Origin of the sequence: Rhodopseudomonas palustris BisB18, assembly GCF_000013745.1 — a bacterium.
Classification (GTDB): Bacteria; Pseudomonadota; Alphaproteobacteria; order Rhizobiales; family Xanthobacteraceae; genus Rhodopseudomonas_A; species Rhodopseudomonas_A palustris_F.
In genome coordinates this window covers 3,402,019-3,458,832 of sequence record NC_007925.1, presented here as the reverse complement: position 1 = coordinate 3,458,832, position 56,814 = coordinate 3,402,019, and the positions used below count along the sequence as shown (strand labels likewise).

Annotated in this window: 49 protein-coding genes, 1 tRNA gene and 1 pseudogene (1 of these 51 only partly in view); 37 read left to right on the top strand and 14 right to left on the bottom strand. The window is 65.3% G+C overall.

All coding sequences use genetic code 11. From position 1 onward, the window contains the following. Positions 1 to 924 carry the 3' portion of a hypothetical protein gene (locus RPC_RS15635; RefSeq protein ID WP_041801917.1) on the top strand. 6 nt of this gene lie to the left of the window's left edge, so the window shows 924 of its 930 coding nt (coding positions 7-930); the start codon falls outside the window, past its left edge; its stop codon occupies positions 922 to 924. A 263-nt stretch (positions 925 to 1,187) separates the two neighbouring features. On the opposite strand, the gene RPC_RS15630 is transcribed toward RPC_RS15635, so the two are convergent. Continuing rightward, a complete protein-coding gene (locus RPC_RS15630) occupies positions 1,188 to 1,643 on the bottom strand; it encodes an iron-sulfur cluster assembly scaffold protein (protein ID WP_011473548.1) in 456 nt (151 codons plus the stop codon). A 238-nt stretch (positions 1,644 to 1,881) separates the two neighbouring features. Between RPC_RS15630 and folE the strand changes: the two genes are divergently transcribed. Further along, positions 1,882 to 2,586, top strand: a complete 705-nt coding sequence (folE, locus tag RPC_RS15625) for a GTP cyclohydrolase I FolE (protein ID WP_011473547.1) — start codon at positions 1,882 to 1,884, stop codon at positions 2,584 to 2,586. 283 nt (positions 2,587 to 2,869) lie between these two features. After that, the gene (hisI, locus tag RPC_RS15620) at positions 2,870 to 3,313 is read left to right on the top strand and encodes a phosphoribosyl-AMP cyclohydrolase (protein WP_011473546.1); all 444 of its coding nucleotides are present in this window, start codon (positions 2,870 to 2,872) and stop codon (positions 3,311 to 3,313) included. A gap of 4 nt (positions 3,314 to 3,317) precedes the next feature. Here hisI and RPC_RS15615 read toward each other — a convergent pair whose 3' ends face one another. After that, positions 3,318 to 4,028, bottom strand: coding sequence for a hypothetical protein (locus tag RPC_RS15615; RefSeq protein WP_011473545.1), 711 nt, complete (start codon positions 4,026 to 4,028; stop codon positions 3,318 to 3,320). Between the two features lie 235 nt (positions 4,029 to 4,263). On the opposite strand from RPC_RS15615, the gene RPC_RS15610 reads away from it, so the two are divergent. Together RPC_RS15610 and RPC_RS15605 are read left to right on the top strand one after the other, a co-directional pair. Then, positions 4,264 to 5,283, top strand: coding sequence for a transglycosylase (locus RPC_RS15610; protein ID WP_011473544.1), 1,020 nt, complete (start codon positions 4,264 to 4,266; stop codon positions 5,281 to 5,283). Positions 5,284 to 5,614: 331 nt separating this feature from the next. After that, positions 5,615 to 6,790 carry a DUF2336 domain-containing protein gene (locus RPC_RS15605; RefSeq protein ID WP_011473543.1) on the top strand — a complete coding sequence of 392 codons (1,176 nt, stop codon included), beginning with the start codon at positions 5,615 to 5,617 and terminating at the stop codon, positions 6,788 to 6,790. A gap of 391 nt (positions 6,791 to 7,181) precedes the next feature. Here RPC_RS15605 and RPC_RS15600 read toward each other — a convergent pair whose 3' ends face one another. Together RPC_RS15600 and RPC_RS15595 are read right to left on the bottom strand one after the other, a co-directional pair. Next, positions 7,182 to 7,760, bottom strand: a complete 579-nt coding sequence (locus RPC_RS15600) for an Hpt domain-containing protein (protein WP_011473542.1) — start codon at positions 7,758 to 7,760, stop codon at positions 7,182 to 7,184. A 13-nt stretch (positions 7,761 to 7,773) separates the two neighbouring features. Continuing rightward, positions 7,774 to 8,322, bottom strand: a complete 549-nt coding sequence (locus tag RPC_RS15595; protein WP_011473541.1) for a response regulator — start codon at positions 8,320 to 8,322, stop codon at positions 7,774 to 7,776. A 480-nt stretch (positions 8,323 to 8,802) separates the two neighbouring features. On the opposite strand from RPC_RS15595, the gene RPC_RS15590 reads away from it, so the two are divergent. After that, complete coding sequence (locus tag RPC_RS15590) at positions 8,803 to 9,609, top strand: hypothetical protein (protein WP_011473540.1); 807 nt, start codon at positions 8,803 to 8,805, stop codon at positions 9,607 to 9,609. A 545-nt stretch (positions 9,610 to 10,154) separates the two neighbouring features. On the opposite strand, the gene RPC_RS15585 is transcribed toward RPC_RS15590, so the two are convergent. After that, the gene (locus tag RPC_RS15585) at positions 10,155 to 10,934 is read right to left on the bottom strand and encodes an NAD kinase (RefSeq protein ID WP_011473539.1); all 780 of its coding nucleotides are present in this window, start codon (positions 10,932 to 10,934) and stop codon (positions 10,155 to 10,157) included. Between the two features lie 281 nt (positions 10,935 to 11,215). Between RPC_RS15585 and RPC_RS26850 the strand changes: the two genes are divergently transcribed. The 3 genes from RPC_RS26850 (at position 11,216) to RPC_RS15575 (ending at position 12,888) form a co-directional block, all read left to right on the top strand. Next, positions 11,216 to 11,488, top strand: a complete 273-nt coding sequence (locus RPC_RS26850; RefSeq protein WP_080507346.1) for a His-rich protein BRANT — start codon at positions 11,216 to 11,218, stop codon at positions 11,486 to 11,488. Positions 11,489 to 11,621: 133 nt separating this feature from the next. Further along, positions 11,622 to 12,035 (top strand): hypothetical protein, encoded by a 414-nt coding sequence (locus tag RPC_RS15580; protein ID WP_011473537.1) that lies wholly within the window; start codon positions 11,622 to 11,624, stop codon positions 12,033 to 12,035. A 142-nt stretch (positions 12,036 to 12,177) separates the two neighbouring features. Continuing rightward, the gene (locus tag RPC_RS15575) at positions 12,178 to 12,888 is read left to right on the top strand and encodes an outer membrane beta-barrel protein (protein WP_011473536.1); all 711 of its coding nucleotides are present in this window, start codon (positions 12,178 to 12,180) and stop codon (positions 12,886 to 12,888) included. Between the two features lie 421 nt (positions 12,889 to 13,309). Here RPC_RS15575 and RPC_RS15570 read toward each other — a convergent pair. Then, positions 13,310 to 13,384: transfer RNA gene (locus RPC_RS15570), tRNA-Thr, on the bottom strand. Positions 13,385 to 13,619: 235 nt separating this feature from the next. Here RPC_RS15570 and RPC_RS15565 point away from each other — a divergent pair. The 3 genes from RPC_RS15565 to RPC_RS15555 all read left to right on the top strand — a co-directional run bounded on the left by RPC_RS15565 (position 13,620) and on the right by RPC_RS15555 (position 16,100). Continuing rightward, positions 13,620 to 14,069, top strand: a complete 450-nt coding sequence (locus RPC_RS15565; RefSeq protein WP_011473535.1) for a hypothetical protein — start codon at positions 13,620 to 13,622, stop codon at positions 14,067 to 14,069. Positions 14,070 to 14,099: 30 nt separating this feature from the next. Continuing rightward, complete coding sequence (locus RPC_RS15560; RefSeq protein ID WP_011473534.1) at positions 14,100 to 14,741, top strand: hypothetical protein; 642 nt, start codon at positions 14,100 to 14,102, stop codon at positions 14,739 to 14,741. 192 nt (positions 14,742 to 14,933) lie between these two features. Beyond that, positions 14,934 to 16,100 carry an acetyl-CoA acetyltransferase gene (locus RPC_RS15555; protein ID WP_011473533.1) on the top strand — a complete coding sequence of 389 codons (1,167 nt, stop codon included), beginning with the start codon at positions 14,934 to 14,936 and terminating at the stop codon, positions 16,098 to 16,100. 151 nt (positions 16,101 to 16,251) lie between these two features. Here the strand turns inward: RPC_RS15555 and RPC_RS15550 are convergent, their stop codons facing one another. After that, positions 16,252 to 16,473, bottom strand: a complete 222-nt coding sequence (locus tag RPC_RS15550) for an acetyl-CoA carboxylase biotin carboxyl carrier protein subunit (RefSeq protein WP_011473532.1) — start codon at positions 16,471 to 16,473, stop codon at positions 16,252 to 16,254. A 251-nt stretch (positions 16,474 to 16,724) separates the two neighbouring features. Between RPC_RS15550 and RPC_RS15545 the strand changes: the two genes are divergently transcribed. The 13 genes from RPC_RS15545 to RPC_RS15475 all read left to right on the top strand — a co-directional run bounded on the left by RPC_RS15545 (position 16,725) and on the right by RPC_RS15475 (position 31,676). Continuing rightward, entirely contained in the window at positions 16,725 to 17,696 is a 972-nt protein-coding gene (locus tag RPC_RS15545; RefSeq protein WP_011473531.1) for an IclR family transcriptional regulator, read from the top strand. Further along, positions 17,623 to 19,179, top strand: coding sequence for an acyl-CoA carboxylase subunit beta (locus RPC_RS15540; RefSeq protein ID WP_011473530.1), 1,557 nt, complete (start codon positions 17,623 to 17,625; stop codon positions 19,177 to 19,179). The genes RPC_RS15545 and RPC_RS15540 overlap by 74 nt, the downstream gene beginning before the upstream one ends. A 1,215-nt stretch (positions 19,180 to 20,394) precedes the next feature. Further along, positions 20,395 to 21,036: a TetR/AcrR family transcriptional regulator gene (locus RPC_RS15525; RefSeq protein WP_011473529.1), complete on the top strand. Its 642-nt coding sequence runs from the start codon at positions 20,395 to 20,397 to the stop codon at positions 21,034 to 21,036. Positions 21,037 to 21,185: 149 nt separating this feature from the next. Further along, positions 21,186 to 22,682 carry a CoA-acylating methylmalonate-semialdehyde dehydrogenase gene (locus tag RPC_RS15520; protein ID WP_011473528.1) on the top strand — a complete coding sequence of 499 codons (1,497 nt, stop codon included), beginning with the start codon at positions 21,186 to 21,188 and terminating at the stop codon, positions 22,680 to 22,682. A 35-nt stretch (positions 22,683 to 22,717) separates the two neighbouring features. Further along, the gene (locus RPC_RS15515; protein ID WP_041801910.1) at positions 22,718 to 22,945 is read left to right on the top strand and encodes a hypothetical protein; all 228 of its coding nucleotides are present in this window, start codon (positions 22,718 to 22,720) and stop codon (positions 22,943 to 22,945) included. After that, positions 22,942 to 23,370, top strand: a complete 429-nt coding sequence (locus RPC_RS15510) for a type II toxin-antitoxin system VapC family toxin (protein ID WP_011473527.1) — start codon at positions 22,942 to 22,944, stop codon at positions 23,368 to 23,370. The genes RPC_RS15515 and RPC_RS15510 overlap by 4 nt, the downstream gene beginning before the upstream one ends. Next, positions 23,367 to 24,515: an isobutyryl-CoA dehydrogenase gene (locus tag RPC_RS15505; protein ID WP_011473526.1), complete on the top strand. Its 1,149-nt coding sequence runs from the start codon at positions 23,367 to 23,369 to the stop codon at positions 24,513 to 24,515. Before RPC_RS15510 ends, RPC_RS15505 begins: the two co-directional genes overlap by 4 nt. Further along, positions 24,512 to 25,585 (top strand): enoyl-CoA hydratase/isomerase family protein, encoded by a 1,074-nt coding sequence (locus tag RPC_RS15500; RefSeq protein ID WP_011473525.1) that lies wholly within the window; start codon positions 24,512 to 24,514, stop codon positions 25,583 to 25,585. Before RPC_RS15505 ends, RPC_RS15500 begins: the two co-directional genes overlap by 4 nt. A 31-nt stretch (positions 25,586 to 25,616) precedes the next feature. Further along, a complete protein-coding gene (gene mmsB / locus RPC_RS15495; protein WP_011473524.1) occupies positions 25,617 to 26,504 on the top strand; it encodes a 3-hydroxyisobutyrate dehydrogenase in 888 nt (295 codons plus the stop codon). A gap of 219 nt (positions 26,505 to 26,723) precedes the next feature. Beyond that, a complete protein-coding gene (locus RPC_RS15490) occupies positions 26,724 to 28,454 on the top strand; it encodes an AMP-binding protein (protein ID WP_011473523.1) in 1,731 nt (576 codons plus the stop codon). Positions 28,455 to 28,760: 306 nt separating this feature from the next. Beyond that, entirely contained in the window at positions 28,761 to 29,243 is a 483-nt protein-coding gene (locus tag RPC_RS15485; RefSeq protein WP_011473522.1) for a MaoC family dehydratase, read from the top strand. Between the two features lie 19 nt (positions 29,244 to 29,262). Beyond that, positions 29,263 to 30,177, top strand: coding sequence for an SDR family NAD(P)-dependent oxidoreductase (locus RPC_RS15480; protein ID WP_011473521.1), 915 nt, complete (start codon positions 29,263 to 29,265; stop codon positions 30,175 to 30,177). 269 nt (positions 30,178 to 30,446) lie between these two features. Beyond that, positions 30,447 to 31,676: an NAD(P)/FAD-dependent oxidoreductase gene (locus RPC_RS15475; protein WP_011473520.1), complete on the top strand. Its 1,230-nt coding sequence runs from the start codon at positions 30,447 to 30,449 to the stop codon at positions 31,674 to 31,676. A gap of 235 nt (positions 31,677 to 31,911) precedes the next feature. On the opposite strand, the gene RPC_RS15470 is transcribed toward RPC_RS15475, so the two are convergent. Together RPC_RS15470 and RPC_RS15465 are read right to left on the bottom strand one after the other, a co-directional pair. After that, complete coding sequence (locus RPC_RS15470) at positions 31,912 to 33,741, bottom strand: ABC-F family ATP-binding cassette domain-containing protein (RefSeq protein WP_011473519.1); 1,830 nt, start codon at positions 33,739 to 33,741, stop codon at positions 31,912 to 31,914. A gap of 23 nt (positions 33,742 to 33,764) precedes the next feature. Beyond that, the gene (locus RPC_RS15465) at positions 33,765 to 34,232 is read right to left on the bottom strand and encodes a YaiI/YqxD family protein (protein ID WP_011473518.1); all 468 of its coding nucleotides are present in this window, start codon (positions 34,230 to 34,232) and stop codon (positions 33,765 to 33,767) included. Between the two features lie 115 nt (positions 34,233 to 34,347). Between RPC_RS15465 and RPC_RS15460 the strand changes: the two genes are divergently transcribed. Continuing rightward, positions 34,348 to 35,148, top strand: a complete 801-nt coding sequence (locus RPC_RS15460; protein ID WP_011473517.1) for a hypothetical protein — start codon at positions 34,348 to 34,350, stop codon at positions 35,146 to 35,148. Between the two features lie 64 nt (positions 35,149 to 35,212). Here RPC_RS15460 and RPC_RS15455 read toward each other — a convergent pair whose 3' ends face one another. Next, positions 35,213 to 37,579 carry a xanthine dehydrogenase family protein molybdopterin-binding subunit gene (locus tag RPC_RS15455; RefSeq protein ID WP_041801907.1) on the bottom strand — a complete coding sequence of 789 codons (2,367 nt, stop codon included), beginning with the start codon at positions 37,577 to 37,579 and terminating at the stop codon, positions 35,213 to 35,215. 196 nt (positions 37,580 to 37,775) lie between these two features. Here RPC_RS15455 and RPC_RS15450 point away from each other — a divergent pair, with 196 nt between their 5' ends. The 3 genes from RPC_RS15450 to RPC_RS26520 all read left to right on the top strand — a co-directional run bounded on the left by RPC_RS15450 (position 37,776) and on the right by RPC_RS26520 (position 40,026). Next, positions 37,776 to 38,876, top strand: coding sequence for a Ppx/GppA phosphatase family protein (locus RPC_RS15450; RefSeq protein ID WP_011473515.1), 1,101 nt, complete (start codon positions 37,776 to 37,778; stop codon positions 38,874 to 38,876). A 64-nt stretch (positions 38,877 to 38,940) separates the two neighbouring features. After that, entirely contained in the window at positions 38,941 to 39,657 is a 717-nt protein-coding gene (locus RPC_RS15445) for an RlmE family RNA methyltransferase (RefSeq protein WP_011473514.1), read from the top strand. A 192-nt stretch (positions 39,658 to 39,849) separates the two neighbouring features. After that, complete coding sequence (locus tag RPC_RS26520; RefSeq protein ID WP_167532079.1) at positions 39,850 to 40,026, top strand: hypothetical protein; 177 nt, start codon at positions 39,850 to 39,852, stop codon at positions 40,024 to 40,026. Positions 40,027 to 40,093: 67 nt separating this feature from the next. Here the strand turns inward: RPC_RS26520 and RPC_RS15440 are convergent, their stop codons facing one another. After that, positions 40,094 to 46,045, bottom strand: coding sequence for a DUF3320 domain-containing protein (locus RPC_RS15440; protein ID WP_011473513.1), 5,952 nt, complete (start codon positions 46,043 to 46,045; stop codon positions 40,094 to 40,096). Positions 46,046 to 46,679: 634 nt separating this feature from the next. Here RPC_RS15440 and RPC_RS15435 point away from each other — a divergent pair. From RPC_RS15435 to RPC_RS15415, 4 genes are all read left to right on the top strand, one after another. Next, positions 46,680 to 47,582, top strand: a complete 903-nt coding sequence (locus RPC_RS15435) for a LysR family transcriptional regulator (protein ID WP_011473512.1) — start codon at positions 46,680 to 46,682, stop codon at positions 47,580 to 47,582. 231 nt (positions 47,583 to 47,813) lie between these two features. Continuing rightward, on the top strand, positions 47,814 to 48,461 hold the full coding sequence (locus RPC_RS15430; RefSeq protein WP_011473511.1) for an RraA family protein: 648 nt from the start codon (positions 47,814 to 47,816) through the stop codon (positions 48,459 to 48,461). 333 nt (positions 48,462 to 48,794) lie between these two features. After that, complete coding sequence (locus tag RPC_RS15420) at positions 48,795 to 50,165, top strand: MFS transporter (protein ID WP_011473510.1); 1,371 nt, start codon at positions 48,795 to 48,797, stop codon at positions 50,163 to 50,165. 19 nt (positions 50,166 to 50,184) lie between these two features. Beyond that, positions 50,185 to 51,189, top strand: a complete 1,005-nt coding sequence (locus RPC_RS15415) for a phosphoglycerate dehydrogenase (RefSeq protein WP_011473509.1) — start codon at positions 50,185 to 50,187, stop codon at positions 51,187 to 51,189. A 32-nt stretch (positions 51,190 to 51,221) separates the two neighbouring features. Here the strand turns inward: RPC_RS15415 and RPC_RS15410 are convergent, their stop codons facing one another. Further along, positions 51,222 to 52,709, bottom strand: a complete 1,488-nt coding sequence (locus tag RPC_RS15410; RefSeq protein ID WP_011473508.1) for an MFS transporter — start codon at positions 52,707 to 52,709, stop codon at positions 51,222 to 51,224. Positions 52,710 to 52,820: 111 nt separating this feature from the next. Here RPC_RS15410 and RPC_RS15405 point away from each other — a divergent pair, with 111 nt between their 5' ends. From RPC_RS15405 to RPC_RS15395, 3 genes are all read left to right on the top strand, one after another. Beyond that, a complete protein-coding gene (locus tag RPC_RS15405; RefSeq protein ID WP_011473507.1) occupies positions 52,821 to 53,069 on the top strand; it encodes a hypothetical protein in 249 nt (82 codons plus the stop codon). Positions 53,070 to 53,200: 131 nt separating this feature from the next. Then, on the top strand, positions 53,201 to 53,443 hold the full coding sequence (locus tag RPC_RS15400; protein WP_041801903.1) for a type II toxin-antitoxin system RelE family toxin: 243 nt from the start codon (positions 53,201 to 53,203) through the stop codon (positions 53,441 to 53,443). A 9-nt stretch (positions 53,444 to 53,452) separates the two neighbouring features. After that, positions 53,453 to 53,860, top strand: a complete 408-nt coding sequence (locus tag RPC_RS15395; protein ID WP_011473505.1) for a helix-turn-helix transcriptional regulator — start codon at positions 53,453 to 53,455, stop codon at positions 53,858 to 53,860. A gap of 34 nt (positions 53,861 to 53,894) precedes the next feature. On the opposite strand, the gene RPC_RS26845 is transcribed toward RPC_RS15395, so the two are convergent. Beyond that, entirely contained in the window at positions 53,895 to 54,023 is a 129-nt protein-coding gene (locus tag RPC_RS26845) for a hypothetical protein (RefSeq protein ID WP_415914720.1), read from the bottom strand. A 46-nt stretch (positions 54,024 to 54,069) separates the two neighbouring features. On the opposite strand from RPC_RS26845, the gene guaB reads away from it, so the two are divergent. After that, positions 54,070 to 55,563 (top strand): IMP dehydrogenase, encoded by a 1,494-nt coding sequence (gene guaB, locus RPC_RS15390; protein ID WP_011473504.1) that lies wholly within the window; start codon positions 54,070 to 54,072, stop codon positions 55,561 to 55,563. 317 nt (positions 55,564 to 55,880) lie between these two features. On the opposite strand, the pseudogene RPC_RS15385 reads toward guaB, so the two are convergent. Further along, positions 55,881 to 56,419 (bottom strand): annotated as a pseudogene (locus RPC_RS15385) (aldehyde dehydrogenase family protein); the annotation flags it as partial. Positions 56,420 to 56,814 lie beyond the last annotated feature (395 nt).

Below are 56,814 nucleotides of genomic sequence, written 5' to 3'. Positions count from 1 at the left end.
CTCGTGCGGTCGCTCAAATTCGTCGGCAAGGCGCTGCTCTGCGCCGGGGCTTTGCGGCTTGCGCTGGCTTTCGTCACTGCGGCGCCCGGCACCGCGGCGCAGGCCGCCGCGCAACTCGAAGAGCGCAAACTGCCGATGCGGTTCAGCTGGGTGGCCTGCGAGCCGAATTGCCGCGGCTGGATTTCCGCGGTCGGCATCGTCACCTCTGACACTCCGAAGGATTTCGACGAGTTCGCCCGCGGCCGGCAGCTGTCCGGCGCCGCCGTGGTGCTGGATTCCAGCGGCGGCTCGGTCAACGACGCCATCGCGGTGGGACGGCGCTGGCGCAAACTGGGATTGCGCACCACCGTCGGCTCCACCATCCAGGTGCCCACCGCGAGCGGCCCGCAGGCCGCCATCGCGCCGCAGGCCTATTGTGAATCGATGTGTGTTTTCCTGCTGTTGGCGGGGTCCGTTCGCTATGTGCCGGAAGGCGCTCATGTGCGGGTTCATCAGATCTGGATGGGCGATCGCGCCGACGACGCCCGCGCTGCGAGTTACACCGCGCAGGACATGATGATCGTCGAGCGCGACATCGGCCGGCTGGCGAAATTCACTTTCGACATGGGCGGCACCGGCGATCTGTTGTCGCTCGCGCTCAACGTGCCGCCGTGGGAAAATCTGCACGAATTGTCGCGGCAGGAATTGGTGTTGACCAATCTGATCACCACCGAGGCGGTTGCCGAGCTGCTGCCGCCGCTCGACACCGCACCCGCCGCGGTTGCAGCGCTCAAGTCCAAGCCGTTGCAGGAGCGCGTGGCGAGCGAGGTGCCGCTGGCGCCGGCGATGCTGCTGCCGGTCGCCGCCAAGCAGGCGCCGACCAAGACCGCCGACGCCAGCCTGCCGACCGGCGGCCAGGCCGCCGCCGCCGCGCCGCAGCGCTAACCCCTCGTCGTCATTCCGCGGCGCGCGGGCGCAAGCCCAAGCGAACCCAGGAATCTTGCTGCGAGGGCCCGGCATGTTCGGTTGGGCATGAAGTCCAACCCAAATGCAGTCGTCATTCCGGATTGCGAGTTCGAAGAACGAGCAAGTCCGGAATCCATAATCCCTGCGGTGGTTATGAATTCCGGGCTCGCTCGCAGCTATCGCTGCTCGCGCCCCGGAATGACGGCGTTTTCGGTTGAACGCCGCGGACCTGCTGAGAAACTCTAGCCAGCCGCCGCCACCGATTGCCCGGCCTTGGCCTCGATCTGGCCGATCGCGTCGACCACGGCGTCGAAGGTCAATAGCGTCGAGGCGTGCCGCGCCTTGTAGTCGCGCACCGGCTCGAGCAGCGCGATGTCGGCCCATTTGCCCTGCGGCGGCGCGCCGTTTTCTTTCAGCATCTTGCGCACCGTCTCGCGCAACGCGCGCAATTCGCTGGCGGTGGAGCCGACCACGTGTTGCGCCATGATCGACGAGGAGGCCTGGCCGAGCGCGCAGGCTTTCACGTCATGGGCAAAATCGGTGACCACCGCGCCGTCCATCTTGAGGTCGACCTTGACGGTGGAGCCGCACAATTTGGAATGCGCGGTGGCGCTGGCGTCCGGCGCGGCCAATCGCCCCAACCTCGGGATGTTACCGGCGAGTTCGATAATGCGCTTGTTATAGATGTCGTTCAGCATCGGCTCTGCGGGGTCGGATGGGGCGCGCCTTGGCGGGCGCGATCGCCGACTTATATAGGACGTAGGCTGCGGAAATACAGTCCGGCCGCGCTGGCGTCCGCACGGAATTTGGCAATTCACATCGCCGGTTCCAGTGTTACACTTGGCAGGTGAGGGCCTCAGGCGCCCGGCGGCTGCAAAGCCGCCCCGTCTGCCCGGTGACACTCCGGTCCGCAGCGACCGGTCGAACGGAGAAAAGATGGACGCATTGATCAAGCCGCTGCGCGCCGGCAAGCCCGACGCCAAGCCCGCAGACCCCAAGGGTACGGAATTCAGGCCCGCCGAACTCGATCCCGCGGAGTTTCTCGCCGCCGCCGTGAAGCCCGACCAGCCGCGGCCGTCGCGCGGCGAGGCCGAGCAGGCGGTCAAGACGCTGCTGGCCTATATCGGCGAAGACACCGCACGAGAGGGGCTGTTGGATACGCCGCGTCGCGTGGTCGAAGCCTATGACGAGCTGTTCCAGGGCTACCACCAGTGCCCGGCCGAGGTGCTGAACCGCACCTTCGGCGAGACCGCGGGCTATGACGATTTCGTGCTGATCCGCGACATGAGCTTCACTTCGCATTGCGAGCATCACGTGATGCCGTTCTACGGCAAGGCGCATATCGCCTATACGCCGGTGGAGCGCGTCGTCGGGCTGTCGAAGCTGGCGCGGCTGGTCGACATCTTCGCGCACCGGCTGCAGACCCAGGAGCATCTCACCGCGCAGATTGCCGCGGCGGTCGACGAAGTGCTGAAGCCGCGCGGCGTCGCGGTGATGATCGAGGCCGAGCATACCTGCATGTCGGTGCGCGGCATCGCCAAGCAGGGCGCGGTGACCTTCACCAGCCGCTTCACCGGCATGTTCCGCGACAATCCGGCGGAGCAGGCCCGCTTCATGTCGATGATCCGCGGGGGGCGCTAAGCGCCTGTCGCTGCAGCGGATTGAGCCGTCATCCTGAGGCTGCGGGGCGAGCGCCACGCAACGCCGTCATCCTGAGGGGCTGCTCCGCAGCGCCCTGGCGCTGCGGAGCAGCCTCGAAGGATGACGCCGCAAGGACAGCGGTTGAACGATACGCGCGGCTGCACTTCAATGCCGCGGCCCATCCTTCGAGACGCCAGGCGTCGCTCTTCGAGCTTCGCCTGGCTCCTCAGGATGACGCCGGGTGTGTGATTTCTTCCAAGGGATTGGCCCAAGGGATTTTCCGATGTCTGCACCAACCACGCCTGCCGCCGCTCTCGACGACGTCGAGGAAGGCGTCGTGCTGCGTCCGAAATTCGATGCCGCCGGGCTCGTCACCTGCGTCACCACCGACGCGCAGAGCGGCGACGTGCTGATGGTCGCGTTCATGAACGACGAGGCGCTGAAGAAGACCATCGACAGCGGCGAGGCCTGGTATTTCAGCCGCTCGCGCGGCCGGCTGTGGCGCAAGGGCGAAAGCTCCGGCCACGTCCAGCGCGTGCTGGAGATCCGGGTCGACTGCGACCAGGACGCGGTGTGGATCAAGGTGGAGCAGGGCGGCGGCGCGGCCTGCCACACCGGCCGCAAGTCCTGCTTCTATCGCCGCGTCGACCGCGACGCCGAAGGCGCGCCGCTGTTGTCGCCGGTCGACGCCGAGCGGCTGTTCGATCCGGCCAAGGTGTATCGCTGAGCGCTCACGCCAGCCGGTTGGCGACCTCGCGCTGCTTCTCCCCGGCATCGGCGCCGGCGGCGCCGGTCCCGGTCGGGTCGGCGATGGCGTCGATATAATCCACCGCGGCGCTGCGCAGCTTGCCGTCGGTGAGGCTCATCACGCTGGATAGCGTCTGGATGTTGATCGAGCGGATGTTGTACTTGGTCCAGGCTTCCTGCTGCTGCTTGCTGCCGGCGGTGGCGCCCTTTTCCTTGTTGTAGAGCTCGAGCGCGGTACTCGCCGCCTTCAGCGCGTTGAGCCCGGCGATCGCCTTCAATTCCTTGGCGAGATCCGGATCGTCGGCGAACAGCTTTTCGATCTTCTTTTTCCAGGGGCCTTCGGTGGTGACGTTGCCGAATTTGTCGACCTGCAGCCGCACCGAGTCGTCGAGATTGACGTTGAAGAAGGCGAAGGCTTTGGTGAGTTTCTGCGCCAATGCGTCGCTGCGCTTTTCCAGTCGCTCGTCGAAGGTCATTTTCAGGTCGGCGACCGCTTGGGCGTCGGCCTGCGCCTTGGCCAGCATCGCCTTGGCGTGTTCGGAGAGTTCGACCTTGGCGGCTGCAGTGGTGGTGCTTGCGGGCGCGGCGCCGCCGTTTGCCGTTGTGGTGGCCGCGGCGGACTCCGGCTTGAGCCCGCTCTGCAGCAAGGCTGCGGAGGAGTTGCTGGCGGGACTGCTGCTGGCGATGGCGTTCATGTCGGCCTCCCGCGCGGCTTGCGCTAATCGTGTCGGCGCATGCGGTTCAGACATGATTGGAAACACGTTTGGGTTAACCGATGGTGTCGCGCTGCAGCCGGCGGTAGCCGCCTGGCGCTGCGGCCGGCAACATCGTTAATCCCGCATTAACCATAGTGTCTGAAGGTAACTTCGCAGGAGCGCTCAATGGCGCCCGAACTAACCGCCGTCGGTCGAAGGCAGCGGGGGGCCAGCGATGACGGTCGATGCTTCAACCACCTCAGCAACATCCGCCGCGGCGGCGCGGGCGCAGATCGCCGGCGCCATCAAGCAGGCGGCGGGCTCGACCGGGACCAATTTCGGTTACCTGGTGACCACCGCGAAAATGGAATCCAATTTCGATCCCACCGCGGCGGCGTCGACCTCCTCGGCGAAGGGATTGTATCAGTTCATCGAGCAGACCTGGCTCGGCACCGTCAAGGAAGCCGGCAGCCAGTTCGGCTACGGCCAATATGCCGACGCGATCACCAAGTCGGCCAGCGGCGGCTATTCGGTGAGCGACCCGGCGGCCAAGGCCGCGATCCTGAAACTGCGCGACGATCCGGTGGCGAGCTCGGCGATGGCCGGGGTGCTGACGCAATCCAACAGCTTCAAATTGACCGGCGAGATCGGCCGGCGGCCGACCGACGCCGAACTCTACATGGCGCATTTCATGGGGGTCGGCGGCGCCGCCAAGCTGATCAACAACGCCGAGAACAATTCGAGCGCCTCCGGTGCCGCGCTGTTTCCCAATGCCGCGAGCGCCAACCGGTCGATCTTCTACGACCGCGGCGGCAATGCCCGCAGCGTGTCGGAAGTCTATTCCGAATTGGCGTCGCGCTACGATCAGGCCGCCAATTCGCAGTCCACGCTGGCGACGATGGCGGCCGCAGGCGGCGCGCCGATCATGCTGGCCAGCGCCGTGGCGCCGGCGGATAGCGCCGCCTATCTGTCGAGCTTTCCGGACCTGCGCTCGGCGACCCCGGCCACCACCGCGACGGCGGACTCCTCCGCCACCACGCCGCAATATCAACCGGGGTTTCGCTCGCTGTATCAGCCCGGCGATCGCGCCGAGCCGGTGTCGAGCGCGGTGCAGGAGCTGTGGGGCAATCGCGCCTCCACCGCCGCGACGACCCCGACCAATTCGACATCGTCGGCGCTGTCGCAGACCCCGAATGTGCGGCCGCCCGAGCCGCTCGATCTGTTCAGCGATCGCACCGGCGCCTACAGCGGTTAGCTCCAAATCCAGCCGTCATTCCGGATTGCGAGGGCGTAAGCCCGAGCAAGTCCGGAATCTATAACCCCTGCAGGGGTTATGGATCCCGGGCTCACTCACGGCTTCGCCGTTCGTGCCCCGGGATGACGGCGTTAGAACGACGCGCCGCGGTCGGCTGATCGCGCGCTGCGCGTTGCCCTCCAAGGGTTTCCATCCGTGTCTGTGGCATTAACGAAACGTCAATAAACCCAAACGGTTATGGTGAACCCTTTGTTAAGCGTCATGGTTTATTTTATCTGACAGTGGCGCCGCGTCGCGGTGTCTTTTGCAAGTTGCGTAAGCCGGCAGACCCATGATCGTTCGGCAGTTCATCAGTTGGATCCGCACCGCCCCCGCGGGCGAGCGCGCCGAGGCCACCCGCTCGTTGGCGCGGGCCTGGCTGGTTTCAGACCTTTCCGACGCCGATCGCGCGGCCGCCGAAGGCGCGCTGTTGATGCAGCTCGACGATTGTTCGCCCTTGGTGCGACTGGCGATGTCGGAAGTGTTCGCGCGCAGCGCCGATGCGCCGGCCTCGATCATTCGCGCGCTGTCCACCGATCAGGCCAGCGTCGCGGTGCCGGTGCTGGAATTCTCCCCGTTGCTGATCGATGCCGACCTGGTCGATATCGTCGCCACCGGCAATTGCCAGATGCAGTGCGCGATCGCGCGTCGCGCCGCGTTGCCGGCGTCGGTGTGCGCCGCCATCGCCGAGGTCGGCTCGCCGTCGGCGGCGCTGGAACTGATCGAAAACCCGCACGCCGAATTGGCGCCGTTTTCCTGGGACCGCATCGTCGAGCGCCACGGCCATCTGGCGGCGATCCGGGAATCGATGCTGGTGCTGGAAGATCTGCCGGCCGCGACGCGGTTGGCGCTGGTCGGCAAACTGTCCGATACGCTGGCGCAATTCGTGGTGGCGCGGCGCTGGCTCAGCGCCGATCGCGCCGAGCGCGTCGTCGCCGAGGCGATGGATCGCTCCACGGTGGCGATCGCGGCGCGCTCGCGCGACGACGACATGCGCGGCCTGATGCAGCATCTGCGCGCCACCGGACAACTCACCGCCGGCCTGATCCTGCGCGCGCTGTTGTCCGGCAATCTCGAACTGTTCCATCAATCGCTGGTGGAATTGACCGACTTGCCATACGGCCGCGTCGCCGCGCTATTGCACGATGGCGCCAGCGCCAGCCTGAATGCCTTGCTGATCCGCGCCGGCCTGCCGGAATCCACCTTCCCGGCGTTCCGCGCCGCGCTCGAGGCCGCGCAGCAACTCGGTTTTGCCGACAGCACCGACGGCGCGGCGGGGCTGCGCCGGCGCATGGTTGAACGGGTGCTGACTCACTGCGAGACCGGCAGCGATGCCGCGGGGCCGTTGCTGATCCTGCTGCGGCGCTTCGCCACCGAATCCGCCCGCGACGAGGCCAGCCGCTATTGCGACGACGTGCTGGCGGAGGACTGGGTGGCACGGTTCGAATGGGCGGCGATGGCCGCCTGAGCAAGGGCCCGGGATAAAAGCGGGCGTGCCCCGGACGCAGCGCGGCGCGCCGCGTTTGCGGCGTGGTGCGCTGCAGAGCCGGGGGCGTTGCGGATGCGGCCTTCGTAGCGGTCCCGGCTCTGCTGAGCAGCGCCAAGGCGCGGCCCAGCGCCCGGGACACGAGCTCTTAGTTAGAGCATTTTCGGTTAAGATTGCTGCGGTTCAAGAGTCTCGGGCCGTCATTCCGGGGCACCAGCAGCGTCAGCTGCGAGTGAGCCCGGACTCCAGAATCACCGCGGGGAGTATGACTTCCGGACTTGCTCGTTCTTCGAACTCGCAATCCGGAATGACGACGACATTTTCGTTGGACGATTCAATCCTAATCGAAAATGCTCTAGCAGCACCCCTCGAACTACTCCGCCGGCGCGATGCCCGGCGCCAGGATCGCCTCGAGGTGGTCGGGGCGATCGTGGTTCACCGCGGCGAGATATTCGTCGGCGATGGCGCGCAGCCTGCGGCTCAGCTCGCGCTCGACGCCGGCCTTGTCGATCTGCGCGTGCTCGCGCACGATCGCCAGAATCGCCTTGATGTGGTTGGCGATCAGATCCGCGGGGACTTGCTCGAGCTGCGGCGCGTGTTCGATGATTCGGCACAAGCTCTCGGCAGCGACGCCCGCGGTCGGGTAGCCGAAGGTGGCGGCGTCGCCCTTGATGTCATGGGCGGCGCGGAACAGCTCGCCGCGGGTGGCCTCGTTAAAACCCTTGTCGAGAACGGCGGCATGCGCGGCGCGCAGCCGCTCGCATTCGCTCGCCATCCAGTCCTGGAATTCGCCCGACAGCCCGGCCAGCGCCTGTTCGGCGCGGGCGATCGGATCGTCGCGATCCTTGTCGTCGACCTGGCGAAGCACCCGCCGCAGCGGATTGGCCTGAGTGATGACGTGATGGTCGGCGAAGGCCTTGACGCGCAGCGCCGGCTTCTTGGCTTTGTCCATGACGATCAAACCCCTATCCCGCGACGCGGGCCTTATCGAGCAACGACGGTTGATGGATCAGTTCGGCATCGCCGCCGTTGCGGCGTTCCGGCCCGATATAGGCGTTGGCGGCGCTGTTGCGGCGGCGGTCCGGGCCGAAATAATTCTTGGTCTTGATGAACGGCCGCGGATTGGCGACGACGTTGAGCACGCGCTGATACAGCGCCTTGGCGGAGATCGGCTTGGCGAGAAACTCGGTGACGCCGGCATCGCGCGCCACGGTGACGCGGCGCTTCTCGGAATGCCCGGTCAGCATGATGATCGGCGCGAACGGATTGCCCTTGGCCTCCGGCTGCCGGATCATCTGGGTCAGTTCGAGGCCGTCGAAGATCGGCATCGCCCAGTCGGTGATGACGATGTCGGGGGCGTAGTGGCTGTACATCTCGAGCGCAGTGGCGCCGTCCTCGGCCTCGTAGACCTCGCGGGCGCCGAACGAATGCAGCAACGTGCGCAGGATGCGCCGCATGTGCGGATTGTCGTCGCAGACCAGAAAGCGCAGCTTGTTGAAATCGATCCGGAACATGACTCGGCTCTGACGTGGCACCGACGGGGCCGGTATACCTGCCGTTAACTCTATGCAGACGTCGTTAATGAAGGGTTGAGAGGGCGGGGGAGGGCGGCGAAGCCGTGTCCCGGGCGCGGCGCAGCGCCCTTGCGCTGCTCCGCAGACCCGGGACCGTTCCGAGGACGGCGGCTGCTTAGCGGCCAATCGCTTTGCATCTGACCATGCCCGGGACCAAAGCCGCGGCGACCACAAGCGTGCCCCGGACGAAAGCCGCAGTACAGTAGCCCGCATGAGCGCAGCGATATGCGGGTGAGCTGAGACGAAGAGAAGCCGGAGGTCGCGGCGGTCATTTGGGCTACGCTTGCTCAGAGACGACTAAGCCGGGCGCGGTGCGGCGCCTTTGCGCCGCCCGACAGACCCGGGCCCGTTACGAGGGGATCTTTCCCAAGGTCGTGAAAGCTGCAAGTCCTATAAGTACAAATGGGGTAAGGGGAACACATGGCACTTCTGAACAAGGAAGAAGAAGTCCGCGAAGTCTACAGGCAGCTTGAAAGTGACCTAGCCACGCTATTCAAACTGGTATTTTCCTTCCGAAAGCCAGTAACAGAAGGTGACATACGGATCGCATCCGTCATTTTGCGTAAATGGCTGACCGACGGATTGCTCGGGAAGCTGTGCAACGCCGCAGGGGTTAAGGCCACTGTCCAAGTACTCGATAACAGTATCCCACTCGCCGCACTCGCGGAGCACCCGGCCATCAACTACTTCCTGACGGCCGGTGTTCGATTCAATGGCGTGCCGATCTGCGGGATCTACAATTCTGGAGATCCGTTTGCGGGCGGACCACAAATTCCAGTCGATCAAATGCATGAGCGCGAAATGAGAATTAGTGAATTTCTGGCGCAGAAGCGATTGTATTTTGATGGCTCTCTGTTTTCCTGTGCTGACATAATAAAATTCACTGCCAACAAGCTAGGTGGCGCTCACTTTGATATGCAGCGTACTCCGAACTACGAAAAGATCGATCAAGCTTCGAACTACATGAAGTACGGTGGGCCCCTTCCCAGTGCAGAGTGGGATCCGGGGAGTGAAATCTATATGGTTCTAGAGCCGACCAGCAATGAGGTGCTTAGTGGCTTGCATATCGAGATTGTTGCCGCAGCAACTACATTCATTCAGATCAAGTTCGACGGAATTCCGATCATGAAATTGGCGACCAAGGTGTCCTTGCGGACACGCGCACGGCGGTTACTGGGATTAGATAGAGCTCGATTTCGTTTCTTTCAAAATTCGAAGCCAGATTAAGCCGTCTTGACTATCCATGTTGCTAAGTCAAGCGAGTCAAAGTTGGCCTGATCGGGTTTCCTGCCGTCGAGGCCCAGGGCATTGGCACTCCAGGGCCGCGGATTAATCCGTGTGGTGATCGCAAACCGACCGCCGAAGACGAGGCCAGACATTTGCGATGGGGTTTCGCAACCGAACCCGCCGGGCGGTGCGCGGCTCACGTCCCCGTCGCGGTATTTTTATAGGGCGAGGGCAGCTGTCCTCGCTTTTGGCTGCTCGTTGCCGCTAGGAATAATGTCCGTTCGGTGATTTTTTCGTGGCGGAGACGCCCCGAAGCGCCGAACTCGAAATGTGGCTGCGGTCACAATGTCGCCGCAACGCTTTTTAATGCGTCATTGCCGCTGCCGCAGGTTTGCCGCAACTTGCCCGCTCCAAATTCTGCAATGAATTCAATGAATCACAATTTGCTCGCGAGCAACCACGCATGCGCTCCGCGCAACGCCGCTGATTGTCAGCAAGTCATTGAAGCGGCGAGGGATTTCGATGCGGTCGGCGCCCCGCAGCGCTCAATACCCAAACTGCTCGCTGAGGATGCGTTCTTCCAGACTGTGCCCGGGGTCGAACAGCATCCGCATCGAGATGGTCTTGTCGGAGATCACTTCGACTCTTCGGACGTCGCGGGCCTCGTCGTGGTCGGCGACCGCCGCGACCGGGCGCTTGTCGCCTTCCAACACTTCGATCACCACGAAGGCGGTGTTCGGCAGCAGCGCGCCGCGCCAGCGCCGCGGCCGGAATGCGCTGATCGGCGTCAGCGCCAACAGTGCTGCGTTGATCGGCAGGATCGGCCCCTGCGCCGACAGGTTATACGCGGTGGAGCCGGCCGGCGTGGCGACCAGGATGCCGTCGGCGATCAGTTCGCTCATCCGCTCGCGCTCGTCGATGATGATGCGCAGCCGCGCCGCCTGATGAGTCTGGCGAAACAGCGCCACCTCGTTGATGGCGTGGTAGATATGCACGGTGCCGTGAACGTCGGTGGCGCGCATCAGCAACGGATGGATCACGGTGTCGCGCGCCGCGGCGAGCCGGCTGCGCAGATCCACCGCGCTGTATTCGTTCATCAGAAAGCCCACGGTGCCGCGATGCATGCCGTAGATCGGCTTGTTGCTGCGCATGTGCTGATGCAGGGTCTGCAGCATCAAGCCGTCGCCGCCGAGCGCCACGATGACGTCGGCCTCGTGCGGATCGACGTTGCCATAGGCGTCGGTCAATTGCAGCAGCGCGGCCTGCGCCTCGGCGCTGGGGCTCGCGACGAAGGCGATCCGAGAGTAGCGCGAAGGATGGGTCATGAGGGCGGCCTCTGCGGGCATTCGGCAGGAATGAACGACGTCGTGCCGTCGTCTATACGACCTGTCGCGCGATTGTCGAGGCGCGACTGTGCGGCGTCGGGACGGCCTGGTTGCAGTCCACCGCCGAGCGGGCAAGCTGACGAACGCTTCATCCACATGAATGAAAGCCGTTGCGGCGCTTCAGGAACGGTTCAGCGCGCCGATCCTAGCGTCGCTGGCATGAACGATGAGCCGGCCGATCGACCGCTCGCTTTCAGGTCCAGATGCCATAGGAGACGATCATGATGAAGACCATTTCCGCAGCCTTGCTCGCGGCTTCGATGTTGGCGGCGCCGGCGATGGCAGCCGGCAGTGCGCCCGCCGCGCCGGCCCCGGTGACGACGTCGCTGTCGGCGAAGCCTTCGCCGTTGAACGCCCAAGCCAAGATGGTCCGCCATCACCCACGCCATGTGGCGCGACATCATCACGCTGCCAAGCGGATCGGCGCGCATCGGCCGCATCATGGCTCGCACCGTGCGATCAAGCCGATCGGCCACGCGGTTCGGCACGGCTGACGCCGTTCGGCGCGGCGGGTTGCGTAAGCCCGCCGCGCCGGCTCGCTTGCCGGGTGAGTTGGCAATTCCAATCCGCTGACGGAGCGGTTAAGACATTGGCGGACGCCCGGACTTTCCGACCTGCGAGCCCGCCTTGAGACCGTTGATCCACCCCGCGACATTGCTGCTGCTCGCCGCGACGCTTGGCGGCTGCGCCGGCGTCAGCAACATGACGTTCACCGATGATGCCGGCACCGGCAACCAGCCGTTTCCGACCAACTACCGGTCCGAATTGTTGGCGTTCTTCAGGACCTATCTGACCGATCCAGTCGGGGTCCGCGACGCGATGATGGCCGATCCGCTCCAGCGCAGCATCGGCGGCCGGCAGCGCTACGTCTCCTGCCTTCGCTTCAACGCCCGCAAATCCGATGGCAGCTATATCGGCATCCGCGACCGCGTCGTGGTCTATGTCGACGCCCGGCTCGACCGCATCATGGAAGAGCCCGGCGACACCTGCGCCGGGGTGAATTACCAGCCGTTTCCCGAGTTGGAGAAATTAACCCGCTGAACAGCCTGGAGGTTGTACGGAACTCGGGTGTTGCCGCTTGGTCACAGTTACGAACCATCGTCGCTGTCGAATTTCCGCCAAGCAACCAAACTGGTGCCACGTTGTTTTCCGACATATGGGATCGCACAACAGGGGAACCAAAATGAGAAAGCTCTTGCTCGGGACGGCCGCCCTGATGGTCCTTGCGGCGCCTGCCTTCGCTGCCGATTTGCCGGCGCCGACCTACACCAAGGCGCCGGCCTACACCGCGCCGGAAGTGGTCTACAACTGGACCGGTTTCTACATCGGAGGCCACGTCGGCGGCGCCTTCGCCGGCGACAACAACATTTCCGGCAACGATGGCCAATTCCTCGGCGGTGTGCAGATCGGCGCCGATTATCAATTCACGCGGAACTGGGTGGTCGGTCTCGAGGCGCAGTACAGCTGGCTGCCGTCGAACGACAATGGCGGTCTGGCGTTCCCCGGCGGATCGCTGGTCACGCAGGACAATCGCGGGCTGGGTTCGGTGACCGGGCGGCTCGGCTACACCTGGGGTCCGGCGTTGCTGTATGCCAAGGGCGGTTATGCATTCCGCGACTCCAGCCTCGACCTGAGCAACACGGGCGTGGGCGTGCCCTTCACCACCAGCGGCAACCATCGCGACGGTTACACCGTGGGTGCCGGCCTCGAATACATGTTCGCGCCGAACTGGTCGGCCAAAGTGGAGTATCAGTACTACGATTTCGGCAACACCACCTTCACCGGCGGCCCGCCGGATGTGCTCGGTGCCAGCGTTCGCAACGACGAACACACCGTCAAGGCCGGCTTGAACTATCGTTTCGGCTGGGGTGGCCCGGCGGTCGCAAAATACTAAGTCGTCTTTCTCTCATCCATCGTCAGGCGGAAGGCCGGCCTCGCGCCGGCCTTTTCGCTGCGTCCGCGGGCCTCCGCGTTCTGGTCCGCCGGGGCAGGGTGACGGCGGCAGGTTTGGGCCGCTGTGCCATGCCCGCGCGAGAATCAATCGTAAACGAGTCCTGAATCACCGCGAAAATAACCTGCGGGACTCCGGGGCGCGAATCGCCCGATGTTGTCGGTGCGATGAACATGACCCTCAACACCCACCGCAATGCCATTCAGACCGTGCTGGCCGTCGGCCTGTCGGTGGCCTGCGCGGTCAATCTGATCGTGCTTTGGACGATGCTTTAAGGGCTGGAAGGACGTAAGGCATAGCAGCGAACTGCTCGCAAATGCCGGTCGGTTTGCAGGCCCAGCCGCCAGGTGAGCTGCACGACTAATGGTGCCGGTTGAGAGGATTGAACTCCCGACCTTCGGTTTACAAAACCGCTGCTCTACCGCTGAGCTAAACCGGCATTTCGCCGCACAGCTAGCAGCGCCGCCGCGCCGCGACAAGGCCGCCGGGCAAGATTTGTCGGCATGGTGGCGGCGCCGGAACCGGTGCCGCTGCTAAGCTCGGCCACCCAAATCCTTGCAATTGAGCTCCGATATATCCTTTCGCGTTAGGCTTACCGGCAAATCGGGCCGCCGCCTTAACCCATCGTCGCGTGTTTTCGGCTACCTTTAGCCAAACAGGGGTGAGGGTCGACCATGCGTGGGGCTTGTGCATTGGCCATTCTGATCGGAACGACGTGGAGTGCGGCGGCGCTCGACAGCGGGCCGTCGATCGTGATTCCGGGGCGGCCCGGCGTGCCGATCATCATCAACGGCCGCGACGCCTCCTACGCGGTGATCGAAGGCGATTGGGGATTGGCGCGCGGCACCCACGTGCAGCCGACGATCTATGGCGGGCGCTATATCGATCCGGTGCCGCATGTCGGGCACTATTATCCGGGGTCGAGCCAGTTGCCGGGCTACGGCCGGCTGGAAATCGAACCGCCCGAGAACCGCAAATTGCCGAAGCCGGCCGAGAGTTTTCATCAGTCCTGGTCGGCGCAATCGGCGCCGCCGGCGGCGCAGCCGGAGGCGTCGTTCGATCCGCCGCCGGTGATCCTGGCGCCGGAATTGCCGCGTCCGAATTTCCGCAGACCACGATACTAACCCGCAAGAAAACACCCACAGGAGAGCGTCATGCGTTTAGTGATTTCTGGAGTGGCGGCGGCCGCCGCCGTGTTGGCAGTCAGCTCCGCCCCGGCGATGGCCTGCGGCGGCGGCCTGTTCACCAGCTGCTCGCCTTGCGCGCAGACCTACGTGTCGCCGTGCGGCCAGCCGGCCTATGGCGGCTATTATGGCTACGGCGCGGCCTACGGCATCGGCGTCGGTTACGGCCTCGGCTACGATATCGCCACCAGCTACGAACGGCTGCCGGATCCGTCGCCGCAATATTACTACGTCAATCAGGGCCCGACCTATTCCGGTCCGGGGATGTATGCGCCGGAGCCGTATTATCAGGAAGCCACGGTGTCGCGCGGCTATTCCTACGGCTATCGGCATCGCCCGCAATATCGCTCCTGGCGCGGCCATGGCTATGCCGGCTACGCACGTCCGAGCTATCGTTACGGCTACGGCCATTCCGGCTATCGGTCTGGCTACCGGTCCGGCTATGCAAGGCCGGGCTACGCGCCGCGCTACGGCTTGCCGTCGCATCGCATGACGCCGGCCATGCATCACAACATGCGCTATGGCATGCCGCGTTACGGCGCGCCGCGCTACTCGGCGACGCCGCGCGGCGGCTATGGCGCCCCGCATTACGGTCAACGCCATTATCGCTGATCGAGGTCGATCCGGAACTCGGCGCTCGCCCGCACCTGTTGCGAGCGGGCGTTGTCGTTTTGGAGGCGGGGCACCCTGAAAAGCTCGCGAAAAATCTTGCGGCAAAGCCGTGGCAGATTGAGCGGCGGCAAAAACCGGTTATGCTGCCCTTGAGGCTGCCCGAGAACGCGGCCGGACCAAGGGAGAGACCGTATGACAGCCAGCATCGTCGGGTGGGCGCACACGCCGTTCGGCAAGCTCGAAGCCGAGACCGTCGAGAGCCTGATCGTGCGGGTGGCGGCCGACGCCTTGGCGGACGCCGGCATCGCCGCCGCCGACGTCGACGAGATCATCCTCGGGCATTTCAACGCCGGGTTCTCGCCGCAGGATTTTACCGCCGCCTTGGTGCTGCAGGCCGACCCCGAGCTGCGGTTCAAACCGGCGACCCGGGTTGAGAACGCCTGCGCCACCGGATCGGCCGCGGTGCACCAGGCGGTGAAGTCGGTCGCCGCCGGCGCCAAGATCGTCTTGGTGGTCGGCGTCGAGCAGATGACCAAGACCCCGGGGCCGGAGATCGGCAAGAACTTGCTGCGCGCCTCCTATCTGATCGAGGACGGCGACACCCCGGCGGGCTTCGCCGGCGTGTTCGGCAACATCGCGCAGAAGTACTTTCAGAAATACGGCGACCAGTCCGACGCGCTGGCGATGATCGCGGCGAAGAACCACCATAACGGCGTATCGAATCCCTATGCGCAGATGCGCAAGGACATCGGCTTCGACTTCTGCCGCGCTGAGGGCGACAAGAACCCGTTCGTCGCCGGCCCCCTGAAACGCACCGACTGCTCGTTGGTGTCGGACGGCGCTGCGGCCTTGGTGATCACCGACGCCGACACCGCCAAGGCGATGTCCAAGGCGGTGACGATCAAAGCCACGGCGCACGCTCAGGATTTCCTGCCGATGTCGAAGCGCGACATTCTGCGGTTCGAGGGCTGCAGCGTGGCCTGGCAGCGCGCGCTGCAATCCGCCGGCGCGACCCTGCAGGATCTGTCCTTCGTCGAGACCCACGATTGCTTCACCATCGCCGAACTGATCGAATACGAGGCGATGGGCCTGACGCCGGCCGGGCAGGGCGCCCGCGCCATCAAGGAAGGTTGGACCCGCAAGGACGGCAAGCTGCCGATCAATCCGTCCGGTGGCCTCAAGGCCAAAGGCCATCCGATCGGCGCCACCGGGGTGTCGATGCACGTGCTCTGTGCGATGCAGCTGCTCGGCCAGGCGCCGGAGGGCATGCAGATCAAGGACGCCAAGCTCGCCGGCATTTTCAATATGGGCGGCGCCGCGGTCGCCAACTACGTCTCGCTGCTCGAGCCGGCGCGCTGAGTTCCGGGGATGGCCGGAAAGTCCGGCGAAGACCGGCTGAGCTAACCGCCCGATCGCATTTGCGACGGTTGCCGACGGACTCCGAGCACCCCGGCGAAGGGTGTGCTCGGAGATCTCGAACGCTGCCTGCCAAGCCAGCCTTGACGTCGCGTCAGCCCGCCACGATCGCCAACACCTGGCCTTCGGCGACGACGTCGTCGAGACCGACCAACAGCGCGGTCAGCGTGCCGCCGGCGGGAGTCGCAGCCGGGATCTCCATCTTCATGGCTTCGACCACCACTATGTCATCGCCCGCGCCGACGGCGCCGCCGACCTCGACCGGCAGCGCGCAGACCCGGCCGGCGACTTCGGTGACGATTCTGATTTCGGCCATCTGCACTCCCGGTTTGCGTGCGCGCTTTCGCCGCAAACCGCCGACGGTATTGCGATAAAATATGCGCCAAATAGTTAGTATCAGACCGCGTCAGTCGCGCGACTGGATGTTGTCGATGCAGATTGCCTGATGTAGCGTGCTGATCAAGTGGAATTATATTCCACACTGCGGAATGAGAGCGATGCGCTGCGGCGCCCCGATGGGCGGTGTGACGCGAGCGCGACGGGCTCTCACAATCACGTGGACAAAAAATGGGACGACGCTCGGAACGCTTAAGCAAACAAGGCCTCATCGCCGGCGATCTTTCAGGCGCGGACGATGTGATTCAGGTGGTGTCGCGCGCCTTCGACGTGCTGCGCTGCTTCGACGGTCACGAAGCCCGGCTGGGCAATCTGGAAATCTCCAACCGCTGCGGACTGCCGCGCTCGACGGTGTCGCGGCTGACCCACACCCTGACCCGGATGGGGCAGTTGGCGTATCTGCCGCGCGACCAGAAGTATCGCATCGGCCCGAGTGCGGTGGCGATGTCGACCGCGATGATGTGCGGGCTGCAGCTGCGGCATCTGATCCGGCAGCGGCTGCAGGAGGTCGCGGAAACCGTTCCGGGCACTATCGGCTTCCTGCTGCCGGACCGCTTTCACCTGGTCTATCTGGAATTCGCCCGCGCCCCGCATGCTTTGGGGCTGCATTCGATCACCGGCAGCCGGATTGCGATGACCCGCACCGCCGCCGGCCATGCCTACACCGCGGCGCTCGATGAGGACGTTGCCAGCGCGCTGCTCGCCGAGATGGAGCGCGAGATCCCGCACGACGCACAAGTGCTGCGCGCGCGGCTCGAGGGCAACCGCGCGATGCTGCGCGAGCGCGGCTACGTCACCGCATGCGGACTCTGGAGCCCGCACATCAATGGCATTGCAACACCGATGTGGTCGCCGCAGTACCAGACCAATGTGGTCGTCACCATCGGGCTGTTGTCGGCGATGTATGACGAACAGCGGATGCACGACGAGGTCGGGCCCGAGTTGAAGAAGCTCGCGGCCTCGATCAGCACGCTGATTCAGAACGCCGAGGGTGGCCTCTACGACAACGGCAGCGAACTCACTTTGCGCCCGGCGATGCCGCACAAGACAGTCACCACGGGGGAGATGTATGGTCTGGAAGCCGGAGCTCGACGAGTTGGCCCGCCGCGAAGCCTTCGCGCGGCAGATGGGGGGCGTCGATAAAGTCAAGCGCCAGCATGACCAGGGCCGGCTGACGGTTCGCGAGCGCATCGCGCGACTGATCGATCCGGGCAGCTTCCACGAGGTCGGCGCGGTGGCCGGCGTCGGCGACTACGACGAGCAGGGCGAACTGCTCGACGTCACGCCGGCGAACTGCGTGTTCGGTCGCGGCAGCATCGATGGCCGTCCCGTGGTGGTGGTCGGCGACGACTTCACCGTGCGCGGCGGCTCGGCGGATGCCTCGATCCATCACAAGCCGCAGATGGCCGAGGAGATGGCGCACGATTTCCGGCTGCCGATCATCCGGGTGATCGAAGGCTCCGGCGGCGGCGGCTCGGTGAAGACCATCGAGACCAAGGGCGCCGCCAACCTGCCGGGCGGCATCGGCGGCTCGCAATGGTATTGGTACACGATCGCCAATATGGCGCAGGTGCCGGTGGTGGGGTTGGGGCTGGGCTCGGTCGCCGGCCTCGGCGCCGCGCGGCTGGTGGCCAGCCACTATTCGATCATGACCAAGAGCTCGGCGATGTTCGTCGCCGGTCCCCCGGTGGTGGCGCGGCTCGGGCAACAGCTCGACAAGATGCAGCTCGGCGGCTTCGAGATCCAGACTCGCGCCGGCGGCGTCGATCATGCGGTCGACACCGAAGAAGAGGCGTTCGCTTGCGCGCGGCGTTTCCTGTCCTATCTGCCGTCGTCGGTGCACGACCTGCCGCCGACGAGTCCCTGCAACGACGATCCGCAGCGCGCCGAGGAGGCGCTGTTGAAGGCGGTGCCGCGCAATCGCCGCCAAGTCTACAAGATGCGCCCGATCATCGAGGCGGTGGTCGACAACGGATCGTTCTTCGAGATGAGCGCCAATTTCGGCCGCTCGATCATCGCCGGATTGGCCCGGCTGGAAGGCCGCGCGGTGCTGCTGTTGGCGTCGGACCCGTTTCACTACGGCGGCTCGTGGACCGCGGAGGCCTGCCAGAAGCTGGTGCGCTACGTCGATCTCGCCGAGACGTTCCATTTGCCGATCGTCTATCTGATGGACTGCCCCGGCTTCATGATCGGGTTGGAGGCCGAGAAGGCGGCGACCATCCGCCATGGCGTGCGGGCGATGGCGGCGGTGAACCAGACCACGGTGCCGTGGTGCACCATCATCGTGCGCAACGCGTTCGGCGTCGCCGGCGTGGTGCATCAGCCGGCCAACCGGCATTCGCTGCGCTACGCCTGGCCGTCGGCCTATTGGGGCTCGCTGCCGCTGGAAGGCGGCATCGAGGCGGCGTATCGCTCGGACCTCGCCGAGGCCGACGATCCCGCCGCCAAGCTGAAGGAAATCGAGGAGCGGCTCAATAGATTGCGCTCACCGTTCCGCTCGGCGGAGAAGTTCTGGGTCGAGGAGATCATCGACCCGCGCAAGACCCGCTCGCTGCTCTGCGAATTCGCCAGGCTGGCGGAGCCGCTGCGTACGCCCGGCGTGGCGAAGATGGCGATCAGGCCGTAGCTTTTCGCCTTTCCCGCCACAGGCGCCGTCATCCTGAGGTGGCCCGAGCGGAGCGAGTGCCTCGAAGGATGCGGCCGCGCGTGCTGCGGCGCCACGGCCCCTCGCGGCCATCCTTCGAGACGCCCGGCTTCGCGCGATGCGCTTCGCCGGGCTCCTCAGGATGACGGCGCGTGTGGAGGAGCCGCCGCAATGGCGGTGAGGTCGTCCGAAGAGGTCATCCCAAGCAGCTCATCCCAAGCAACCTCGTCCTGAGCGCCGTCATCCTGAGGTGCCGGAGCGGAGCGAGGGCCTCGAAGGATGCGGCCGCGCGCGCTGCGGTGCCACGGCCCCTCGCGGCCATCCTTCGAGATGCCCGGCTTCGCGCGATGCGCTTCGCCGGGCTCCTCAGGATGACGGCGCGTGTGGAGGAGTCGCAGCAATGGCGGGAGGTCGTCCGAAGAGGTCATCCCAAGCAGCTCATCCCAAGCAACCTCATCCTGAGCGCCGTCATCCTGAGGTGCCGGAGCGGAGCGAGGGCCTCGAAGGATGCGGCCGCGCGCGCTGCGGTGCCACGGCCCCTCGCGGCCATCCTTCGAGATGCCCGGCTTCGCGCGATGCGCTTCGCCGGGCTCCTCAGGACGATGGCGCGTGTGGAGGAGTCGCCGCAATGGCGGGAGGTCGTCCGAAGAGGTCATCCCAAGCAGCTCATCCCAAGCAACCTCATCCTGTGCGCCGTCATCCTGAGGTGCCGGAGCGGAGCGAGGGCCTCGAAGGATGCGGCCGCGCGCGCTGCGGTGCCACGGCCCCTCGCGGCCATCCTTCGAGATGCCCGGCTTCGCGCGATGCGCTTCGCCGGGCTCCTCAGGATGACGGCGCGTGTGGAGGAGTCGCCGCAATGGCGCCTCACGCCGCAGAAACTTGCCGGTATAATGACGGCCATCATATCATGGGCGGCGCAGGATGGCGCCAGCCACAAATGCGGTGTGGGACGACTTTTGGCATCAACGGATTCGTGTCCCGGACGCCGAGCAACGCCTTTGCGCTGCGATGCGAGCCGGGACCGTTCCAGGCGCTGCGTTCCGTCACGGCCCCGGCTTTGCGGCACACCACGCCGTAACTGCGGCGCGCTGCGCTGCGTCCGGGGCACGTCTCGTAGCTTTGCGGTCGACCAAAAGACTGCAGCGTATTGTCGCGAATGGTGCCATTATATGATTTCAAACATTCAATGGACAACCGATGCGCTATTCCAAGGACCACAAGCAGGAAACCCACGCCCGGATCGTCAAAAAGGCGTCGGTCCGGTTGCGCGAAAAGGGCGCCCATGGCATCGGCGTCGCCGACCTGATGAAGGAGGCGGGGCTCACTCATGGCGGATTTTACGCGCATTTCGAGTCCCGCGAGGCGCTGCTGGTCGAGGCGTTCGGCTATGCGATCGACCGCTCCAACGCGCGCTGGCGCAGGCTCGCTGCCGAGCTGCCGCCGGAGCAGCGGCTGACGGCGATCGTGGACTCCTATCTGACCGCGTCGCACCGCGACGACCCCGGCCGCGGCTGCGCGGTGCCGGCGCTCGGCGCCGAGATCGCCCGCGAAAGCCCGAAGACCCGCAAGGCGTTCGCCGCCAAGCTCGAGGAGATGATCGAGATGGTGGCGGAACAGATCGTCGACGCGCCGCCCAAGCTGGCGCGCAAGCAGGCGATCGCCGCGATGGCGACGATGATGGGAACGCTGCTGCTGGCGCGGATCGCCGGCCATGGCGAGATCTCCGACGAAATTCTCAGCGCCGGCCGCGAGGCCGCACTGCATCGCGCCCCGGCGGTAAAATCGACCGTGAAGCCGCGTCCGGCCCGCAAACCCGCCGTGGCCCCGGCCGCGGACTGAGGCGTTTTCTCAAGGCACGCATTCGCGTTCGAGGTTTGCCGGCGCTGCACGAGCACGATAGTCTTTCGGCTGAAGCGCGCGGGGAAGCCCTTCCCAAACGCCGCAAAATCCATTCAAGATATTTCCAAGATCAGCTTCTGGAGGAACGTATGCGCTCAATCGGGCATTTTATCGCTGGCCGCGAGGTTGCTGGAACGTCGGGTCGGTTTGCCGACGTGTTCGAACCGATGACCGGCGAGGTGCAGGCGCAGGTTGCGCTCGCGACCAAAGCCGAGCTGCGCGCCGCGGTGGAAGATGCCAAGCAAGCGCAGCTGGCGTGGGGCGCCACCAACCCGCAGCGTCGCGCCCGGGTGATGATGAAATTCCTCGAGTTGGCGCAGCGCGACTACGACAAGCTCGCCGAGTTGCTCGCCAGCGAGCACGGCAAGACCGTGCCGGACGCCAAGGGTGACATCCAGCGCGGCCTCGAAGTGGTGGAATTCGCCTGCGGCATTCCGCACCTGATGAAGGGCGAATACACCGAAGGCGCCGGCCCCGGCATCGACATCTATTCGATGCGGCAGCCGCTCGGCGTGGTCGCCGGCATCACCCCGTTCAATTTCCCGGCGATGATCCCGATGTGGAAATTCGCCCCGGCGATCGCCTGCGGCAACGCCTTCATCCTCAAGCCCTCGGAGCGCGACCCCGGGGTTCCGATGGCGCTCGCCGCGTTGATGATCGAGGCCGGATTGCCGCCGGGCATCCTCAACGTCGTCAACGGCGACAAAGAGGCGGTCGACGCCATCCTGGACGACCCGGATATTCGCGCGGTCGGCTTCGTCGGTTCCTCGCCGATCGCGCAATACATCTATGAGCGGGCGGCGGCGACCGGCAAGCGCGCGCAATGCTTCGGCGGCGCCAAGAACCACGCCATCATCATGCCCGACGCCGATCTCGACCACACCGTCGACGCCCTGATCGGCGCCGGCTACGGCTCCGCCGGCGAGCGCTGCATGGCGATCTCGGTCGCGGTGCCGGTCGGCAAGGCCACCGCCGACGCGCTGATGGAGAAGCTGATCCCGCGGGTCGAGGCGCTGAAGATCGGGCCGTCCACCGATCCGTCGGCCGATTTTGGCCCGCTGGTGACCAAGGCGGCGCTGCAGCGCGTCAAGGACTACGTCAAGGTCGGGATCGAGGAGGGCGCGACGCTCGCGGTCGACGGCCGCGACTTCACGCTTCAGGGCTATGAGAACGGCTTCTATATGGGCGGCTGCCTGTTCGACAACGTCACCAAAGACATGCGGATCTACAAAGAGGAGATTTTTGGACCCGTGCTGAGCGTGGTCCGTGCGCACGACTACGCCGAAGCGCTGGCGCTGCCGTCCGACCACGACTACGGCAATGGCGTTGCGATCTTCACCCGCGACGGCGACGCCGCGCGCGACTTCGCCGCCAAGGTGAATGTCGGCATGGTCGGTATCAACGTGCCGATCCCGGTGCCGATCGCCTACTACACCTTCGGCGGCTGGAAGAAATCCGGCTTCGGCGATCTCAACCAGCACGGCCCGGATTCTATTCGCTTCTACACCAAGACCAAGACCGTCACCGCGCGCTGGCCAAGCGGCGTCAAAGAAGGCGCCGAATTCTCGATCCCGACGATGAAGTGAGGTAGCATCGAAGCCGTAGTAATCGGAGAAATGCGATGGCACAGGCGGTAACGCGGAGTCGCGCGGACGAGTTGGAGGCGGCGTTCAGGCGCCGTGCACGCGCCAACGGCCGGACGTTCGAGCAGGAGGCCGAGGAGGTTCTGAAACGCAACCAGAAATTCTCGCCGGAAGAGCGCGTGGCCGTATCGCGTTACTTTCGGGCGCAATTCCCCGGGCTACAGCCGGCGCTCACACTCGACGAAGTCCGGGAAGGCCTTGAGTGAGCGACTTCGTTGTCGATGCGAGCGTTGCTGTGAAATGGTTCGTCAACGAAACGGATTCCGAATTGGCTGACGACCTCTCGTCCATTCAGCACCGTTTGTTCGCTCCGAAGCTGATCGTGACTGAGGTCGCAAACGTTCTGGCCCGCAAGGCGGTCGCCGGCCTTCTTCCAGCCGATAGAGCATTCGGTTTTCTGCGATCGTTGCCCAACTATCTAAACGACGTCATCGATATCGATGAACTGACCGAGCCGGCGTTCCACAATGCGGTGCTGCTTCGCCATCCGATCTACGACCTGATCTATCTCGAAGCCGCGCGGCGGCTTGACGCGCTGCTTATCACCGCGGACCGTCGGCTCGTGGAGAAACTCGCGAGCACCGAGCATGCCCGCTACGTGACACTTCTCTCCGATTGGCAATCCGCATGACGATCTTCACTCTCACCGACGACCAACTCGCCGTCCGCGACATGGCGCGCGACTTTGCCGCGGAAAGAATTGCGCCGCATGCGCTGCAATGGGATCAGGACAAGTATTTCCCCGTCGAGGTGATCCGGCAGGCGGCGGCGCTCGGCATGGCCGGGATCTACATCCGCGACGACGTCGGCGGCAGCGCGATGACGCGGTTCGACGCCGCCTTGATCTTCGAGGCGCTGGCGCAGGGCTGCCCGACGGTGTCGGCGTTCATCTCGATCCACAACATGGCGAGCTGGATGATCGACGCCTACGGCAATGCCGAACAGCGCAACAAGTGGTTGCCGAAGCTGTGCAGCATGGAGCTGATCGCGAGCTATTGCCTGACCGAACCGGGCTCCGGCTCTGACGCCGCCGCGTTGCGGACCCGCGCGGTGCGCGACGGCGATCATTATGTGCTGAATGGTCAGAAACAATTCATCTCCGGCGCCAGCGCCGCCGGGCTCTATGTGGTGATGGTGCGCACCGGCGGCGAGGGGGCCGGCGGGATCTCGACGCTGGTGGTGGAGGGCGACACGCCGGGGCTGTCGTTCGGCGCCAATGAGCGCAAGATGGGCTGGAACGCGCAACCGACCTGTGCGGTGATGTTCGACAACGCCCGCGTGCCGGCCGCCAATCGGCTCGGCGAGGAAGGCATCGGCTTCAAGATCGCGATGGCCGGGCTCGACGGCGGCCGCATCAACATCGCGGCGTGCTCGCTCGGCGGCGCGCAATCGGCGCTCGACAAATCGCTGAGCTACATGAAACAGCGCAAGGCCTTCGGCAAACGGCTCGACGAATTCCAGGCGCTGCAGTTTCGCTTGGCCGACATGGCGACCGAATTGGAAGCCGCGCGCACCTTGGTGTGGCGCGCTGCCGCGGCGCTCGACCGCAAGGATCATGACGCGACCATGCTCTGCGCGATGGCCAAACGGTTCGGCACCGACGTCGGCTTCGAGGTCGCCAACCAGGCGCTGCAACTGCACGGCGGCTACGGCTATTTGAGCGAATACGGCATCGAGAAGATCGTCCGCGACCTGCGGGTGCACCAGATTTTGGAAGGGACCAATGAGATCATGCGGCTGATCGTGGCGCGGAAATTGATCGAGGCCGCGCGATGAATGCGCCGCTCAACGAACCGGAACTGCTCGTGCGGCGCGAGGGCACAGCCGGCGTCATTCGCCTCAACCGGCCGAAGGCGATCAACGCGCTGACGCTGGAGATGGCGCGCGGCATCGATGCCGCACTGGACGTCTTCGCGGCCGATCCCGACGTGGCGCTCGTGTTGCTGGAGGGCGCCGGCGAACGCGGGCTGTGCGCCGGCGGCGACATCCGCACCTTGTACAACAGCGCGCGGCAGGGCGGCGATCTCGGGCCGGTGTTTTGGCGTGAAGAATATCTGCTGAACGCGCGGATCGCCGGCTTCGCCAAGCCTTACGTCGCCTTGATGGATGGGCTGGTGATGGGGGGCGGCGTCGGCATCAGCGGCCATGGCAGCGTCCGCGTGGTAAGCGAGACCACCAAGATCGCGATGCCGGAGGTCGGCATCGGTTTCTTCCCCGATGTCGGCGGCACTTATTTGTTGTCGTGGGCGCCGGGCGAGAGCGGTGCTTACTTCGGGCTCACCGGCGCGATCATGAACAGCGCCGACGCGATCTATGCCGGGTTTGCGGATGTCGACGTGCCGGCGCACCAATGGCCGGCGCTGCGCGACGCGCTGATCCAGGCGCGGCGCGGTGCGTCGGCCAGCACCGTCCGCGGCATCGTCGCGGGCTTTGCCGCGACGCCGCAGCCGGGCCCGGCCGAGCGGCATCGCGATCAGATCGACGCGGCCTTCGCCCACGACACCGTTGAACAGATCGTCGCGGCGCTGTCGCGCGACGGCTCGGCGTTCGCGACAACCACGCTGCAGGCGTTGAACAGCAAGTCGCCGACCAGCCTGAAAGTGGCGCTGAGGCTGTTGCGTAGCGCCCGGCACGCGCCGTCGCTCGAGGCCTGCCTGGTCGACGAGTATCGCGCGGCGCTCGAAGTGTTCGTCAGCGCGGATTTCGTCGAGGGCATCCGCGCCGCGGTGATCGACAAGGACCGCAGCCCGAAATGGCGGCCGTCGCGGCTCGAGGACGTCGGCGACGACATCGTCGCGCGCTATTTCGAGCCTCGCGGCGACCGGGAGCTGAGATTTCCGGACTAACGCGATAACAACAAGACGTGGAGGGACAACAATGAGCAAGGTCGCCTTTATCGGGCTCGGCAATATGGGCGGGCCGATGGCCGCCAATCTGGTGAAGGCCGGGCGCAACGTCGCCGGCTTCGATCTCGTCGCAGCCTCCTGCGCCGCCGCCAAGGCCGACGGCGTGACCATCGCGGGCTCGGCCGTCGAGGCGGTGGCCGACGCGAAAGTTGTCGTCACCATGCTGCCCGCCGGCAATCATGTGCTGGCGGTGTGGGACGAGATCCTGCCGCGCATCGCTAAAGGCGCGCTGATCATCGATTGCTCGACCATCGACGTCGGCAGTTCGATCCGCGCCCACGCCGCGGCCGCCAAGCACGAGGTCGCCTCGGTGGATGCGCCGGTGTCGGGCGGCACCGGCGGTGCCAAGGCCGCCACGTTGACCTTCATGGCCGGCGGCGCGCAGGTCGCGTTCGATGCCGCCAAGCCGGTGCTCGAACTCATGGGCAAGAAGATCGTGCATTGCGGCGGCCCCGGTGCGGGGCAGGCGGCGAAGATCTGCAACAACATGATCCTCGGCATTTCGATGATCGCGGTCAGCGAGGCGTTCGCACTCGCGGAAAAACTTGGGCTGTCGCATCAGGCGCTGTTCGACGTGGCCTCCACCTCGTCGGGGCAGTGTTGGTCGTTGACCAGCTATTGCCCGGTGCCAGGGCCAGTGCCGACCTCGCCGGCCAACAACGACTACAAGCCCGGCTTCGCCGCCGCCTTGATGCTGAAGGATCTGAAACTGTCGCAGGAGGCCGCCAAGGCCGCGGGTGCCGCGACGCCGCTCGGTGCCCATGCCGAGGAGATCTACGCGGCGTTCGCCGACGCCGGCCACGGCGGGACGGATTTTTCGGGGATCATCAACTATCTGCGCGGGCAGGCGGGGACGTGAGGGTGTGAGCGCCGTGTCGCAACGCGCCGTCATCCTGAGGAGCCGCGCGGCGTCTCGAAGGATGCGGCTCCAAGGGCTTGCGGCCCATCCTTCGAGATGCCCGGCTTCGTCCTTCGGACTTCGCCGGGCTCCTCAGGATGACGGGAGCGGGTGTTGAAGCGTAACTAACTGAGGGTCGGAAAACCGACATCAGAATAACAAGGGTTTGGGGAACGAGACATGACCACTTTCAAAGACGCAAGGGCGTTTCTGCTGGGGCAGCGCACCGATTACGACACCGCGGTGGCGGATTTCCGTTGGCCCGATCAGGCGCCCTTCAACTGGGCGCTGGACTGGTTCGATGCCGAACTCGCCGGCGATCCCGCCAGCAAAGACCGCACCGCGCTGTGGATCGTCGACGCCGCGAGCGGCGGCGAGACCAGATTGTCGTTCGCGGAGTTGTCGCGACGCTCCAACCAGACGGCGAATTTCCTGCGCGCGCAGGGGCTCAAGCGCGGCGATCATCTGTTGCTGCTGCTCGGCAATGTGGTGCCGCTGTGGGAGATCATGCTGGCCGCGATCAAGCTCGGCCTCATCGTGATCCCGGCGACCACGCTGCTGACGCCCGACGAATTGCGCGACCGGCTGGAGCGCGGCCGCGCCAAGTTGGTGGTGGCGGCGCCGGATCAGGTGGCGAAATTCGCCAACCTCGGCGGCGCGGATCTCGCGCGCGTCGTGGTCGGCGAGGCGCAAGCGGGCTGGCTGCCGTTTGCGCAAAGCGCGGACTATCCTGGGAGTTTCGCGCCGGATGCGCCGACCGACCCGGACGAGCCGATGCTGTTGTACTTCACCTCCGGCACCACGGCGAAACCGAAGCTGGTGCGGCACAGCCAACGCAGCTATCCGATCGGCGCGCTGTCGACGATGTATTGGCTGGGGCTGCAGCCCGGCGACGTGCATCTCAACATCTCGTCGCCGGGCTGGGCCAAGCACGCCTGGAGCTGCCTGTTCGCGCCGTGGAATGCGGGGGCCACGGTGTTCGTGGTCAACCAGCCGCGGTTCGACGCCAAGAGCCTGCTGGCGACGGTGGTGCGCTGCGGCGTCACCACGCTGTGCGCGCCGCCGACGGTGTGGCGGCTGTTCATTCAGGAGAAACTCTCCGACTATAAGGTGGCGCTGCGCGAAGTCTGCGGCGCCGGCGAACCGCTCAATCCGGAAGTGATCGATCAGGTGAAGTCGGCCTGGGGGCTCACCATCCGCGACGGCTACGGCCAGACCGAGACCACCGCGCTCGCCGGCAATTCGCCGGGGCAAGTCGTGAAGATCGGCTCGATGGGACGGCCGCTGCCGGGCTACCAGGTGATCATCACCGATCCCGACGGCAAACCGGCGAAAGAGGGCGAGATCACCTTGAAGCTCGGGGCCGATCGTCCCGCGGGCTTGATGCAAGGTTATCAGGGCGAGGGCGGCAGCTTGAGCGGCGCCGACGGCGAGGTCTATCGCAGCGGCGACGTGGCGTTCGCCGACGACGAGGGCTATCTCACCTTCGTCGGCCGCACCGACGACGTGTTCAAATCCTCGGACTATCGGATCAGCCCGTTCGAACTGGAGAGCATCCTGCTCGAGCACGAGGCGGTCGCCGAAGCCGCGGTGGTGCCGTCGCCGGATCCGATTCGTCTGGCGATTCCGAAAGCCTATGTGATGCTGGCGGCCGGCACCGAGCCGTCGCGCGACACCGCGCTGTCGATTTTCCGCCATCTGCAGGCGCGGCTGTCGCCGTTCAAGCGGATTCGGCGCATCGAGATGGTCACCGAGCTGCCGAAGACGATCTCCGGAAAGATCCGCCGCGTACATCTGCGCCGGCTGGAGCGCGACGACGACCGCAGTGATGCGTTGCGCGGCCACGAATTCCGCGAAGAAGAATTCGCCGAGTTGCAAAGCCCGCGCGGCGCCGCGCCGGCGGAGGGGTAGCGGCCCCTTAGATCTACGCGAGCACACCGCCGTCATCCTGAGGAGCCCGGCGCAGCGCGTCAGCGCGAAGCCGGGCGTCTCGAAGGATGCGGCCGCACGCGGAGCCGCATCCTTCGAGGCTCGCGCGAACGCGCGAGCGCCTCAGGATGACGACTCTCTGCTCGGCGCGGGTTTGCCCGTCAGCAGCGACGACGACGTCGGAGCGTGCCTGCGGACGCGCTCTCCGCACCCGCCCGAAAAAATCGCTTGGCGCCTGGCCGCGACCTGTGGAATGTGCGTCGCAACAATAATCGTGACGGAGAGCACATGACTGCGGTGGTGGAACGCGAGGCCTATCTCGCGATGGCGGGGCAGGAAGTCGGCGTGTCGGCCTGGCATCTGGTGGATCAAACGCGGATCGACGTATTCGCCGACGCCACCGAAGATCATCAATTCATCCACGTCGATCCGCAGCGCGCGGCGCGCGAGACCGCGTTCGGCACCAGTATCGCCCACGGCTTTCTGACGCTGTCGTTGCTCAGCGTGTTTTCCTACGAGGCGATGCCGAAAATCCGCGGCGCCACCATGGGCGTCAATTACGGTTTCGATCGGCTGCGCTTCATCTCGCCGGTGCGGGCCGGGTCGCGGGTGCGCGGTCGCTTCATGCTGACCGAAGCGACGATGCGAAAGCCGAACGAACTGCTGTCGCGCACCGCGGTGAGCGTCGAGATCGAGGGTGAGAAGCGCTCGGCGCTGGTCGCCGACTGGCTCGGGTTGATCTATTTCGCAGAACAAGAAACCACGGTTTGAAATTTCAGGGACGGCAACCATGACTATTCGATTTGACGGACGCGTCGCCATCGTCACCGGCGCAGGCAATGGGCTCGGGCGCGCGCACGCGCTGGGGTTGGCCGCGCGGGGCGCCAAAGTCGTCGTCAATGATTTCGGCGGCGCCCGCGATGGCAGCGGCGGCTCGATGACCGCGGCGGAGGCCGTGGTCGAGGAAATCCGCGCCGCCGGCGGCATCGCGATGGCGGACGGCGCCGACGTCTCCAATTTCGAGCAGGTCAAGGCGATGGTGGCAATGACCACCGCAGAGTGGGGGAGCGTCGATCTGTTGTGTGCCAATGCCGGAATCCTGCGCGACAAATCCTTCGCCAAGATGGAGCTCGCGGATTTCGCCAAGGTGATCGACGTGCATCTCAACGGCACGTTCTATTGTTGCAAGGCGGTGTGGGACGGTATGCGCGAGCGCAACTTTGGCCGCATCGTGGTGACCACCTCGTCATCGGGACTATACGGCAATTTCGGCCAGGCCAATTACGGCGCCGCCAAAGCCGGCATCATTGGTTTAATGAACGTGCTCGCCGCCGAGGGCCGCAAGACCGATATCCGCGTCAACACCATCTCGCCGACCGCGGCGACCCGGATGACCGAGGAACTGCTGCCGCCGCAGGCCTTGGCGCTGCTGAAGCCGGAATCGATCACGCCGGCGGTGTTGTATCTGTTGAGCGACGACGCGCCGACCCGCACCATCATCGGCGCCGGCGCAGGCTCCTTCGCGGTGGTCAAGCTGATGGAGAGCGAAGGGCTCAACCTGCCGGAATCCGACTGGACCCCGGACGCCATCGCGGCGCATTTCGCCGAGATTTCCGACATGTCGCAGGCGCGCGCGCTGGAGGGCGCCTTCCAGCAGACCGAGAAATACGTCACGCAGGCTGCGGCGCGGCTGGCGAAGGGGTAGGGCGCACGCGCGTCCCACTTTGCAGGGCGTCATCCTGAGGCGCCTGATTGCGCGCTTTGGCGCGCAGATCAGGCCTCGAAGGATGGGCCGCACGCTCCTGATCGTCATCCTTCGAGACGCCCGGCTTCGCTCTTCGAGCTCAGCCGGGCTCCTCAGGATGACGAGTCCTGGCGCGGCGCAATACGAAGGCCGCGTGAGGTCGCGTCGCTGACGTCATCGCCAAAGTTGCGATTTTACAAGCCGCGCCCGAGCGTGCATAGCCTCTCGCCATGACAGACAATTCGAACAGCGTGGCGATCATCGGCGCCGGTCCGGCCGGGCTGATGGCGGCGGAGGTGATCGCGCAAGGCGGCGCCCGCGTCACCGTCTATGACGGCATGGCCTCGGCGGGGCGCAAGTTTCTGCTCGCCGGGCGCGGCGGCTTGAACCTTACCCACAGCGAGCCGCTGCCGCAGTTTCTTTCGCGCTACGGCGCCGCGCTGCCGCATCTGCGAGGCGCGATCGAGGCGTTATCGCCCGATGTGCTGCGCGACTGGAGCGCTGCGCTGGGCCAGCCGACCTTCATCGGCTCAAGCGGACGGGTGTTTCCCACCGCGCTGAAGGCCTCGCCGCTGCTGCGGGCGTGGCTGCGGCGGTTGGATTCGCAAGGCGTCGAACTCAAGCTGCGACATCGCTGGCAGGGCTGGGGCGACGATGGCGCGCTGCGCTTCGCCACGCCCGACGGCGAGCGCACCGTGCAGGCGCAAGCGAGCGTGCTGGCGCTCGGCGGCGCGTCGTGGCCGAAGCTCGGCTCCGACGGCGGCTGGGTCGGCACGCTGGCTGCCAAGGGCGTGGCGATCGCGCCGTTGCAGCCCGCCAATGGCGGTTTCACCGTGGCGTGGTCGCAGATTTTTCGCGATCGTTACGAGGGGCAGCCGTTGAAGACCGTGGCGCTGTCGTTCGGCGGCCGCGTGGTGCGCGGCGAGGCGATGATCACCAAGAGCGGCATCGAGGGCGGCGCGGTCTATGCGCTGTCGGCGGCGTTGCGCGACGCCATCCTCGCCGATGGCGAGGCGACGCTGCACGTCGCGCTGCGGCCCGACGTCTCGCACGAGGATCTTTCGGCGCGGCTCGCGGCGCCGCGCGGCAAGGCGTCGCTGACGAATTTCCTGCGCAAGGCGGCGCATCTGACGCCGCTCGGCGTCGGCTTGCTGCAGGAGGCGGCGATCGCGCAAGGCGTGGCGTTGTCGACGCTGACGCCGGCTGAATTGGCGGCGCTGATCAACGCGGTGCCGATCCGGCTGAATGGCCTGGAGCCGATCGCGCGGGCAATTTCGACGGCGGGCGGCATCGCGTTCAGCGAGCTCGACGCGGATTTCATGCTGCGCAAATTGCCTGGCGTGTTCGCCGCCGGCGAGATGCTGGATTGGGAAGCGCCGACCGGCGGCTATCTGCTGCAGGGCGCGTTCGCCACCGGCGCCGCGGCCGGGCGCGGCGTGCTGCGCTTTCTGCGGCGGTGACAATTGCGTCGCCGTCGGCGCGATCGCCGATCGACGTTGGCGACCTCTCAAAAAAATCGCTGACCTCTCCGCGTCATGGCCGCGCTTGTCGCGGCCATCCACGCTCACGAGCAGAGCTTTCCATGTTTCCGTGGATGGCCGGGACGAGCCCGGCCATGACGGGTTGGGTTCAGTGCCGCATCAGCGGCGTCAGCATTGCGGATCGTCGCATGCCGCTGTCAGGTGCGCCCGCCGCTCACGCGCTCTCGATTTCCTCGCGCAGCATTTCCAGTTCCAGCCACTGATCTTCAGCGATCTGCAGTTCTTTTTGCGCGGCGGAGAGCGCCGCGGAGGCGGTGTCGAATTTCTTGCGGTCCTTGGCGTACAAATTGGGATCGTCGAGAAAGCGGTGCTGCTTGGCGATCTCCGCCTGCAGCTTGGCGATGGTCTTGGGCAGCGTGTCGAGCGCGTGCTTTTCCTTGAAATTGAGCTTGCGCTTCGGCGCGCCCGCCGCCGGCTTGTCGCCTCTGGCGACGGCCTCCTTGGCGGTGTCGGCCTTGGCGGTTTCCACCGCCTTGACGGCGGCGCGCGTCAGATCGGCGCCGCGCTGCTTCAGCATGTCGGAATAGCCGCCGGCATATTCCACCCAGCGGCCGGCGCCTTCCGGCGCGATCACCGAGGTCACCACGCGGTCGAGGAAATCGCGGTCATGGCTGACCAGGATCACGGTGCCCTCATAGTCGCTGAGCATTTCTTCCAGCACGTCGAGGGTTTCCAAATCGAGGTCGTTGGTCGGTTCGTCGAGCACCAGCAGGTTCGACGGCTTGGCCAGCGCGCGGGCCAGCATGACCCGGCCGCGTTCGCCGCCGGAGAGCACTTCCAGCGGCGTGCGCATCTGCTCCTGCGCGAACAGGAAGTCCTTCATGTAGCTGACGACGTGCTTCGGTTTGCCGTTGACCATCACGCTGTCGCCGCGGCCGCCGGTCAGGGCTTCGGCCAGCGTCGATTTCGGGTCGAGACTTTCGCGGCCCTGGTCCAGCGTTGCCATCTCGATATTGACGCCGAACCGGATGCTGCCGGAATCCGGCGGCGCCGCGCCGGTCAGCATGTTGATCAGCGTGGTCTTGCCGGCGCCGTTCGGGCCGACGATGCCGATGCGATCGCCGCGCTGCACCCGGATCGAGAAATCGTCGATGATCGTGCGGTCCTCATAGACCCGGCCGATGCCCTTGGCCTCGATGATCAGCTTGCCGGATTTCTCCGCCTCGGCGGCGTTGAGGTTGGCGGAGCCCGCGGCGCCACGATAGTCGCGACGCTGCTCGCGCAGCTCGAACAGAGTGCCGAGCCGCTTGACGTTGCGCTTCCTGCGGCCGGAGACGCCGTAGCGCAGCCAATGTTCCTCGGCGACGATCTTACGGTCGAGCTTGTGCTGGTCGCGCTCCTCCTCGGCCAGGACGTCGTCGCGCCATTGCTCGAAATCGGCGAAGCCGCGGTCGATCTGGCGGATCTGGCCGCGGTCGAGCCAGGCGGTGGAGCGCGACAGATTGGTCAGGAAGCGGCGGTCATGGCTGATGATGACCAGCGCGCAACGCCGCGCGGCGAGGTCGCCCTCCAGCCATTCGATGGTGGTGAGGTCGAGATGGTTGGTCGGCTCGTCGAGCAACAGGATGTCGGGATTGGGCGCCAGCATCCGCGCCAGCGCGGCGCGGCGGGCCTCGCCGCCGGACAGATGCGCCGGGTCCTCCTCGCCATGCAGCCCGAGTTGTTCCAGAAGGTACGCCGCCTGGTAATGCTCGTCGCCGGCATGCAGCCCGGCTTCGACATAGGCCAGCGTCGTCGTGAAGCCCTCGAAATCCGGTTCCTGCGGCAGATAGCGGATGGTGGCGCCGGGCTGCACGAAGCGGCTGCCGCGGTCGGGCTGCACCAGGCCTGCGACGATCTTCAGCAGCGTCGATTTGCCGGAGCCGTTGCGGCCGATCAGGCAGACCCGCTCGCCGGCGGACACCGACAGTTCCACCCCGCTGAGCAGCGGGGTGCCGCCGAAGGTCAGCGCGATGTCTTTCAATTGGATCAGCGGAGGCGCCATGGTCTCTCAATTCAAACAGAGTGTTACGCGGTTTTGTTGCTGCGTTGGATGCGGCGGATCGCGGTATCCAGCGCGGACAGAAAGGCGGAGCGGTCGCGCGGACTGAAGCCGCGCGGCCCGCCGGTGACTTCGCCGGCCGAGCGCAGATCGGTCATCAGATTGCGCACCGCCAGCGTCATGCCGATCGAGGCCTCGCTGAACGGCTTGCCGTTCGGCGCCAGCACCTCGGCGCCTCGCTTGACGCAGCGGCTGGCCAGCGGCACGTCCGAGGTTACCACGATATCGCCCGGGCCGGCGCGTTCCGCAATCCAGTCGTCGGCGGCGTCCATTCCGGGCCCGGCGGCGATCCGCTCGATCGAGGGATCGGCCGGCACGCGGATGAAGTTCCCCGCCACCACGCTGACCGGCAGGCCATGGCGGGCGGCGACCTTGTAGATTTCGTCCTTCACCGGGCAGGCGTCGGCGTCGACATAGATGCGGGTCGGGCTCAAGCGGGGCCTTCTGTGGTCGCGGGGCTGGGGTGCTCACCCGCGACTTTGCCGCGGCTGCGTCGAGGCGTACCATCTTGGGTGCCAATCAACAACTTTTGCAGCTTTGCGGGGAATGATGACGGTTTTGCCCGAGCCCTATCGCGTGATCGCGCACAACAGCGCCAAGCAGTCGGATAACAAGATGCATGACGACACCGTGGCGCGGCGATTCGGGTTCACCGGCGGGCTGGTGCCCGGGGTCGACGTCTTGGCCTATATGACGCATCTGCCGGTGGCGAAATGGGGCCGCGCCTTTCTGGAGCGCGGGCTGATCGAGGCACGCTTCCTCAAGCCGGTCTATGACGGCGACGACGTCGAGGTCGTTGCCGAGCCGGACGGCGAGGGGATGACGATCCGGGTCGAAAGCCGCGGCGAACTCTGCGCCGCCGGCGCGGCGTCGCTGCCGGAACATGCGCCGCCGGCGCGGCTCGGCAATTTCCGCGTGGTGGCGCCGGTGACGATCCGCCGGCCGGTGGATTCCAGCTCCTACGAGCTCGGCAAATGGCTCGGCACCGCGCCGCAATGCTGGGCCGGAGAGGCGGCGGTCGGCTACCTCGCCGAAGTGCGCGAGGCCGATCCGGTCTACCAGGCCGAAGACCTGCTGCACCCCGGCGTGCTGCAGCGGATCATGAACCGGGTGCTGATCGAGAATGCGCTGCTCGGCGCCTGGATCCATGTCGGCAGCGAAATGCAATTGCTGAACGCCGCGCGCCCGGCCGACCAGCTCTCCGCGCGCGCCAAAGTGACCGGCAATTACGAGAAGAAGGGCCATCGCATCGTCGAGCTCGACGCGCTGATCGTCGCCGGTGGCGACACCCCGATCGCGCATTGCCACCACGTCGCGATCTATCAGCCGCGCGCCGCGGCGGCCGCCTAGCGCTCAGCGTGGCCCGGACGTTCTTGCTCTCCCCGCGAACGGCTGGGAGAGGTGAAGCCGCGTCTCACGCCGCCTTGTTCTTCGTCGCTTCGATCGCCCGCCAGACCCGCTCCGAGGTCAGCGGCATGTCGAGATGATCGATGCCGTAGTCGGACAGCGCGTCGAGCACTGCGTTGACCAGGGTGGCGAGGCTGCCGGCACAGCCGGCTTCGCCGCAGCCCTTGGTGCCGAGCGGATTGGATGTGGCGAATGTCGGGTGATCGCCGATCGTCATCATCGGAACGTCCTCGGCGCGCGGCAACGCGTAATCCATCAGCGAGCCGGTGATCGGTTGGCCGCTGTCGTCGTAGCTGACCTTTTCCATCAAGGCCTGGCCGATGCCTTGCGCGACGCCGCCGTGCAATTGTCCCGCAACGATCATCGGATTGACGATGGTGCCGAAATCGTTGACCCCGGTATAGCCGACCACGCTGGTAGCCCCGGTGTCGGGATCGATCTCGACCTCGGCGACGTGGCAGCCGTTGGGAAAGGTCGAAGGGATGTCGTTCACGGTGTGGTCGACGTCGATCGACGACGGTATGCCGTCGGGGAGGTTGCTCTCGCGCAGCCGCTGCGCCAGTTCGAGAATGTCGATGCCGCGGTCGGTGCCGACCACAGTGAAGCGGCCGGCGTCGAATTCGATGTCGGCTTCCGCGGTTTCCAACAGATGCGCCGCCGCGATCTTGCCCTTGGCGATCACCAGCTTCGACGCTTCCACGATCGCCATGCCGGAGGCGGTGATCGAGCGCGAGCCGCCGGTGCCGCTGCCGGCGTGCACCAGGTCGCTGTCGTTCTGCTGCAGCGCGATCCGCTCGAACGGCACGCCGAGTTGCGCCGCCAGCACCTGGGCGAACGCGGTGGCGTGGCCCTGGCCGTAATCCAGCGTGCCGGTGATCAGGGTGACGCCGCCGTCTTGCTCGAACACGATCTTGCCGAGCTCGACGCTGGGCGGCGCGGTGACTTCCAGATAGCTGCCGACCGCGATGCCGCGCAATTTGCCGCGCTTCTTGCTGTCGCGCTTGCGCTTGGCAAAGCCCGCATAGTCCGACAACGTCAACGCCTTGTTGAACACGCCGAGGAAGTCGCCGCTGTCATAGGTCATGCCGGAGGAGGCCTTGAACGGCAGCTGCGACGGCTTGATGAAGTTGCGCTTGCGCAAGGCGAGACGATCGATGCGCATTTCGTCGGCGGCGCGGTCGATCAATCGCTCCATGAAGTAGTTGGCCTCGGGCCGACCGGCGCCGCGATAGGCGCCCATCAGCGTGGTGTTGGTCAGCACGCATTTGATGTCAACGCTGTGCAGCGGCGTGCGATAGACGCTGGAGAGGTTCTTGCCGGTGTTGAGCGACAGCGGCGAGGGCGACACCCCGGTGATGTAGGCGCCGAGATTGCCATAGCCGGAAATCCGCACCGCGAGAAAATGTCCCTCGGCGTCGAGCGCCAGTTCGGCGTGGATCTGCTGCGCACGGCCGTGGCTGTCGGACAAGAAACTGCTGGAGCGCTCGTCGGTCCATTTCACCGGCCGGCCCAGCGCCTTGGCGGCGTGCAGGATGCAGATGTACTCCGGGTAGTTGATGTTCTTCATGCCGAACGAGCCGCCGACATTGCCGGTCAACAGGTGCACCTTGTCGTTCGGCACTTTCAGCAGTTTCGCCAGCGCGGCGCGGTTGCCGGAGACGCCCTGGGTCGGCACCTCGATGGTGTAGCGTCGGCTCGTCCTGTCATAGGCGGCGAGCGCGCTGCGTGGCTCCATCGCCACCACGGCGATGCGGGTGTTGGTGATGTCGAGCCTGGTGACGTGGGCGGCGGCGGCGAACGCGGCCTCGACCGCTGCGGTGTCGCCATAGTGATAGTCGAGCGCGACGTTGTCGGGGATGTGATCGTAGAGCCGCGGCGCGCCGGGCTTGGCGGCGTCCTCTGCGCTGGTCACCGCGGGCAGCGGCGCGATGTCGAGTTCGATCGCCTCGGCGGCGTCGCGGGCCTGCAGCAGCGTCTCGGCGACCACGATCGCCACCGGGTCGCCGACATAGCGCACCTTGTCGGTCATCAGCGCCAGGCGCGGGGTCTGCAAGAGCGGCGAGCCGTCGCGATTCTGCAACGGCAGCGCGCAGCTGAACGGGGCATAGTCGGCGGCGGCAAGATCGGCGCCGGTCCAGATCCCGAGCACGCCGGGCATCGCTCTGGCCGCGCGGGCGTCGATATTGCGGATCACGCCGTGGGCGTGGTTGCTGCGCAGCATCCAGGCATAGGCCTGGCCGGCGAGTTGCAGGTCGTCGGTGTAGCAGCCATGGCCGCGGACCAGGGTATCGTCTTCCTTGCGCCGCACCGGCTGGCCGACGCCAAATCGTTGCACCGCGAGCGCGTTGTCGCGCGGGAACGCGTGATCTTGCATAGCGCAATCCATCAAATGGCGACCAGGTCGCAATGTCGGGTCAAGGCAGCCGCCGGGATAACGCAGCGGCCGGGCTGCCACAACGCACGATTGGGTATGCGGCCTGCGCGACGCCTTGCGCCGCGCCGATGCGCTGCTAAACTTTCCGTGAATGGTTTCCTCGCTGGCCCCGCAGGGTCGCGGAAAGACAGATTAGATGATGGACGACACGCGGCTTCGCGACGGCCTTGAGCCGCGTGAGGAGCCGCAAGCTGCGAATGCTGTGGAGCGCGTCGGCGTTGCGGTCGACCCGGCCGACGGCTCGCGCGTGGCCGATGGTTCGCACACCCATGACGGGGTGTACGCCGCGATCGACCTCGGCACCAACAATTGCCGGCTGTTGATCGCGCGGCCGACCGGCGACGGCTTCCGGGTGATCGATTCGTTCTCGCGGATCATCCGGCTCGGCGAGGGCATGGCCGCCAGCGGCCGGATCAGCGAAGCGGCGATCGGCCGGGCGGTCTCGGCGCTGACGGTGTGCAGCGACAAAATCCACGCCCGCAAGGCCACCCGGCGGCGGCTGATCGCGACCGAAGCCTGCCGCGCCGCCGCCAATGCCGACGAATTCCTCGACCGGGTGGCGCACGCCACCGGAATCCGGCTGGAGGTGATCGACCGCGAGACCGAGGCCCGGCTGGCGGTGATCGGCTGTTCGCCGCTGCTCGATCCGCTGGGCCGCGGCGCCATTCTGTTCGATATCGGCGGCGGTTCCTCCGAACTGGTCTGGATCGAGCGCGACCCGGCGCGCCCGGAGCTGGCGCCGCGGATCAAGGCCTGGATGTCGATTCCGCTCGGCGTGGTGACGCTGGCGGAGCGGTTCGGCGGCAAGGTGGTGAGCGAGCAGTCTTACGCGGCTATGGTGCAGGCGGTGGCCATCCATGTCGCGCCGTTCGCCGCAGGGCTCGGCGGCGACCTGTCCGCGATGCACCTGCTCGGCACCTCGGGGACGGTGACGACGCTGGCCGGCATCCACCTCGATCTGGCGCGTTACGACCGCAGACGGGTCGACGGGGTCTGGCTCAGCGACGCGGAACTGACCGAAACCATCGCCAAGCTGCACGGCATGAGCTATCACGACCGCGCCGGCAACAGCTGCATCGGGGTCGAGCGGGCCGACCTGGTGCTGGCCGGCTGCGCCATTCTCGACGCCATTCGCGACGCTTTTCCGCTGCCGCGGCTGCGGGTCGCCGATCGCGGGTTGCGCGAGGGCATGCTGGTGGAAATGATGCGGCAGGACGGCGCGATCGGGCCCGCTTGAGGGCTTTTATGGCGCCGGGGTGTGCTAAGACTGCGCCCCAAACCCTTCGAGACAGACAGACAAAATGGCCAAAGACACCACCGGGCGCCTGCGCGTCACCGTCAAGAGCGCCGGCAGGCTGAAACTGTCGTCGAAGCTCTGGCTCGAACGCCAGCTTAACGATCCCTACGTGGCGCAGGCCAAGCGCGACGGCTTGCGCTCGCGCGCCGCCTACAAGCTGATCGAGATCGACGACAAATATCATTTCCTCAAGCCCGGCATTGCGGTGGTCGATCTCGGCGCCGCCCCGGGCGGCTGGAGCCAGGTCGCCGCCAAGCGGGTCGGCGCCGCCGACGGCCGCGGCAAGGTGGTGGCGATCGATCTGTTGGAAATGCCGGAGATCGTCGGGGTGGATTTCGCCCAGCTGGATTTCCTCCACGCCGAGGCGCCGGCCAAGCTCTTGTCGATGATCGGCGGCAAGGTCGACGTGGTGCTGTCCGACATGGCGGCGAACACCACCGGCCATCGCAAGACCGATCAGCTGCGTATCGTCGGCCTCGTCGAGGACGCCGCGGCGTTCGCCTGCGACGTGCTGAAGCCCGGCGGCACCTTCGTCGCCAAGGTGTTCCAAAGCGGCGCCGACGCCACGCTGGTGACCCAGCTGAAACGCGATTTCGTCACCGTCAAACACGTCAAGCCGGCCTCGAGCCGTAAAGATTCCTCGGAGCGCTACGTGCTGGCGATGGGGTTTCGCGGCGTGCCGACGACGCACGACGCCGACGCGCCGATGGCGACATCCTGACAGCGGTCCTCATCCATCGACCGCGCATTGCTGCCTCCCACGTCGCACCGGCGGCCGGGCTGCAAGTTGCCGCAAGAATGACGCTGTCACCGACTGCCTCGTAGAAATACTACCTAACGGGTATCGGACTACAAACGCGATTAGCTGTTGTCACATATGCTTCGCCGATTCCCGCAACGAATCGGTTCGACGATGGATATTCCAACCCCGATGTGCCGCGCCTGCGGCGTCGACCGCGAACTCGTCGAGGTCGACCACCCCAATCCCAGTTTCGAGGTGCCGCACTTCCGCTGCCCGACATGCCGCGACACGCTGCGGCTCGCGGTGCGGCACGACGGCTCAGCGCCGGCGGCGGGCGACCATCGTTAGCAGAAGACAGCTTCGACCAAGAACCAGGCGGTCTCCCGACGCGGCCGCCACCGCGTCGGTGGTGACGTCAGATCCCCAGCGTCTCGGCCCGAGCGATCGCTTCATTGAGGCGTTCACGCGAGGATGCGGCTAGCCGTTCGACTTGCAGCAGCCTGGCATAGACCAACGGTGGGTCGTCCTCCTGCAGTGCTGTCCGATGTGCGATGACGAAATCTGCGAGCTCGGCGATACAGATATCGGACAAGGGACGCCGATGTTCCGGTCCGAGTGCCGCGCGGAATGGCACCCGGGATAAAATCGTACCCGGCTTCCAAAGAAACACGCCGGAGGTCTCTTCGGTGCGGTCGAGCTTGCGCGGATGCAGATCGATCTGCGCGCGAATCCGGCCGCCGGTGCGCAGCCAGCCATGCGCGCGCGCGATGCGTTGGGCCAGCACGTCTTCGCGTAACGGGGCCTCCTGCTCGATGATGGCGTCGACCATCGCTTGAAGCGTTGGCCGGTAGGAAAACTCGAAGAAGCAGTCGGGGTCCGCCTTGAAACAGGAAAGGTCGGTGATTGCGAATGTTGGGTTGGCTTGACTGTCTGGGGTTGCTTCAACGGGCAGATCCAAAGAGGCAATGCGAATCTCAGGCAGGTTCAAAGCCGCGATGCCTATGGCGACCGACTCGGTTTCCTTCGGCGCGTCGGATCCGGCCAAATCGTCGTTCTCTAAGCCTCCAGCGGCGGTGATTTGGGACTCGTCAATCGGATCCGGTGAGTCCGCGGCCTTGGTTTCCGCGCGGCTGGCGCGGCTTTCCGTCAGGGCGGACTCAAGCCCTTGCTGCAGCCGCTCGATTGCCTCCGCGGCGTTGAACCACCAGTCGGTCGACCATACGCGTAGAATCGTCCAGCCGAGACCGCACAACACTTGCTCGCGCACCTTGTCGCGGTCGCGCGCGGTCGCCGAGCTATGATAGGTCGCGCCGTCACATTCGATGCCTGCGAGATAGATCCCGGCGTGGTCGGGATGGCGGACGCCGAGGTCGATGCGGAATCCGGATACGCCGACTTGCGGCACGACCTGCCAGCCGCGGCGTTCGAGCTGTGCCGCGACGGCTTCCTCGAACGGCGACTCCATCTCGCCCTGCGAGCCGGCGTCCTGTGCCGGCAGCGCGACCGCGCCGCGCACCGCATAATCGAGGAAGGCTTTGAGATGTTGCACGCCGATCGCACGACTGCGTCCGAGATCGATGTCGTCGGCGCGGATTCCAGAGAACACCTTCAACTCGCGCCGCGCCCGCGTCACCGCCACGTTGAGCCGGCGTTCGCCGCCGTCCTGATTGATCGCACCGAACGTCATCGGCAGCCGACCGGCGGCGTCACGGCAATAGGTGATCGAAAATAGAATGACGTCGCGCTCGTCGCCCTGGATGTTTTCCAGGTTCTTGACGATCACCGGCTCGATGCGGTCTTCTGCGAAGAACCATTCCAGTGCCGGATTGCCGCGCCTTGTATCATCAAGCAAATCCAGGATCAGTTCCTGCTGCGGCTGGTTGAAGGTGATGACGCCGAGCGTTGGCCGCTGCGGCTCCGGCAACGCCAGCCATGACCGAAGTCGGGCACCGATGTCGGCGACGATGGCGCGGGCTTCTTCGAGGTTGCTGCGACTGCTGCCGCGGCCGTAGACGCCGGTCGGCACGAAGGTCAGCGACACCGCCTGGTCTTCGGTGACCGGACTCGGGAAGGTGATGAGGTGGTTGCCGTAATAGTACCAGTTGGAGAACGCGATCAGCGACTCGTGACGGCTACGGTAATGCCAGCGCAGCTGCCGCGTCGGCAGCCCGGAGGCCTGCGCCTCGTCAAGAATACTCTCGAGATCTTGTTCGTGCTGCGGGACGTCGCCGCCATCGGCGTCGTTGCGACCGAAGAAATTTGTCGGCGGCAATTGCTTGGGATCGCCGACGATGATGGTCTGCCTGCCGCGCGCAATGGCGCCGACCGCGTCCCAGGTCGCGATCTGCGATGCCTCGTCGAAGATCACGACGTCGAACAGCGTCTGCTGCGTCGGCAAATACTGCGCGATCGACAACGGCGACATCAGCACGCAAGGCGCCAGCTTGGCGAAGCTCTCCGGCATCGCGCTGATCATGTCGCGGATCGAGGCGCTGGGACGTTGCAACCCCATCTGGTGGCGCAACGCGCCGAGCTCCGATTTGCGCGGCACCGCGTCGGCCGCCGGCAGGCCGTGGACCAGCGAACTCACCACCTTCTGCGACGCATGTGCGCGGACCAGGTCGTCGATCTCGCGGAAGTCGGTGATGGCGTGCTCGTGCTGAAAGCGGCGGAAGCTGCGCAGTTCGCGGCTATCGTCGATCGCAAGCGGCAGCCACCACCTGGCATAGCCGAGGCGAAACGCCGTCTGGGAGTCGCCGGGGGCAACCGCGTCGTTTTCCAGATCGGCAACCAACGGCGCCAGGCCTTGCGCGATGCCGCGCGCGCGCACCGCGCACCATGACGACCAGTCGCGAAACAGGTTGTGCGATTGTTCGAGTTCGTCCATCTGCTGCGACACGCGGCCGAGGAAATCGTCGGCGGCGCGGTCTCCGAGCGGCAGCCCGGCGCAGGTTTCGAACGCCGCGATGGTCTCGATCAGCGCCTCATACCGGGCGATGAAATCCTTGCCGGCGGCGATCTGCGGCTGATTGGCCTGGCCCTTCAGACCAGCGGCAATGCTCGCTGCCACGCGCGACACGTCGCCGGCGAATTCGCCGAGCTGCACCAGCGAGTTCCGCAATCGTTCGGCGCTTTGCAGATGTCGGCGCAGCCCGTCGCAATCGGTGTCGAGCCCGGCAAATGCGAGAGGTGTCGAGGAAATCGCATTGCCGGCGATCGCGTGGTGGGTGGCTTGCATCGCGCGCAAGCGAGGCAAATCGGTGGTGGGATCGGCGGCCTTGGCGCCGGCATAAGAGCCGAGCAGCCGCCGAACCCGGCGCGCCGCGAACCAGGATTTCGGCCACATCGACGCGTTCGCCTGACGCCAATCGCGGTCCAGTTCATCGATCGGAATCCGCGCCACCGCGTCGGGCGGATAGCGCCGCGACAGTCCGGTCTCGCCGTCGCGGTAGGAGGTGATGGCATTTTCGAGTTCGCCGATCGCGCGGGTCAGCGTCGCGAAATCCTTATGCAGGATGATGGTGTAGTCGGCTCCGGCGGTGGCGATCACATTGCGTGCCAGGTCGGCGAAATAGCCGACTCCGTCGATGCTGGTATCTGCGACGTCGGAAAGACCGAAGCGCGCGCTCAGCTTCGCCAACGCGGCTTGCGCTTGGGCAGCGGCGCGGCCGAGATTGCGCGCAGCCTTTAACAACTGCTCCTGCCACGCTCCGGTCCACTCCTCGACATGGACCAGCGCCAGCACCGGACGCGTGGTCACGGCGGCAAAGGTCTGGCCGAGCTGCTTGGCCAGATCGTCCAACTGGCGATAGCCGACGGCGTCATGAGCGCCGATCGACGGCCAGCGTAGCGCCGGCGCGTGCCTGTCGTGCCCGGCGGCCGCGATGCCCATCGCGATATAGGGCGTGAGCCCGTTTGGCGACTTGCGATGCAGCGCCCTGGCGTAGGCGTTCAACTCGTCGCGGCGGATCTGCAGCCGGTCGTTCAGCGTGACCCATTGCGAGGCATTGGCGTCGCCGCGCTTCTCCCATGAGTTCTTGAGTTGGGCGAAGAAATGCTTGCGGTCGGCCTTGCTGGAATGCAGTTCGAGGCAGTGATCGCCGAGGCCATGTTCGCGCAACCTTCGATAGACCACGTCGAGAGCGGCGGTCTTCTCGGCGACGAACAGCACGGTCTTGCGGGCGGCGAGGCAGCTCGCGATCATGTTGGCGATGGTCTGGCTCTTGCCGGTGCCGGGCGGACCGACGATGACGAAGTCGCGGTCCTGCGTCGCGGCCAGGGCGGCTGCGATCTGCGAGGAATCCGCCGGCAGCGGCATCACGATATCGGCGGGCGAGAAGTTGCGGTCGATCTCGTTCTCGTCCGGGAACGTTTCTGCGGCGCCCGGGAAGGCGTGTTCGGGATTGTCGATGAGGTGGCTGACGACGCGGTTCTGACGCAGCGAATCGACCCGGTCGGTGAGATCCTTCCACATCAGATATTTGGCGAAGGAGAACGTCGATAGCGCGATATCCTCGGCGATCTCGAAGCCCGGCGCGTCGCGCACAGCGCGGCGCATTTGCTCGAACAGCAGTGCGACGTTGATGCCACTCGTGTCCTGCGGCAGGCCATCGCGAAAATCCGGCAGACTGAGGTCGAATTCGACCTTGAGGAACTGCAGCAGCGTCGCGTTCAGCCGGGGCTCGTCTTCATGAAAGCGCAGCCGGAAGCGATCCGACGCGCCGCTGCGTTCCAGCTTGACCGGCAGCAGCAACAACGGCGCGCGATAGACCCGCTCGTCGGTCGGCTTCTTCTTCCACTTCAGCACGCCGACCGCGAGGTAGAGCGTGTTGGTGCCGCCCTCGGTGATATCGCTTTTGGCCTGGCGGTACAACGCGGTGAGCCGTGCGAACAGCTCCTTCGGCTCCAGCATTGATGATAATTCATCGCGGCGCAGCGCCTCGGCGGCGAAGCCGCGGTGCAGATCCTGCCCGCGGGTCTCGCGATGCAAAGAGGGATCGCGCTCACCCAACGGATTCTGCTCGGGCAACGAGATCAACTTGATCGCGATACCATCGGCGAGCCGGTCTTCCAGATAGCCGATGTCAGGACACACGAAGGCGACGGTGCGTTTGCTGTCGGAGAAATTCAGCAGCCGATTGCGCAGGCCGAGATCGAGCAGCCGATTCCGCCAACGCTCGATGCGACCGGCCGGGCTGCTCGGCTTCTGCTCGACGGCGTCGGCGGGCATCGCGATATCCGGCACGGCAGGCAGCCCGATGTCCGATGGAGCGTCGTCATCGGCGGCAGAGTCCGGATCCGCGGTCTGGTGCGAGGCCAGCGGCATGATGCCGCCTGAGCGCGAGCGGGCGATGTCGATGGCCGACGCGAAACGTTGCGGAGCGCCTTCGTCGAGTTTGGTTTCGCCGAGCTTGATCGCCTGCTCGAACGTCATCGCCGGCCGATGGGTGACGCCGGTGGTCTCGAACACCACGAGTTCGCGCGGTGCGATCGCCTTGCGGATCTCAGCGACGTCGCATTCGACCGTCCGCGGCAGCGTTCGCTTCACCAGCCAGACGCCGACGAAAGCGTGGCCGTCCAACAGAATCGCCACGGAATTCAGGCCGGCGGCCTCGATCGCCGCGGCGAACAGCAGTGTCGTGTCGAGACAGGTGGCGAGACCGTCCTGTACGATCTTGCTCGGTCCGCGCACCTTCTGGCCGCGCAATTCGAAGCTCGCCGGTGGCTGCGCGTAATGCAGTCCTAGGCCTGCGATCGCCGAATAGATCGCAGCGGTCAGCATGTAGGCGCGATTCGGGTCGTTGCTCTGATAGCCGTCGAGCGCCGAGGAATGGCCATGCTCCGCAAGCCGCTCGGCGGCCGACCGCAGCAGCCGGAAGATCGCGGGATCGTTCGGCATCACGAAGGAGGGCAGCAATTGCGCCATATCGGCGACGCCGCCCCATTCGTCCCGGGCCAGCAGCCGGACCGGGATGATCGTCTCGGCGAGCACGGCGGTGCCTTGCATCAGTCGTAAAGTGATGTCGCCGCGCTCGGCCTCGTCGAGACCGGCAAGGTAGGCGGCATCGAGATCCACGCGCCGATCGGACAAAGTGACGCCGTTTTGGGCGCCGACGCGGTCTATGGTCCAGGTCTTTGTCCGCACGAAGGCTGGGCTCGCCGTCAATTCGAGCCGGACGTTCTGGATTCCGTCGTCGGTTGGATTCTCGATCCGGATCGATCGAATAACCGGGATCGAATTTTGGTGCGAAGCAAACGTGAGGGTGGCGGCGATATCAACTGCGAGATCGACACACGGATCACTTGGTCCCCCGCCAGCCATCGACGCAGCATTTTCTTCGGTGCTATCGTTCTCAATGTTGTTCATTCCGAGCCCGCCAAACGAATATGCACTTACTTCCAATATTGAGGGCTTGATCGCAAGCCAGTGTCTCTACTTATAAGTAATGAAACCAAAGAATGCACGCGTGTGCCGCGATTCCGCAAGGATGGTGCGGTGGCGATGCTATGACGTCGCGCGCTTTGACTCATCGGTCCCGCCGCCCCAAGGGGATGCTATTGCCGAGCATTCGCGCATGCCGGCTCCGCAGTATTGATGCGCCAACTTTAGCCGAGGGGCAGACGCCGAGTCCTCAACGAGAGGGGGAGAATGGCTTGGGACTGCCATTCAACGACAGCGATGCGTACTGACGACCTGCCAGGATCATCACAGTCGATCTGGTGCCGGGAATGCTAGGCGAAGACCTTGGCGCACGACCTTTGTACGACGGTCATATGTACGAAGGTCTTATTAGTTATCCCCAGCGACCCGCCGAACCGCACCCATGCAACCGCCGCGGCGCCGCGCGATGCGCTGCAACCGCGCCGCCTGGTGGCAGTGGAGCGGGTTGCTGTCGGCTCAGCCGCTGCGGCCGTCCCGAAAAAAAGGGATAATGACCAGCATTGATTGATCTCTCGGCAGAATGTATGGACCGCTCCAGCGTCGCCCCCCGGAGATCGTCATGGCCATCACACTCAAGCAGATCGAAGCGCTCCACTGGGTGGTGCAGCTCGGCACCTTCGATCGCGCCGCCAATCGGCTGCACACCAGCCAGTCCGCCGTATCGAAGCGGATCATGGAGCTGGAGGCCGCGGTCGCGGTGCCGATCTTCGACCGCAGCCAACGCGGCGCGCGGTTGACCGAGCAGGGCGAGCATCTGCTGGCGCTCAGCCAGGACATGCTCAACCTGCAGGATCGCATCATGGCGCTGAAGGACGCCGGCACCATGCCGGCGCGTCGCCTGCGGCTCGGAATTACCGAACTGTCCGCGCTGACTTGGCTGCCGCGGCTGATTTCCGTGCTGCGCGAGACGTTTCCGACGCTGGATATCGAGCCGGACGTCGACACCAGCCGCGATCTTTACGCGCGGTTGCAGGAGGATGAACTCGACCTGATCGTGATCCCGGAATGCTTCGTCGATCCGGAGATCACCTCCGACCGCTTGGCTGAGGTCGCCAACGTCTGGTTCGCGCGGCCCGGCCTGATCAAGTCCCGCCGCGCCCTGACGCTGGAGGAGCTCGCGACCTATCCGGTGCTGATTCAGGGCCGTCGTTCTGGCTCGGGCCTGTTCGTCAACAAATGGCTGAAATCGCAAGGGGTGGTGTTTCCGCGGGTGCTGTCCAGCGACAATCTGACGACCGTGCTGGCGTTGGCGGTGGCCGGGCTGGGGATTGGATATCTGCCGCGGCAATGTTTCCGAACCATGGTGGCGGAAGGCAAGTTGGTCGCGGTACCGACGAAACCCGCGCTGCCGCTGGTGCCTTACTCGGCGATGTATCGCAACGATCGCCCGTCGATGTTCATCGCCAAAGTCGTGGAGATCGCCAAAGAAGTCTGCGATTTCTCCGTGCAATTTCAGGCCTAACGCATCGCTCCGCGACCGGCCGCCACGCGGCGGCGCGCAGCGTCGACGACCGCTCGGTCTCGACCGATGAGGGGGATCGCCCCGACAACTGATACATCGCCAGCCGATGCGCGCGCATCTTTCCTCCATGCGTGGAGAGAATGAAACTTGATGAATTAATATCGTTTTTCTTCCGGGCCCGCGATCGCTACTCCTGACCCAGAAGACATCAAGTCGTCGGGAGAGTATTTAATGATTGGTGATCGTCGTAATCCGAATGCAGTACAAGCCGATGCCGGCTTGATCGATGCTTTCAAAACCGCAGCCACTGCGATTATCAGTGACAATCTCGGCCGCTTGCCGGGGGCCGTTGGTCTGCGCCCGTTCCACCGCGCAGCCGGCATCATGGTCGGCACCGCGCTCACCGTGCGGACGCGCGACGGCGACAACCTCGCCATCCACAAGGCGCTCGACATGGTCCGGCCCGGCGACGTGATCGTGGTCGACGGCGGCGGTGATATCAGCAGGGCGCTGGTCGGCGAAATCATGATGACCATCGCGCAGACCCGCGGCGCCGTCGGCTACGTGATCGACGGAGCGATCCGCGATTGCGGCGCCTTCGCGCGTGCGGATTTCCCCTGTTTCGCGAAGGCCGCGATTCACCGCGGCCCCTACAAAAATGGCCCCGGCGAGATCAACGTCGCCGTCAACGTGGGCGGCTTGGTGATCGAGCCCGGCGACATTGTGGTCGGCGATGAAGATGGCGTGGTGGCCTTTCCGCAGGCGATCGCGGCGGAGCTGTTGAAGGCGGTGCGTGCGCAGGAGGCCAAGGAAGCCGAAATCCTGCAGAGCATCCGCGAGGGCCGCTACGTCGGAGCCTACGGCAAGCCCGCTGCCTGATCGTTCGCCTGGCTCGGTGATGTCGTCTGCGATGGTTGCGAGAGTGCAGATCGCGGGACGCGAGTAATCATCGCTTTTTGAGATCCTGAGACAGCTGAATTATTCGCTTTTTCTTCGTCACGTCATCCATGACTATTCTCTCCGTTGAGGCCGTCACGTCGTAGAGCAGACAAACTAACTGCTCTCGCACATGCGAAATCAACGGTGAGTTGTGAGATCCGTCGCCGGCTGGGAATTCCGGTCGGCTGTCGGCGAACATCGTCGTGCATCGGAGCCGGTGCACCCAAAACAAAAATCGTCTTCGACAACTGAACATGACATGGGAATGCGCCGATGGCCTCACAATCTCAAGCCAGCCGATATCGCTGGATCGTGCTCCTGCTGATCTTCTTGTGCTATATGATTGCCGGCGCTGACCGAGCGAATATCGGCGTTGTCGTGCCCTTCATGAAGAAGGAGTTCGAACTCAGCAACACCGACATCGGGGCGATGGCGAGCCTGTTCTACCTTGGCTATGCCTTCATCCAGGTGCCGGTCGGACTGCTGTACGAGAAATTCGGCGTGCGGCGCATTTTTACCCTCGCCATGGTGGCGACGTCGTTTTCGACATTGTTTATCGGCTTCGCGCACAGTGCCTTTCAATTGAAGCTCGGCCGAGTGCTGCTCGGCCTGGCGGAGGGGCCGATCAATATCGGCATTCTGACCATCATCAATCGCTGGTTCCCGCCGCATGAGAAAGCGACTGCGGTCGGCGTGTTCATGTCGTCGATCAAATTCGCCCCCGCGGTGGTGCCGCCGCTGTGCGCGTTCATCATCTACGCGTTCGGCTGGCGCGAGGTGTTCTACATCTTCGCGATACCCGGGGTGTTCATCGCCGCCTTCTGGTTCTTCTCGGTCAGTGACGACCCGCGGGACAGCCGGTTCGTCAATGCCGAAGAGGTCGCCTACATCGAGTCGACCGCGGTTGCGGGCGTCAACGAGGGCGCCGAGGGCGCCAAGGCCCGCGCGGCCTGGCCCATTCTGGACCGGCTGATCCTGGCGCGGGATATCCAGCCGCTTGCCAGCAACGCCGCGATTTTCCGGTCGTGGAACGTGTGGGGATGCGCGCTCGGATACGGCTTCATCGTCGGTGTCGCCTACGCCATCATGACATGGGTGCCGACCTATCTGATTTCGGTGAAGCACTATCCGCTGTTTCAGATGGGGTTCGTTGCGGCGACCCCGTGGGTCGGCGCGATCATCGGCAACCTGATCGGCGGCGTGTTGTCGGACAAGCTGTTTGAAAAGCGCCGCAAGCCGGTGATGATCCTGACCGCGTCGTCAACGGTTGTGATGATGTACGCGCTGATCTATTCGCCGGGCGAGCCGTTCCTGCTCGCGGCGTTGTTCATCGCCACCGGCGTGCTGCTGAACCTCGGCTATTCGACCTTCCTGGTCTATCCGATGGGACTGGTCGCCAAGGACAAGGTGCCGCTGGCCGCGGCCATCGTCAACACCGTGGGGTCGCTCGGCGGTGCCTTTGCGCCGTTCGTTGTCGGCATGATCCTGGATCGCTACAGCTGGGACATGGTGTTCGTTTTTCTGGCGGCGTCATCGCTCGCCACCTTGGTGCTGGTTCTCACCATTATCGAGCCGATTGCTCTGCCTCGCCAAGCTTCCGCCGCTCCGGTAAAGGATCTGCCGCGCGCCCAGGTTGTGTCGTAAGCTTTGAAGGGGACTGCCAATGACGACGCAGCATAAGGTGCTGGTGACAACGCGGTTCTTCGACGACGAGGCGGCGGATTATCTTCGCCGAGAGGGCTGTACGGTCGTCACCGCCGGTCTGCCGCATGGGCAGACCGATGCCGAGCTGTCGCCGGCGCGCTTGCATGAGTTGCTGGCGGGGGTCAGCGGCTGGATCGTCGGCGTGGTGCCGGTGACGCGGGAGGTTCTCGCGGCGGCCCCGGCGCTTCAAGTGATCGCGCGTCGCGGCGTCGGCTACGACAATGTCGACGTCGCGGCGGCCAAACAACTCGGCAAGGTCGTCACGATCGCGCCGGGCGGCAACGAGCCCTCGGTCGCCGACCACGCGGTGGCGATGATGCTCGCGGTGGCCAAGCGGTTGCGCGAAACGCACGATCGCATGGCGGCGGGGGATTGGGTGCCGCTCAGCGGCACCGAGGTTTATCGCAAGACCGTCGGGCTGGTCGGCCTCGGACGGATCGCGCGGGGCGTGGCGCAACGGCTGCGGGGATTCGAGACCAAGATCCTCGCCTATGACGTCGCGCCGGACCTCGGCTATGCCGAAAGCCACGACATCTCGATCGTCGATCTGCTGACGTTGTTGTCGCAAAGCGATTACGTCAGCCTGCACCTGCCGTTGATGCCGCAGACCGCACACATGATCGATGCGGCTGCGATCGCCCGGATGAAACCCACGGCGATCCTGATCAACACCGCGCGCGGCGGTCTGATCGACGAGGCGGCGCTGCTCGCAGCGCTGCAGGATGGCAGGCTCGCGGGCGCCGGTTTGGACGTCTTCGAAGCGGAAGCCGACGCCGGCCAACGGCCGACGGCTGATGCGTTGCTGCGCCTTCCTAATGTGGTCGCCACGCCGCACGCGGGCGGGGCGAGCAGGGAAGCGCTGGCGCGCGCCAATCTGATCGCGGCGCAGACCGTGATCGATGTACTCGATCGCCGCACGCCTGCGGCCGAGCGCGTGGTGGTCGACGGCCGCTCAGCCGGGTAGAGCCGACAGTCCGTCGCACAGGGCTGGGGTTGTTACCCCAGCCGCTGGTCGCGGGCATCCTCGGTGGCTTCGCTGCCGGTCTTGGCCGCGGTCTTGACGGCGGCTTTCTCCGCGCCCTTGCGGCTCGACATCTCGATCGCCTTGCGGCCTGAAATTTCGTGGCCGGCGTCGTCCGGCATCTGCCAGAAGAAATACGCCGACAGCGCTGACAGGATCGACACCACGACGAAGGCCGGGGCGAAGTCGTCGGCGGTCAGCACCGTCATGTTGCGCCAGGCCATGGTGGATTCCACGCACAGCGCGCCGACCGCGACGCCGGCGGAAATCGACAGCTGCTGATTGACGCTGACCAACGTGGTGGCGCGGCTCATCTGCGCGGTGTCGACCTCGGCATAGGCCACGGTGTTGATCGCGGTGAACTGCAGCGAGCGGAAGAAGCCGCCGACCAACAGGATGATCATGATCAAGAGCAGCGGCGTCGCCTGGGTGAACAGCGCGCAGGCGGCGAGAAACACCGAACTGATCACGGCGTTGACGGTCATGATGTTGCGGAAGCCGAAGGTCTTGATGATCCGCGCCGCCAGCGCCTTCATGCCCATCGCGCCCGCCGAAGAGGCGAACGTCACCATGCCGGACTGGAACGGAGTGAGGCCGAAGCCGATCTGCATCAACAACGGCAGCAGGAACGGCAGCGCGCCGATGCCGAGCCGGAACAAAAAGCCGCCGATGATGCTGGCGCGCAGCGTCGCGAGCCGCAGCAGCGTGAAATCCAGCACCGGCGAGGCGGTGCGGCGGGCGTGAAACACGTACAGCGTCATCGAGACGCAGCCGACCCCGATCAGCCCGACCACGATCGGCCACGGCAGTAGGTTGAGGCCGGCGACCGACAGCCCGAAGGCGATGCCGGCGAGACCGACGCCGGCTAACACCAGCCCGAGCAGATCGAAGCGCTCCGGGTGATCGCTGCGGATCGGATCGATGTAGCGCTGCGCCATGAAGATGCCGACGAGGCCGATCGGGATGTTGATCAGGAAGATCCAGTGCCAGGAGAAATAAGTGGTGATGAAGCCGCCGAGCGGCGGGCCGATCACCGGGCCGACCAGCGCCGGAATCGTCATCCACGCCATCGCGCCGACCAGCGCGCGCTTGTCGATCGAGCGCAGCAGCACCAATCGCCCGACCGGCGTCATCATCGCGCCGCCGATGCCCTGCAGGATTCGCGCGATGACGAAATCGGTCAATGAACTCGACAGCGCGCAGCCGATCGAGCCAACCATGAACACGCCGATCGCGATCGAGAACACCGCGCGGGCGCCGAAGCGGTCGGCGGTCCAGCCCGACGCCGGGATGAACACCGCCAGCGACAACAGATACGAGGTGATCGCCAGCTTCAAGGTCAGCGGCGAGGTGCCGATGTCGGCGGCGATCGCCGGCAGCGAAGTCGCGATCACCGTGGCGTCCATGTTTTCCATGAACAGCGCCGCGGCCACGATGAGCGGGATCAGGCGTTCCTTGGTCATCCGGTCTTTGGCTGGATTGGAGCGGCGGGAGCCCGCGCTGTAGCATTCCGTCACACTTGCGCAAAGCCTCGCAGCACCTAAATCCTGCGTGACCACTGGGAGGTTCCGCCGATGATCTATCTTCTCGCCGCCGTGCTGCCGCCGCTCGGGCTGTTGTTCAACGGCCAGCCGATCTCGGCGGTGTTCAACCTGCTGCTGCTGGTGGTCTGCATCGTGCTCGGGCTGGTGTTTCACCCGCTGCTGTTCGTGCCGTCGGCGCACGCGCTGATCGCGGTGCGGATGGAGCGCGAAAAGCGCATGCATCGCGAGGTGGTGGAGGCGATTCGCCAGCACGGCCCGCCGCCCGGCTATTCGCGCTGAGGGTCTGGCGAATGGGGCATAGCAGGCCAAATGCGTCGCTAGAATCCTGCGTGACCACCGGTGCGCAATGGCTAGCCAAGTCATCGCATATGAGAATTGACTGAGTATCGCATTGCGCGATATTGTCGGGTGTGAAAGAGATTGCGTTCACGTCTGCCGCAGTCCGCCAATGGCGCAAGCTCAGTTCCGTTGCGCGTGAACAGATCGATCTCAAGTTGACGGCCTTTGCGGAAACCGGTCACGGTGACGTCAAAGCCCTCAAGGGTGTCTCCGGCATGCGGTTGCGCGCCGGCGACTGGCGCGTGTTGTTCACGCTCGATGGCGACGTCATCACAATTCACGCGGTTGGACATCGCCGCGATATTTACGACTGAGAGGACAGATTGGCCAAAACCGGTTCGCTCAAAAGCAATGTTCAGTTCATTCACGCACCTGGAGGCGATCTCGCGGTGCTGTCGCGCACCGATTATGAGCGACTGGTTGCCCTCGCGGCCGAAGCTGAAGAAGATTCCGCAGCGAGCGACATCGTCCGCAGTTCCAAACGTGCGCTCAAGGAGGGCCGCGAAGTGGCGTTGCCGAAAGCCGTGGCTGATCGGCTCGCCAAGGGCGACAACGCGATCCGCGTGATCCGGGAATGGCGCGACATGATCCAGGACGAGTTGGCCGTGGCGGTCGGCATCAGCCAGAATTATCTGTCCGAAATTGAGACCGGGCGGCGAAAGGGGCCAGCGGAATTGCAGATGAAATTTGCCCGCGCTCTCGGCGTGCCGATCGATCTTTTGATCGAGTGAGATCTGCCCCAACGCGGCGCGCTCCTTAAATCGCTCACGAAGCCGGGATAATCGGCACAAAACCTTTGAATTGCGCCGGCACCATGCTATCGACCACCGCCAACCCCACCGATGGGCTCGATTCGACGGCGATGCCGATGGCGTCGCCGAACGGGCTTTTCATCCTCAAGGTTCCAGCGCGGCAAATCGGCCGCTGAACGGAGTTGGCAATGGCGTTTGTGCAAGGATCTGGTTTTCGCGAAGCGTACACGTTCGATGACGTGCTGCTGAAGCCGGGACCGTCCGACATCCTGCCCTCCGAAGCCGACATCCGTTCGTTCCTCACCCGCGCGATCCCGCTGAATATCCCGATCATTGCTTCGGCGATGGACACCGTGACCGAGGCGCGGATGGCGATCGCCATGGCGCAGGCCGGCGGCATCGGGGTGATCCACCGCAATTTCGACGTCGACGGCCAGGCCGCCCAGGTCCGCCAAGTCAAGAAATACGAATCCGGCATGGTGGTGAACCCCTTGACCATCGGTCCGGACGCGCTGCTCGGCGAAGCGCTGGCGCTGATGAGCGCGCACGGCTTTTCCGGCATTCCGGTGGTCACCGGCGCCAGCAAGGGCGTCCCCGGCAAGCTGGTCGGCATCCTGACCAACCGCGACGTCCGTTTCGCCACCGATCCGAACCAGAAAATCTCCGAGCTGATGACGCACGAGAATCTGGTCACCGTGCGCGAGGGCGTCAGCCAGGCCGAAGCCAAGCGGATGCTGCACCAGCACCGCATCGAGAAGCTGCTGGTGGTCGACGAGCAATATCGCTGCGTCGGCCTGATCACCGTCAAGGATATGGAAAAGGCGGTCGCGCATCCGCTGGCCTGCAAGGACTCGCAAGGTCGGCTTCGGGTCGCCGCCGCCACTACGGTCGGCGAGGGCGGCTTCGAGCGCACCGAGGCTTTGATCGAGGCCGGCGTCGACGTCATCGTGGTCGACACCGCGCACGGCCATTCCTCGCGGGTGCTCGACGCCGTCAACCGCATCAAGCGGCTGTCCAACGCGGTGCAGGTGATCGCCGGCAATATCGCCACCAAGGAAGGCGCGCAGGCTTTGATCGACGCCGGCGCCGACGCCATCAAGGTCGGCATCGGCCCGGGCTCGATCTGCACCACGCGGATCGTCGCCGGCGTCGGCGTGCCGCAGCTCACCGCGATCATGGACGCGGTGGAAGCCGCCAAGGTCGCCAACATTCCGGTGATCGCCGACGGCGGCATCAAATATTCCGGCGATCTCGCCAAGGCGCTGGCGGCCGGCGCCGACATCGCGATGGTCGGCTCGCTGCTCGCCGGCACCGACGAGACCCCCGGCGAAGTGTTCTTGTGGCAGGGCCGCTCCTACAAGGCCTATCGCGGCATGGGTTCGGTCGGCGCGATGTCGCGCGGCTCGGCGGATCGCTACTTCCAGCAGGACATCAAGGACACCTTGAAGCTGGTGCCGGAAGGCATCGAGGGCCAGGTGCCGTACAAGGGTCCGGTCGGCAATGTGGTGCATCAGCTCGCCGGCGGGTTGCGCGCGGCGATGGGCTATGTCGGCGCCAAAGACCTCGGCGAGTTTCACGACAAGGCGCAGTTCGTCCGCATCACCGGCGCGGGCCTGCGCGAAAGCCACGTCCACGACGTGACGATCACCCGCGAAAGCCCGAACTACCCGGGCGGGGTGTGAGGTTTGCGCGGGCTTTGGGGTCGCCGCGCTCCGACGGAGCGACTTCAGGACCGCTTTCAGACAACAGCAGGCGCTGGGCAACTTGCGCCTGCTGGGGTTTAAAACGAGGCCGCCTTGCGGATTGCGAGTTCGCAAGAACGAGCAAGTTCGGAAACATATTCCCTGCGGGGGGATGGATCCCGGGCTCACTCGCGGCTCACGCCGCTCGTGCCCCGGGATAACGGTCGCGTAGTTGCGAGACGCATCGAGCAGCGCTGGCGGCTTTCGATCCGCGACCTTTTGGAAAAATCCCAAGGCCTTCGCCGAATAGCTGACCAGAATGTTCTTCGTGCTCTGGTATTGCTCTGCGCCAAGGGCTTGCCGGCCTCGATGCCGAAGCCGTTGACGATGTTGACGACGCCGGGCGGCAGCAGATCGGCGATCAATTCCATCACCACGAGAATGCCGAGCAGGGTCTGCTCGGCCGGCTTCAATACCACGCAGTTGCCGGCGGCGAGCGCCGGCCCCAGTTTCCAGGTCGCCATGAGGATCGGGAAATTCCACGGAATGATCTGCCCGACCACGCCGAGCGGCTCCTGGAAATGATAGGCCACGGTGTCAGCGTCGATCTCCGAGGTCGCGCCTTCCTGCGCCCGCAACACGCTGGCGAAATAGCACCAGTGATCGATCACCAGCGGCATGTCGGCGTAAGTGGTTTCGCGGATCGGCTTGCCGTTGTCGAGCGCGAGTTCGATATCGGCCGCGGAGGAGCGCGGCACTTCGCACAACTTCTTGCCCATTGCCCGCCGATGAAATTGTCATAGCGGTCGCGGATCAACAGCTGCGCGGAAACCTTCTCCAAGGCTTGCTGATACATGGCGTTCGTCCCTGTTGTGCGCCGTTCGGCGCGCTGGTTGATTGCTGGCTGATTGATTTTCTGAAGGCAGCTTCAAGAAGCGCGTCGGCCCATCGCACGAACGCGCCAAGGTCAGCCTGGCCGCACGGGCCGCGCTGAACGCGCCGCGCCGTCTCTGCTGGACCGGTCGCGGTGCTACTTGGATGTGTGTGCCGGGTCCGGAGTTTCGTCGACGATATATTGCGGCAGATACGACGACAGCGACGACGGCCCTGACGCGGAGCGCCGGGGATCTCGCGGGCAGGGCTAGGCCGGCGAAAGACGGTATCATGTGGCACCCGAACAGGCGGCGCCAGCGCGGCAACTACTCTGTCGCGCCCTGTTAGTAGGAGGATTTACCCGATTTTAAAGGCAAT

Excerpts from the sequence above, each read along its gene's own strand:
- RPC_RS15630 (WP_011473548.1), bottom strand. The coding sequence starts at position 1,643 with ATGCTGAACGACATCTATAACAAGCGCATTATCGAACTCGCCGGTAAC.
- folE (WP_011473547.1), top strand. The coding sequence starts at position 1,882 with ATGGACGCATTGATCAAGCCGCTGCGCGCCGGCAAGCCCGACGCCAAG.
- hisI (WP_011473546.1), top strand. The coding sequence starts at position 2,870 with ATGTCTGCACCAACCACGCCTGCCGCCGCTCTCGACGACGTCGAGGAA.
- RPC_RS15615 (WP_011473545.1), bottom strand. The coding sequence starts at position 4,028 with ATGAACGCCATCGCCAGCAGCAGTCCCGCCAGCAACTCCTCCGCAGCC.
- RPC_RS15610 (WP_011473544.1), top strand. The coding sequence starts at position 4,264 with ATGACGGTCGATGCTTCAACCACCTCAGCAACATCCGCCGCGGCGGCG.
- RPC_RS15605 (WP_011473543.1), top strand. The coding sequence starts at position 5,615 with ATGATCGTTCGGCAGTTCATCAGTTGGATCCGCACCGCCCCCGCGGGC.
- RPC_RS15600 (WP_011473542.1), bottom strand. The coding sequence starts at position 7,760 with ATGGACAAAGCCAAGAAGCCGGCGCTGCGCGTCAAGGCCTTCGCCGAC.
- RPC_RS15595 (WP_011473541.1), bottom strand. The coding sequence starts at position 8,322 with ATGTTCCGGATCGATTTCAACAAGCTGCGCTTTCTGGTCTGCGACGAC.
- RPC_RS15590 (WP_011473540.1), top strand. The coding sequence starts at position 8,803 with ATGGCACTTCTGAACAAGGAAGAAGAAGTCCGCGAAGTCTACAGGCAG.
- RPC_RS15585 (WP_011473539.1), bottom strand. The coding sequence starts at position 10,934 with ATGACCCATCCTTCGCGCTACTCTCGGATCGCCTTCGTCGCGAGCCCC.
- RPC_RS26850 (WP_080507346.1), top strand. The coding sequence starts at position 11,216 with ATGATGAAGACCATTTCCGCAGCCTTGCTCGCGGCTTCGATGTTGGCG.
- RPC_RS15575 (WP_011473536.1), top strand. The coding sequence starts at position 12,178 with ATGAGAAAGCTCTTGCTCGGGACGGCCGCCCTGATGGTCCTTGCGGCG.
- RPC_RS15565 (WP_011473535.1), top strand. The coding sequence starts at position 13,620 with ATGCGTGGGGCTTGTGCATTGGCCATTCTGATCGGAACGACGTGGAGT.
- RPC_RS15560 (WP_011473534.1), top strand. The coding sequence starts at position 14,100 with ATGCGTTTAGTGATTTCTGGAGTGGCGGCGGCCGCCGCCGTGTTGGCA.
- RPC_RS15555 (WP_011473533.1), top strand. The coding sequence starts at position 14,934 with ATGACAGCCAGCATCGTCGGGTGGGCGCACACGCCGTTCGGCAAGCTC.
- RPC_RS15550 (WP_011473532.1), bottom strand. The coding sequence starts at position 16,473 with ATGGCCGAAATCAGAATCGTCACCGAAGTCGCCGGCCGGGTCTGCGCG.
- RPC_RS15545 (WP_011473531.1), top strand. The coding sequence starts at position 16,725 with ATGGGACGACGCTCGGAACGCTTAAGCAAACAAGGCCTCATCGCCGGC.
- RPC_RS15540 (WP_011473530.1), top strand. The coding sequence starts at position 17,623 with ATGGTCTGGAAGCCGGAGCTCGACGAGTTGGCCCGCCGCGAAGCCTTC.
- RPC_RS15525 (WP_011473529.1), top strand. The coding sequence starts at position 20,395 with ATGCGCTATTCCAAGGACCACAAGCAGGAAACCCACGCCCGGATCGTC.
- RPC_RS15520 (WP_011473528.1), top strand. The coding sequence starts at position 21,186 with ATGCGCTCAATCGGGCATTTTATCGCTGGCCGCGAGGTTGCTGGAACG.
- RPC_RS15515 (WP_041801910.1), top strand. The coding sequence starts at position 22,718 with ATGGCACAGGCGGTAACGCGGAGTCGCGCGGACGAGTTGGAGGCGGCG.
- RPC_RS15505 (WP_011473526.1), top strand. The coding sequence starts at position 23,367 with ATGACGATCTTCACTCTCACCGACGACCAACTCGCCGTCCGCGACATG.
- RPC_RS15500 (WP_011473525.1), top strand. The coding sequence starts at position 24,512 with ATGAATGCGCCGCTCAACGAACCGGAACTGCTCGTGCGGCGCGAGGGC.
- mmsB (WP_011473524.1), top strand. The coding sequence starts at position 25,617 with ATGAGCAAGGTCGCCTTTATCGGGCTCGGCAATATGGGCGGGCCGATG.
- RPC_RS15490 (WP_011473523.1), top strand. The coding sequence starts at position 26,724 with ATGACCACTTTCAAAGACGCAAGGGCGTTTCTGCTGGGGCAGCGCACC.
- RPC_RS15485 (WP_011473522.1), top strand. The coding sequence starts at position 28,761 with ATGACTGCGGTGGTGGAACGCGAGGCCTATCTCGCGATGGCGGGGCAG.
- RPC_RS15480 (WP_011473521.1), top strand. The coding sequence starts at position 29,263 with ATGACTATTCGATTTGACGGACGCGTCGCCATCGTCACCGGCGCAGGC.
- RPC_RS15475 (WP_011473520.1), top strand. The coding sequence starts at position 30,447 with ATGACAGACAATTCGAACAGCGTGGCGATCATCGGCGCCGGTCCGGCC.
- RPC_RS15470 (WP_011473519.1), bottom strand. The coding sequence starts at position 33,741 with ATGGCGCCTCCGCTGATCCAATTGAAAGACATCGCGCTGACCTTCGGC.
- RPC_RS15460 (WP_011473517.1), top strand. The coding sequence starts at position 34,348 with ATGACGGTTTTGCCCGAGCCCTATCGCGTGATCGCGCACAACAGCGCC.
- RPC_RS15455 (WP_041801907.1), bottom strand. The coding sequence starts at position 37,579 with ATGCAAGATCACGCGTTCCCGCGCGACAACGCGCTCGCGGTGCAACGA.
- RPC_RS15450 (WP_011473515.1), top strand. The coding sequence starts at position 37,776 with ATGATGGACGACACGCGGCTTCGCGACGGCCTTGAGCCGCGTGAGGAG.
- RPC_RS15445 (WP_011473514.1), top strand. The coding sequence starts at position 38,941 with ATGGCCAAAGACACCACCGGGCGCCTGCGCGTCACCGTCAAGAGCGCC.
- RPC_RS26520 (WP_167532079.1), top strand. The coding sequence starts at position 39,850 with ATGGATATTCCAACCCCGATGTGCCGCGCCTGCGGCGTCGACCGCGAA.
- RPC_RS15440 (WP_011473513.1), bottom strand. The coding sequence starts at position 46,045 with ATGAACAACATTGAGAACGATAGCACCGAAGAAAATGCTGCGTCGATG.
- RPC_RS15435 (WP_011473512.1), top strand. The coding sequence starts at position 46,680 with ATGGCCATCACACTCAAGCAGATCGAAGCGCTCCACTGGGTGGTGCAG.
- RPC_RS15430 (WP_011473511.1), top strand. The coding sequence starts at position 47,814 with ATGATTGGTGATCGTCGTAATCCGAATGCAGTACAAGCCGATGCCGGC.
- RPC_RS15420 (WP_011473510.1), top strand. The coding sequence starts at position 48,795 with ATGGCCTCACAATCTCAAGCCAGCCGATATCGCTGGATCGTGCTCCTG.
- RPC_RS15415 (WP_011473509.1), top strand. The coding sequence starts at position 50,185 with ATGACGACGCAGCATAAGGTGCTGGTGACAACGCGGTTCTTCGACGAC.
- RPC_RS15410 (WP_011473508.1), bottom strand. The coding sequence starts at position 52,709 with ATGACCAAGGAACGCCTGATCCCGCTCATCGTGGCCGCGGCGCTGTTC.
- RPC_RS15405 (WP_011473507.1), top strand. The coding sequence starts at position 52,821 with ATGATCTATCTTCTCGCCGCCGTGCTGCCGCCGCTCGGGCTGTTGTTC.
- RPC_RS26845 (WP_415914720.1), bottom strand. The coding sequence starts at position 54,023 with ATGAAAAGCCCGTTCGGCGACGCCATCGGCATCGCCGTCGAATCGAGC.
- guaB (WP_011473504.1), top strand. The coding sequence starts at position 54,070 with ATGGCGTTTGTGCAAGGATCTGGTTTTCGCGAAGCGTACACGTTCGAT.